This is a genomic window from Pseudomonas sp. R28(2017) (assembly GCF_002112505.1).
GTDB lineage: Bacteria > Pseudomonadota > Gammaproteobacteria > Pseudomonadales > Pseudomonadaceae > Aquipseudomonas.
In genome coordinates this window covers 283674-341344 of the sequence record NZ_NEHW01000003.1, presented here as the reverse complement: position 1 = coordinate 341344, position 57671 = coordinate 283674, and the positions used below count along the sequence as shown (strand labels likewise).

The 57671-nt window shown below is 63.3% G+C and carries 48 protein-coding genes and 2 pseudogenes (2 of these 50 cut by a window edge); 25 read left to right on the top strand and 25 right to left on the bottom strand.

What is annotated here, in order from left to right; genetic code table 11:
* A protein-coding gene (locus CAF78_RS07000; RefSeq protein WP_256573883.1) for an MFS transporter crosses the window boundary here: on the bottom strand, positions 1-101 show its start. 1087 nt of this gene lie to the left of the window's left edge; the window shows 101 of its 1188 coding nt (coding positions 1-101); its start codon is at positions 99-101; its stop codon lies beyond the left edge, outside the window.
* Positions 102-265: 164 nt separating this feature from the next.
* On the opposite strand from CAF78_RS07000, the gene CAF78_RS06995 reads away from it, so the two are divergent.
* The gene (locus tag CAF78_RS06995; protein WP_085677955.1) at positions 266-1165 is read left to right on the top strand and encodes a LysR family transcriptional regulator; all 900 of its coding nucleotides are present in this window, start codon (positions 266-268) and stop codon (positions 1163-1165) included.
* A 96-nt stretch (positions 1166-1261) separates the two neighbouring features.
* Positions 1262-2035, top strand: coding sequence for a ParA family protein (locus tag CAF78_RS06990; RefSeq protein WP_085677956.1), 774 nt, complete (start codon positions 1262-1264; stop codon positions 2033-2035).
* Between the two features lie 81 nt (positions 2036-2116).
* On the opposite strand, the gene trxC is transcribed toward CAF78_RS06990, so the two are convergent.
* The 7 genes from trxC to betI form a co-directional block, all read right to left on the bottom strand.
* Positions 2117-2551 (bottom strand): thioredoxin TrxC, encoded by a 435-nt coding sequence (gene trxC / locus CAF78_RS06985; RefSeq protein ID WP_085677957.1) that lies wholly within the window; start codon positions 2549-2551, stop codon positions 2117-2119.
* 16 nt (positions 2552-2567) lie between these two features.
* Positions 2568-4028, bottom strand: a complete 1461-nt coding sequence (gene selO / locus CAF78_RS06980; protein WP_085677958.1) for a protein adenylyltransferase SelO — start codon at positions 4026-4028, stop codon at positions 2568-2570.
* 162 nt (positions 4029-4190) lie between these two features.
* The gene (gene mscK, locus CAF78_RS06975) at positions 4191-7526 is read right to left on the bottom strand and encodes a mechanosensitive channel MscK (protein ID WP_085677959.1); all 3336 of its coding nucleotides are present in this window, start codon (positions 7524-7526) and stop codon (positions 4191-4193) included.
* Between the two features lie 35 nt (positions 7527-7561).
* A complete protein-coding gene (locus CAF78_RS06970) occupies positions 7562-9304 on the bottom strand; it encodes a potassium/proton antiporter (protein WP_085677960.1) in 1743 nt (580 codons plus the stop codon).
* Between the two features lie 194 nt (positions 9305-9498).
* A complete protein-coding gene (betA, locus tag CAF78_RS06965; RefSeq protein ID WP_085677961.1) occupies positions 9499-11196 on the bottom strand; it encodes a choline dehydrogenase in 1698 nt (565 codons plus the stop codon).
* 77 nt (positions 11197-11273) lie between these two features.
* Positions 11274-12746 (bottom strand): betaine-aldehyde dehydrogenase, encoded by a 1473-nt coding sequence (gene betB, locus CAF78_RS06960; protein WP_085677962.1) that lies wholly within the window; start codon positions 12744-12746, stop codon positions 11274-11276.
* A gap of 37 nt (positions 12747-12783) precedes the next feature.
* Positions 12784-13440, bottom strand: coding sequence for a transcriptional regulator BetI (betI, locus tag CAF78_RS06955; RefSeq protein WP_085677963.1), 657 nt, complete (start codon positions 13438-13440; stop codon positions 12784-12786).
* Positions 13441-13917: 477 nt separating this feature from the next.
* On the opposite strand from betI, the gene CAF78_RS06950 reads away from it, so the two are divergent.
* Positions 13918-15921, top strand: a complete 2004-nt coding sequence (locus CAF78_RS06950; protein ID WP_085677964.1) for a BCCT family transporter — start codon at positions 13918-13920, stop codon at positions 15919-15921.
* A gap of 78 nt (positions 15922-15999) precedes the next feature.
* Here CAF78_RS06950 and CAF78_RS06945 read toward each other — a convergent pair whose 3' ends face one another.
* From CAF78_RS06945 to gpmI, 5 genes are all read right to left on the bottom strand, one after another.
* Positions 16000-17400: a trypsin-like peptidase domain-containing protein gene (locus tag CAF78_RS06945; protein WP_085677965.1), complete on the bottom strand. Its 1401-nt coding sequence runs from the start codon at positions 17398-17400 to the stop codon at positions 16000-16002.
* Between the two features lie 78 nt (positions 17401-17478).
* The gene (locus CAF78_RS06940; protein ID WP_085677966.1) at positions 17479-18246 is read right to left on the bottom strand and encodes a divergent polysaccharide deacetylase family protein; all 768 of its coding nucleotides are present in this window, start codon (positions 18244-18246) and stop codon (positions 17479-17481) included.
* Between the two features lie 8 nt (positions 18247-18254).
* Positions 18255-19589 (bottom strand): S41 family peptidase, encoded by a 1335-nt coding sequence (locus CAF78_RS06935; protein ID WP_085677967.1) that lies wholly within the window; start codon positions 19587-19589, stop codon positions 18255-18257.
* 79 nt (positions 19590-19668) lie between these two features.
* Positions 19669-20970, bottom strand: coding sequence for a murein hydrolase activator EnvC (locus CAF78_RS06930; protein WP_085677968.1), 1302 nt, complete (start codon positions 20968-20970; stop codon positions 19669-19671).
* A 142-nt stretch (positions 20971-21112) separates the two neighbouring features.
* Positions 21113-22648 carry a 2,3-bisphosphoglycerate-independent phosphoglycerate mutase gene (gpmI, locus tag CAF78_RS06925; protein ID WP_085677969.1) on the bottom strand — a complete coding sequence of 512 codons (1536 nt, stop codon included), beginning with the start codon at positions 22646-22648 and terminating at the stop codon, positions 21113-21115.
* A gap of 206 nt (positions 22649-22854) precedes the next feature.
* Here gpmI and CAF78_RS06920 point away from each other — a divergent pair, with 206 nt between their 5' ends.
* The 3 genes from CAF78_RS06920 to secB are packed head-to-tail and all read left to right on the top strand — an operon-like array spanning position 22855 to position 24050.
* Positions 22855-23268, top strand: a complete 414-nt coding sequence (locus tag CAF78_RS06920) for a rhodanese-like domain-containing protein (RefSeq protein ID WP_085677970.1) — start codon at positions 22855-22857, stop codon at positions 23266-23268.
* Position 23269: 1 nt separating this feature from the next.
* On the top strand, positions 23270-23524 hold the full coding sequence (grxC, locus tag CAF78_RS06915) for a glutaredoxin 3 (RefSeq protein WP_003249204.1): 255 nt from the start codon (positions 23270-23272) through the stop codon (positions 23522-23524).
* Between the two features lie 40 nt (positions 23525-23564).
* Complete coding sequence (secB, locus tag CAF78_RS06910) at positions 23565-24050, top strand: protein-export chaperone SecB (protein WP_085677971.1); 486 nt, start codon at positions 23565-23567, stop codon at positions 24048-24050.
* 162 nt (positions 24051-24212) lie between these two features.
* On the opposite strand, the gene trmL is transcribed toward secB, so the two are convergent.
* Positions 24213-24674 carry a tRNA (uridine(34)/cytosine(34)/5-carboxymethylaminomethyluridine(34)-2'-O)-methyltransferase TrmL gene (trmL, locus tag CAF78_RS06900; protein WP_085677973.1) on the bottom strand — a complete coding sequence of 154 codons (462 nt, stop codon included), beginning with the start codon at positions 24672-24674 and terminating at the stop codon, positions 24213-24215.
* Between trmL and CAF78_RS06895 the strand changes: the two genes are divergently transcribed.
* Positions 24673-25110, top strand: a complete 438-nt coding sequence (locus CAF78_RS06895) for a hypothetical protein (protein WP_085677974.1) — start codon at positions 24673-24675, stop codon at positions 25108-25110. The two genes, trmL and CAF78_RS06895, sit on opposite strands and share 2 nt — an antisense overlap.
* Positions 25111-25470: 360 nt before the next feature.
* Here the strand turns inward: CAF78_RS06895 and ntrC are convergent, their stop codons facing one another.
* The 5 genes from ntrC to glnA all read right to left on the bottom strand — a co-directional run bounded on the left by ntrC (position 25471) and on the right by glnA (position 30883).
* Positions 25471-26907 carry a nitrogen regulation protein NR(I) gene (gene ntrC, locus CAF78_RS06890; RefSeq protein WP_085677975.1) on the bottom strand — a complete coding sequence of 479 codons (1437 nt, stop codon included), beginning with the start codon at positions 26905-26907 and terminating at the stop codon, positions 25471-25473.
* Positions 26904-27989 (bottom strand): nitrogen regulation protein NR(II), encoded by a 1086-nt coding sequence (gene glnL / locus CAF78_RS06885; RefSeq protein WP_085677976.1) that lies wholly within the window; start codon positions 27987-27989, stop codon positions 26904-26906. Before glnL ends, ntrC begins: the two co-directional genes overlap by 4 nt.
* Before the next feature lie 312 nt (positions 27990-28301).
* Positions 28302-28769 (bottom strand): cupin domain-containing protein, encoded by a 468-nt coding sequence (locus tag CAF78_RS06880; RefSeq protein WP_177408504.1) that lies wholly within the window; start codon positions 28767-28769, stop codon positions 28302-28304.
* A gap of 12 nt (positions 28770-28781) precedes the next feature.
* Positions 28782-29324 (bottom strand): chorismate mutase, encoded by a 543-nt coding sequence (locus tag CAF78_RS06875; protein ID WP_085677977.1) that lies wholly within the window; start codon positions 29322-29324, stop codon positions 28782-28784.
* A 152-nt stretch (positions 29325-29476) separates the two neighbouring features.
* Positions 29477-30883 carry a type I glutamate--ammonia ligase gene (glnA, locus tag CAF78_RS06870; RefSeq protein ID WP_079230023.1) on the bottom strand — a complete coding sequence of 469 codons (1407 nt, stop codon included), beginning with the start codon at positions 30881-30883 and terminating at the stop codon, positions 29477-29479.
* 491 nt (positions 30884-31374) lie between these two features.
* On the opposite strand from glnA, the gene thiI reads away from it, so the two are divergent.
* The 3 genes from thiI (at position 31375) to CAF78_RS06855 (ending at position 36391) form a co-directional block, all read left to right on the top strand.
* The gene (thiI, locus tag CAF78_RS06865) at positions 31375-32829 is read left to right on the top strand and encodes a tRNA uracil 4-sulfurtransferase ThiI (protein ID WP_085677978.1); all 1455 of its coding nucleotides are present in this window, start codon (positions 31375-31377) and stop codon (positions 32827-32829) included.
* A gap of 127 nt (positions 32830-32956) precedes the next feature.
* Positions 32957-34777, top strand: coding sequence for a translational GTPase TypA (gene typA, locus CAF78_RS06860; protein ID WP_027921032.1), 1821 nt, complete (start codon positions 32957-32959; stop codon positions 34775-34777).
* A gap of 189 nt (positions 34778-34966) precedes the next feature.
* Entirely contained in the window at positions 34967-36391 is a 1425-nt protein-coding gene (locus CAF78_RS06855; protein WP_085677979.1) for a PhoPQ-activated pathogenicity-related family protein, read from the top strand.
* A gap of 6 nt (positions 36392-36397) precedes the next feature.
* On the opposite strand, the pseudogene CAF78_RS06850 reads toward CAF78_RS06855, so the two are convergent.
* The 3 genes and pseudogenes from CAF78_RS06850 to CAF78_RS06835 form a co-directional block, all read right to left on the bottom strand.
* Positions 36398-36649, bottom strand: a pseudogene (locus CAF78_RS06850) (DUF3077 domain-containing protein); the annotation flags it as partial.
* Positions 36650-36791: 142 nt separating this feature from the next.
* Positions 36792-37073 carry a hypothetical protein gene (locus CAF78_RS06845; protein ID WP_085677980.1) on the bottom strand — a complete coding sequence of 94 codons (282 nt, stop codon included), beginning with the start codon at positions 37071-37073 and terminating at the stop codon, positions 36792-36794.
* Positions 37074-37548: 475 nt separating this feature from the next.
* Positions 37549-37953 (bottom strand): YkgJ family cysteine cluster protein, encoded by a 405-nt coding sequence (locus tag CAF78_RS06835; protein WP_003249225.1) that lies wholly within the window; start codon positions 37951-37953, stop codon positions 37549-37551.
* A 185-nt stretch (positions 37954-38138) separates the two neighbouring features.
* On the opposite strand from CAF78_RS06835, the gene CAF78_RS06830 reads away from it, so the two are divergent.
* The 3 genes from CAF78_RS06830 to CAF78_RS06820 all read left to right on the top strand — a co-directional run bounded on the left by CAF78_RS06830 (position 38139) and on the right by CAF78_RS06820 (position 42445).
* On the top strand, positions 38139-40589 hold the full coding sequence (locus CAF78_RS06830; protein WP_085677981.1) for a glycogen/starch/alpha-glucan phosphorylase: 2451 nt from the start codon (positions 38139-38141) through the stop codon (positions 40587-40589).
* A 245-nt stretch (positions 40590-40834) separates the two neighbouring features.
* Positions 40835-41845, top strand: coding sequence for a class 1 fructose-bisphosphatase (locus tag CAF78_RS06825; RefSeq protein ID WP_085677982.1), 1011 nt, complete (start codon positions 40835-40837; stop codon positions 41843-41845).
* A gap of 3 nt (positions 41846-41848) precedes the next feature.
* Positions 41849-42445, top strand: a complete 597-nt coding sequence (locus tag CAF78_RS06820) for a DUF924 family protein (protein WP_085677983.1) — start codon at positions 41849-41851, stop codon at positions 42443-42445.
* A 140-nt stretch (positions 42446-42585) separates the two neighbouring features.
* On the opposite strand, the gene CAF78_RS29000 is transcribed toward CAF78_RS06820, so the two are convergent.
* Together CAF78_RS29000 and CAF78_RS28995 are read right to left on the bottom strand one after the other, a co-directional pair.
* On the bottom strand, positions 42586-43311 hold the full coding sequence (locus tag CAF78_RS29000) for a methyl-accepting chemotaxis protein (protein WP_371856900.1): 726 nt from the start codon (positions 43309-43311) through the stop codon (positions 42586-42588).
* Positions 43312-43440: 129 nt separating this feature from the next.
* A pseudogene (locus tag CAF78_RS28995) lies at positions 43441-44478 on the bottom strand (cache domain-containing protein); the annotation flags it as partial.
* A 224-nt stretch (positions 44479-44702) separates the two neighbouring features.
* Here CAF78_RS28995 and bamE point away from each other — a divergent pair.
* Positions 44703-44957: an outer membrane protein assembly factor BamE gene (bamE, locus tag CAF78_RS06810; RefSeq protein ID WP_027921036.1), complete on the top strand. Its 255-nt coding sequence runs from the start codon at positions 44703-44705 to the stop codon at positions 44955-44957.
* A complete protein-coding gene (locus CAF78_RS06805) occupies positions 44954-45526 on the top strand; it encodes a lipocalin family protein (protein WP_085677985.1) in 573 nt (190 codons plus the stop codon). The genes bamE and CAF78_RS06805 overlap by 4 nt, the downstream gene beginning before the upstream one ends.
* Positions 45527-45560: 34 nt before the next feature.
* On the opposite strand, the gene CAF78_RS06800 is transcribed toward CAF78_RS06805, so the two are convergent.
* Entirely contained in the window at positions 45561-46925 is a 1365-nt protein-coding gene (locus tag CAF78_RS06800) for a formimidoylglutamate deiminase (protein WP_085677986.1), read from the bottom strand.
* Positions 46926-47070: 145 nt separating this feature from the next.
* On the opposite strand from CAF78_RS06800, the gene hutC reads away from it, so the two are divergent.
* The 10 genes from hutC to CAF78_RS06750 all read left to right on the top strand — a co-directional run.
* Positions 47071-47781, top strand: a complete 711-nt coding sequence (hutC, locus tag CAF78_RS06795) for a histidine utilization repressor (protein WP_177408507.1) — start codon at positions 47071-47073, stop codon at positions 47779-47781.
* Entirely contained in the window at positions 47778-48347 is a 570-nt protein-coding gene (locus CAF78_RS06790) for a HutD family protein (RefSeq protein ID WP_085677988.1), read from the top strand. Before hutC ends, CAF78_RS06790 begins: the two co-directional genes overlap by 4 nt.
* Before the next feature lie 253 nt (positions 48348-48600).
* Entirely contained in the window at positions 48601-50274 is a 1674-nt protein-coding gene (gene hutU / locus CAF78_RS06785; protein ID WP_051099534.1) for a urocanate hydratase, read from the top strand.
* A 70-nt stretch (positions 50275-50344) separates the two neighbouring features.
* Positions 50345-51877 carry a histidine ammonia-lyase gene (gene hutH / locus CAF78_RS06780; RefSeq protein WP_085677989.1) on the top strand — a complete coding sequence of 511 codons (1533 nt, stop codon included), beginning with the start codon at positions 50345-50347 and terminating at the stop codon, positions 51875-51877.
* A 166-nt stretch (positions 51878-52043) separates the two neighbouring features.
* Complete coding sequence (locus tag CAF78_RS06775; RefSeq protein WP_085677990.1) at positions 52044-53435, top strand: amino acid permease; 1392 nt, start codon at positions 52044-52046, stop codon at positions 53433-53435.
* 15 nt (positions 53436-53450) lie between these two features.
* Positions 53451-54656 carry an imidazolonepropionase gene (gene hutI / locus CAF78_RS06770; protein ID WP_085677991.1) on the top strand — a complete coding sequence of 402 codons (1206 nt, stop codon included), beginning with the start codon at positions 53451-53453 and terminating at the stop codon, positions 54654-54656.
* A 10-nt stretch (positions 54657-54666) separates the two neighbouring features.
* On the top strand, positions 54667-55467 hold the full coding sequence (gene hutG / locus CAF78_RS06765) for an N-formylglutamate deformylase (protein WP_085677992.1): 801 nt from the start codon (positions 54667-54669) through the stop codon (positions 55465-55467).
* 105 nt (positions 55468-55572) lie between these two features.
* The gene (gene pip / locus CAF78_RS06760) at positions 55573-56544 is read left to right on the top strand and encodes a prolyl aminopeptidase (RefSeq protein ID WP_060509781.1); all 972 of its coding nucleotides are present in this window, start codon (positions 55573-55575) and stop codon (positions 56542-56544) included.
* Positions 56541-56978 carry a D-aminoacyl-tRNA deacylase gene (gene dtd, locus CAF78_RS06755; RefSeq protein WP_085677993.1) on the top strand — a complete coding sequence of 146 codons (438 nt, stop codon included), beginning with the start codon at positions 56541-56543 and terminating at the stop codon, positions 56976-56978. The genes pip and dtd overlap by 4 nt, the downstream gene beginning before the upstream one ends.
* A gap of 263 nt (positions 56979-57241) precedes the next feature.
* Positions 57242-57671 carry the beginning of a glucan biosynthesis protein G gene (locus CAF78_RS06750; RefSeq protein WP_218189740.1) on the top strand. The gene runs 1307 nt beyond the window's last position, so the window shows 430 of its 1737 coding nt (coding positions 1-430); it begins with the start codon at positions 57242-57244; the stop codon falls past the right edge of the window.

Genomic DNA, 57671 nt, shown 5'->3' with positions numbered 1-57671 from the left:
ATCGGCTGCACGCAGTACAGCAGGGCGAACGTGGCAAAGCCGCCGCTGAACAGTGCCAGCACGGTCTTCATGAAGGCCGGGGTGCCTTTCTCGATCCACATTTCGTTCAGGGGGGCAGGTTCTGGCTCGGCAGGAAGGGGGGCTACAGCAGTTTTCACGGGCGGTACCTCTGGTGCAATGAAAAAAGCATATAGCTGGCTAATGATTAGATCCAATATATTGTTCGACCTATTTGAGACGTTTAGCGACTTGTTTGGAGCTGATCATGGAACTGCGCCATCTGCGTTACTTCATCGCCGTTGCCGAAGAGCTGCACTTTGGCCGCGCGGCCCAGCAACTGGGCATCTCTCAGCCGCCATTGAGCCAGCAGATCCAGGCACTGGAGCAGGAACTGGGTGCTCGCCTGTTCGAGCGGACCAACCGTCGGGTCGAGCTGAGTGAGGCCGGCCGGCTGTTCCTTGAAGAGGCGCGCCAGGTGCTGGCGCAGGTGGAGAAGGCGGCCGATGTCGCGCGCCGTGCGCAGTTGGGTGAGCTGGGCGAGATGAAGATCGGCTTCACCTCGTCGGCGCCATTCACGTCGAAGATTCCCAAGGCCATCCATGCCTTTCGCCAGCGCTTCCCGGCCGTGCACCTGAACCTCAAGGAAATGAGCAGTCGCGACGTTGCCGAAGGGGTGTTCGACGAATCCATCGAGGTCGGGCTGATGCGGCCGATGCCACTGCCGGAGGGCCTGGTGGCTACCGAACTGTTCCGCGAGCCGCTGGTGGCGGTGATCAACGCCTCGCACCCGTTGGCCGAATGCACCGAGCATGGCGTGCACATGGCCGCCCTGGCCCATGAACCGTTCGTGTTCTTCCCGCGCAGCTATGGCAGCGGATTGCATGCGCAGTTGCTGAGCCTGGCGCGCCAGGCGGGTTTCAACCCGCATTTTGCCCAAGAAGCGGGCGAGGCGATGACCATCATCGGCCTGGTGTCCGCGGGGCTTGGCGTCTCGGTGCTGCCAGCGTCGTTCCAGCGCATGCGTATCGAAGGCGTGGTGTACCGCACGCTGCTGGATGAAGGGGCGATGTCGGCGGTGTGGCTGGTGCAGCGCGAGCGTGGCGGTTCGGCGATGGCCCGGGCGTTCGCCGAGTTGCTCACGGGGCTGATGGCAGGCCAGGGGTGATCTTTGCAGCCTGCGCCGGCCACTGGGCAAATGGCACTGGCCATTGCCGCTGCGCCGCCACATACTCGGGCATTCGTTGATACACGGAGGTCAATCATGCGGCGCGTGGTGTTCAATCAGAAAGGTGGCGTGGGCAAGTCGAGCATCGCTTGCAACCTGGCGGCAGTGAGCGCCAGCGAAGGTTATCGGACCTTGCTGATCGACCTGGATGCCCAGGCCAACTCGACCCAGTACCTGACCGGTCTGACCGGCGACGACATTCCCATGGGTATCGCCGATTTCTTCAAGCAGAGCCTGTCCAGCGGGCCGTTCAGCAAGAAGAACCAGGTCGATATCTACGAAACCCCGTTCGACAACCTGCATGTGGTCACCGCCACGGCGGAGCTGGCCGACCTTCAGCCGAAGCTTGAGGCCAAGCACAAGATCAACAAGCTGCGTAAGTTGCTCGACGAGCTGGACGAGGACTACGAGCGGATCTACATCGACACGCCGCCGGCCCTCAATTTCTATGCGGTTTCCGCATTGATTGCCGCTGATCGCGTGCTGATCCCCTTTGACTGCGACAGTTTCTCGCGCCAGGCGCTATATGGACTGCTGGCCGAGATCGAAGAGCTCAAGGATGACCACAATGAAGACCTGGTGGTCGAAGGCATCGTGGTCAACCAGTTCCAGTCCCGCGCCAGCCTGCCCCAGCAGATGCTCGACGAACTGCTGGCCGAAGGGCTGCCGGTGCTACCGGTATACCTGGGCAGTTCGGTGAAGATGCGTGAATCGCACCATGCTAGCCTGCCGCTGATTCACCTGGAACCGCGGCACAAGCTGACCCAGCAGTTTGTCGAGTTGCACTCGCTGCTCGAAGAGAATGGCTGAAGATCTTCAGCGCCTATGAGACCGAGCGCCGCGCGGGCGGCGCTCGATCTGATAGGCACCAAACAGCTCAAGACATGCGCTTCAGACCCCCTGGCTACGCAGCCACTCCAGCAACGACTGGAGTGGAAACGCCCCGGCCTGGCGGCTGATTTCGCGGCCGTTCTTGAACAGGATCAGGCTGGGTATCGAGCGGATGCCCAGTTGCCCGGCCAGGTTGCGGTTGGCCTCGCTGTCGAGCTTGGCCAGGCGGCAGCGACCGCTGAGCTGGCGGGCGGCCTGTTCGAAGGTCGGAGCGAAGGATTTGCATGGGCCGCACCAGTCGGCCCAGACGTCGATCAGCAGTGGCAGGTCGCCCTTGATCTGGCTGGCATAGTTGGCTTCGCTGAGTTCGAACGGGGTGCTCAGCAGCACGTCCTGCTTGCAGCGCCCGCATTTCGGGTTGTCACCCAGGCGCGCCGCCGGCAGGCGGTTGAGGCCGTTGCAGTGGGGGCAGGGGATTACCAGTGGGTCGGACATGTAGGTTCCTTGAATATTATGAAGAACAGCTGATTTCCAGGTGCTTGCCCCACTCAGGTGGGCGCTCGGCATAGGCCTGCATCCCGGCCTGCTCCTCGAACGGCTTGCTCAGCACCTGGTGCAGGCGGCGCACTTCACTGTAATCCCCCGCTTCGGCCGCTTCTATGGCCTTCTGCGCCAGGTAGTTGCGCAGCACGTACAGCGGGTTCACCGCGTGCATCCGCTCACGGCGGCCTGCGGCATTACTCGCCTCGCGCTCGCAGCGGGCCAGGTAATCCGCGCCCCAGGTGTCGAAGCCGGCGAGGTCGATGAAGTCGTCGCGCACCACCTTGAGCGCTTCGGCGACGGGCTGGTCACCCAGCTTGCGGAAGAACAGGTTGTAGTCCACGCCGCCGCTCTGCATGCGCTGCAGCAGGCGTTCGACCAGCGCCATGTCGTCGTCTTCTGCGGTGGTCAGGCCCAGGCGCCGACGCATCAGGTCCAGATAGTGCGCCTGGTACAGTGGCAGGAACAGCCCCAGTGCCTCTTTCAGCGGTTCCACCTCGATCACCGTGGTCAGGGCCTGGGCCAGGGCGCTGAGGTTCCAGTGGGCAATCGGCACCTGGTTGGCGTAGCTGTAGCGGCCACGGTCGTCGGAATGGTTGCAGATGAAGTTGGCGTCGAAGTCATCGAGGAAGGCGAACGGGCCGAAATCGAAGGTGATGCCGAGGATCGACATGTTGTCGGTGTTCATCACCCCGTGGCAGAAGCCATAGGCCTGCCAGCGGGCGATCAGCTCGGCGTTGCGCTCGACGATGGTACGGAACATGGCCAGGTAAGGCTGCTCGGCATCACGGCACTCGGGGTAGTGCTGCTCCAGCACGTGGTCGATCAGCACGCGCTGCTGTTCCGGTTGCTTGGTGTAGTAGAAGTATTCGAAATGCCCGAAACGAACATGGCTCTGCGCCAGGCGGGTGAGCATGGCCGCGCTCTCGCGGGTTTCGCGCCATACCGGGGTGCTCGAGCCGATCACGCACAGTGCCCGGCTGCTGGGGATGCCGAGGGCATGCAGGGCTTCGGAGGCGAGGAACTCGCGGATCGACGAGCGCAGCACGGCGCGGCCGTCGCCCATGCGCGAATACGGCGTCTGGCCAGCACCCTTGAGGTGCAGGTCCCAGTGCTCGCCCTGGTCATTCAGCCCTTCGGCCAGCAACAGGCCGCGGCCATCGCCCAGGCGCGGGTTGTACGAGCCGAACTGGTGGCCGGAATAGACCATTGCCCGCGGGTCGGCCTGATCCCAGAGCTTGTGGCCGCTGAACAGCTCGGCGAATACCGGCAATTCGGCCTGGGCCGGGTCGAGGTCGAGCAGGGCCATGGCCGACTCGCTCGCCACCACCAGGCGCGGCTCGGCAATCGGCTCGGGCAGGACCTGGGTGGAGAACGCATCGCCCAGGCGGGCGAAGCGGTTGTCGAAGGTGAGTTGGTCGAGGGCTTTCACGGGGCCGGCTCCTGAAGTCGGGACATCGGGGCCGCTTTGCGGCCCTTCGCGGGCAAGCCCGCTCCTACAGGTAATGTGCGGTCTCTGTGGGAGCGGGCTTGCCCGCGAACGAGGGCGAAGCCCTCGCAGGGGATTTGCACAGCATAAAGTATTCGACCCTACTCAGGCCGGTGCCGTGCCATCCGGTTTAGGTTGCTCGATCGGGATCAACTGCTGCTTGCCGCCTTTCTGGTCCATCAGGAACACCTCGACCTGGCGCACCGAGATCTTGATGTCGTGGGCCTTGAACTCGCGGTTGATGTAGCGGTTGATCTCGTCCAGCGTCGGGTTGCGGTCACCCAGGTCACGCACGTGCATGCGCAGTTCGTGGTCCAGCGAGCTCTCGCCGAAGTTGAGGAAGTACACGATCGGCTCCGGGTCCTTGAGTACCCGCGGGTTCTCGTGGGCGCCCTTGAGCAGCAGGTCGCGCACCAGGTCGAGGTCGGAACCGTAGTCGATGCCCAGCTTCAGCGTCACCCGGGTGACCGTGTCGGTCAGCGACCAGTTGATCAGCTGGCCGGTGATGAAGGTCTTGTTGGGGACGATGATGTCCTTGCGGTCGAAATCGGTGATGGTGGTGGCGCGGATGCGGATCTTGCTCACCGTGCCGGACAGGTTGCCGATGGTGATGGTATCGCCGATCCGCACCGGGCGCTCGAACAGGATCATGATGCCGGAGATGAAGTTGGCGAAGATCTCCTGCATGCCGAAGCCCAGGCCCACCGACAGCGCTGCCACCAGCCATTGCAGCTTGTCCCAGCTCACCCCGAGGGTAGACAGGGTGCTGACGATGCCGACGCCGACGATGACATAGGACAGCAAGGTGGTGGTGGCGTACGCACTGCCTTGGGCCAGGTTGAGCCGCGACAGCACCAGGACTTCGAGCAGGCCGGGCAGGTTGCGTGCGAGCGCGAAGGTGATGCCGATGATGACCAGTGCACCGAGGAAGTCGCCCAGGCTGATCGGCACCATGCTGGCAGTGGCGCCGGTACCGCTGGTGTACTCGTACAGGGTGAAATTGTTGAGGTAGGCGAACACCGAGATCAGGTCCGACCACACCCAGTACAGGCCGGCGATGAAGCCGCCGAGCAGGGCCAGGCGGATCAGGCGCAGCGACTGCTGGTTGACCTGTTCGATATCCAGGGTCGGCTCTTCGGTGATGACTTCGCCGTCCAGCCCTTCCTTGGCCGCCTGGCGTTTGCTCAGTGCGCGCTGGTAGGCCAGGCGCCGCGCCGCCACCGACAGGCCACGGACGAAAGCGGCCTCGATCACCAGCCAGAACAGCAGCAGGTAGAGGGTGTAGATCAGTCGGTCGGTCAGTTTCAGTGCGGTGTAGTAGTAGCCGAAGCAGACCGCCACGAACAACGCGATCGGCAGGGCGGTGAAGGCCACCCCGACCGCCTTGCGGAACAGCGAGGTGTCGCGGTGCGCCGGGCTGCTCAGCAGCAGGCGGCTGAGCAGCCAGGCCATCAGGGCGTAGCAGGTCAGCACGATGGCGATGCCCAGCACATCTTCGGCCAGCGCCGAGGGTTGGTGTTCGGCCACCGCCACCACCCCGACCAGGGCCAGCACCACGGTGCCCAGGCGGCGCACCCAGCCGCGCAGGAACTCGACCTGGGGCTTGTGCCAGCGGAAGTGGATTTCCGCCACGCCGCCAGGGGCGAGGATGCGATAAGCGGTGTAGAACACCAGCCAGGCCTGGGCCAGCTGCCACAGGGCGGCGCCCAGGTTGGCGTTCTGGCCACGAGCGTCGATCTGCAGCGCGTAGCTGCACAGTGCCAGGCCCAGGCTGACCGGCATGGCGAGCAGGATGTTGATCAGGATGGCCTGGGGCGTGTGCCACTGGCTGTCACGGCGGAAGTGGCCAATATCCTGGTGCACCTTGCCGAGTCGCTGGTGCAGGTACTTGCGCCGCCACAGCAGGGCGCCGATCACCAGCAGCAACGGCAGGAACAGCAGCGGCCGCTGGCTCAGCCCATCGGCCAGCTCCTTGAGGCCCGAACCCCAAGGCAGGTTGGCCACCTGGTCGGTGAAGCGTGCCGGCACCAGGCTCAGCCACTCCCAGTCCAGTGGCTTGTTGCTGGGGATCCAGAACATCTGCTCTTCGAGCGTGGTGCGCAAGCCCTGGGCAGTGCCGAGCAGCTGCTTCTGGTTGAGCTGCAAGGTGATCGATTCGTTGAGCAGTGCCGACAGCTCGCGGCTGAGGCGTTCGAGCAGGTCGGCGCGGGTAATCATCACCTCCAGCAGCGCCTTGCGCAGCTGCGGGGTAACCTGCTCCTGCGGCTGGCCGACCAGCAGGTTGTCGACGTAGGCGGCCGGACTGCTCATCTGCTCGCGTTGCTGGTTCACCTCGAACTGGTAAAGCCGGATATCGGCAATCTGGTCAGCCAGGTCGCGGTCGACCTTCAGGTGCGGCAGGGCCTGCTTCTGCTTGTAGAGGATCTTGGACAGCAGCAGGCTGCCCTTGAGCACGCTGATCTGTTCGTCCAGGGCCTGGTCGGCCTGGGTCAGGCTGTCGAGCTGCTGCTTGCTGCGCAGGTTCTGCTGGGTCAGCTCGTTGAGGCGGTCGGTGCTCTTGAGCAGGTAGTCGGACAGTTTCAGGTTGGCAGCGCTTTCGTTGGCCAGCAGGGTGCTGCCGCCGGCTTTCTGCGCTTCGATCGATTGCTGGGTGACCGTCTGCTGCGACTGGGCCAGGCGCTTTTCGTTGATCAGCGATTGCAGGTCCTGGATTTCCTGCTCCATCCGCGTGGCGCGCTCGATCAGCAGGTCGTGACGGGCATTGCCCAGGTCCTGCAGCAGGCCGTTGCCGGCCAGCTCCTGGCGGCGCAGCAAGGTCAGGGCATTGAGCGATGCCAGCTCGGCGTTGAGCTTGTTGCGTTGGTCGCTGTTGAGGGGCTTGCCGTTGTCCTTGCCGCTCTTGAGGCTGGAGTTGATCTGCTGGGTACGTGTCTGGTTGTTGCTGATTTCGGCCTGGGCCCGCTCCGGGCGGGTCTGCGAATTGATGATCAGGCTGTTGGCGTCCGACAGTGCCTTTTGCAGTTCGCCTTGCTGCGTGCTGCGCTCGCTGAGCATCTGCTCCAGCTGCGGCACATTCAGGTTGGCGTAGCGCTGGGCCACTGGCAGGGGCTTGCTGGCCTTGAGCTTGATCAGTTCGCGCTGGCTGTCGGCGGTTTCCTTGGGCGCGCCAGCCAATTGCTGCTTGAGTGCCTCAAGCTTCTTTTCGCTGTCTTCCTTGCTGAGCAGCAGCGCCAGGGTCTGTTCCAGCACCTGTTGCTGAGCCTTCTGCTCGGGTGTCTGTTGCGCAGCCTTGGGGTCGGCCTCGGCACCCTTGGGCTGGGAAATCTTGTTCAGGCTGCTCTGGATGCTGGTCGTGGTGGGGAGCTCGGCCGCGCCAGCGGCGAACGAGAGGGACAGGCACAGCCCGAGCAGGGCTGTGCGAAGGTACACGCGCAGGGACATAGGCAGACTACTTGTGGATCCGGCAGAAACGAAGTTTAGAGGAACAATCCTGGTCCGGGTCGCGTTCCTTCGGGGAATCTGACGCCGACTTTCTGGATCTTGTTCCCGTCCATGGTCGCCACCGTCCAGATCGTGCCATGCCATTCGACCTGGTCGCCTACTACTGGAGCGCCTCCGACCTTTTGTCGGATGAACTGCGCCAGCGGCATTTTCGCGTCCAGGCCGTCCAGCTTCAGGCCATAAAGGGCGGCCACCGCGCCCAGCTCGGCATCGCCTTCGAGCACGAAGTCGCCGAAGAAGCGCAGGTCCAGGCCACGCTGGGGTGCCTGGCTGAACAGCTTGCCCAGGGCCGGCAAATTATGTTCGTGGCCGATCACGCAGAGCATGTCGCCGACTTCCAGTACCGTACTGCCGGACGGGTGCAGCAGTTGCTCGGCACGGAACAGCGCGGCGATACGCGTGCCTTCGGGCATTTTCAGCTCGCGCAGGGCGGCGCCGATGCACCACTTTTCCGCACCCAGGCGGTAGACGAACAGCTCCCATTCGCTGGTGACGTGCACTTCCAGCGCAGAGCGCGAGATCGGTGCCGGGTCCGGCGGTACGGTGACTTTCAGCAGTTTGGCCATCCACGGCAGGCTGGTGCCTTGCACCAGCAGCGACACCAGCACGATGAAGAACGCCAGGTTGAAGAACAGCTGGGCGTCCGGCAGGCCGGCCATCAGCGGGAACACCGCCAGGATGATCGGCACCGCGCCGCGCAGGCCGACCCAGGAAATGAAGCCCTTTTCGCGGCCATGGAAGGCCTTGAACGGCAACAGGGCGGCGACCACCGACAGCGGCCGCGCCACCAGGATCATCCACAGCGCCAGGCCCAGCGCCGGCAGGGCGATCGGCAGCAGGTCGTGGGGCGTGACCAGCAGCCCGAGCACCAGGAACATGCCGATCTGTGCCAGCCAGGCCATGCCGTCGAGCATGTGCAGGATGCCGTGGCGGCTGCGGATCGGCTTGTTGCCCAGCACCAGGCCGCACAGGTACACGGCGAGGAAGCCGCTGCCGTGCAGGGCGTTGGTCAGCGAGAACACCACCAGGCCGCCGGCCACCACCAGGATCGGGTACAGGCCGCCGGCCAGGTTGATGCGGTTGACCAGCTGCAGCATCAGCCAGCCGCCGCCCAGGCCAAGCAGGCCGCCGATACCGAACTCGCGTAGCAAGTGGCCCAGCAGGCTCCAGTGCAGGCCGGTCTGGCCGCTGGCGATCATGTCGATCAGGGTGACGGTGAGGAACACCGCCATCGGGTCGTTGCTGCCCGATTCGATTTCCAGCGTGGCAGTAACCCGCTCGTTAAGGCCTTTGCCGCCGAGCAGCGAAAACACCGCCGCGGCGTCGGTGGAGCCGACGATGGCGCCGATCAGCAAGCCCTGGATCAGGCTCAGGTTGAACAGCCAGGCGGCCACCATGCCGGTGAGCGCGGTGGTGATCATCACGCCGACTGTGGCCAGCGACAGCGCCGGCCACAGCGCCACGCGGAAGCTCGCCACCCGGGTGCGCAGGCCGCCGTCGAGGAGGATCACGGCCAGTGCCAGGTTGCCCACCAGGTAGGCGGTCGGGTAGTTGTTGAAGATGATGCCGCCACCATCGACACCGGCGACCATGCCGACGGCGAGGATGATGACCAGAATGGGGATGCCCAGGCGCGACGACAGCGAGCTGACCAGGATACTTGCGCCCACCAGCAATGCGCCGATCAGAAACAGGCTGTTGATGGTGCTGGCATCCAAAGGCAGGTACTCCGGGGTGGCGCGGGGAAAATGACTTGACTGGCAAGTCGCGTGCCAATCGATTCTAACCTGATGAATTGGCAGCATGTAAAGCGTTTCTGCAGATGAAAAAAAGGCACCGCGGTGGGTGCCTTTTCTTGTGTTGCCTGGGGCGGCCCTTTCGCGGGCTTGCACGCGAAGAGGCCGGTGCAGGCTTACGCCTGCTTCACTTCACGCATCGGCTTGCCCTTCACCGGTGCATCGCCCGCCACGTAATACTTGGCGGTGCTGCGTGGCAGCGGCTTGCGCCCACGGATCTTGTCCGAGATCTTCTCGGCGATCATGATCGTGGTGGCGTTGAGGTTGCCGGTGATGATCAGCGGCATGATCGACGCATCGACCACACGCAGGCCTTTCATGCCGTGCACGCGGCCTTCGCCGTCGACCACTGCCATGTCGTCGGTGCCCATCTTGCACGAGCAGGATGGGTGGAAGGCGGTTTCGGCGTGCTCGCGGATGAACTTGTCCAGCTCTTCATCGGTTTGCACGTGGGCGCCCGGGCTGATCTCGCGACCGCGGTACGGGTCCAGTGCCGGCTGGGCCATGATTTCGCGGGTCAGGCGGATGCCGTCGCGGAATTCCTGCCAGTCCTGCTCGGTGGACATGTAGTTGAACAGGATGCTCGGGTGCTGGCGCGGGTTTTTCGACTTGGCCTGGATGCGACCACGGGCCGGCGAGCGCATGGAGCCCATGTGCGCCTGGAAGCCGTGTTCCTTCACGCCGTTGGAGCCGTTGTAATTGATCGCCACCGGCAGGAAGTGGTACTGGATGTTCGGCCACTTGAACTCAGGGCGGGTACGGATGAAACCACCAGCCTCGAACTGGTTGCTGGCGCCGATACCGGTACCCTTGAACATCCACTCGGCACCGATGGCCGGCTGGTTCCACCACAGCAGCGATGGGTACAGCGACACGGGCTGGGTGCAGGCGTACTGCAGGTACAGTTCGAGGTGGTCCTGCAGGTTCTCGCCTACGCCCGGCAGGTCGTGCACCACCGGGATGTCGAGGCTTTCCAGCAGGGCGCGTGGGCCGACGCCGGAGCGCTGCAGCAGTTGCGGCGAAGCGATGGCGCCGGAGCTGACGATCACTTCCTTGCGGGCACGGGCCTCGACGCGCTCTTCGCTGTCGCCGACCAGGTAGGTCACGCCAACGGCACGCTTGCCGTCGAACAGCACGCGGTCGCTCAGGGCGTGGGTGACGATGGTCAGGTTCGGGCGCTTCTTGGCCTGGTCCAGGTAGCCACGGGCGGTGCTGGAACGGCGGCCGTTCTTGGTCACCGAACGGTCCATCGGGCCGAAGCCTTCCTGCTGGTAGCCGTTGAGGTCTTCGGTGCGCGGGTAACCGGCCTGCACGCCGGCTTCGACCATGGCGTGGAACAGCGGGTTGTTGCCGGCTTTCGGCGTGGCCACGCTGACCGGGCCTTCGCCGCCGTGGTAGTCGTTCGGGCCGATGTCGCGGGTTTCGGCTTTACGGAAGTACGGCAGGCAGTCCAGGTAGGTCCAGTCTTCGAGGCCTGGCAGTTCTGCCCAGCCGTCGAAGTCCATGGCGTTGCCGCGGATGTAGCACATGCCGTTGATCAGCGACGAGCCACCCAGGCCCTTGCCGCGGCCACATTCCATGCGGCGGCCGTCCATGAACGGCTCCGGGTCGGTCTCGTAGGCCCAGTTGTAGCGGCGGCCCTGCAGTGGGAAGGCCAGGGCGGCTGGCATCTGGGTGCGGAAGTCGAAGCGGTAGTCGGGGCCACCGGCTTCCAGCAGTAGCACGCTGACGCCGGCGTCTTCGGTCAGGCGGGTAGCCAGGGTGTTACCGGCGGAGCCTGCTCCGACGATGATGTAATCGAATTCTTGGGACATGGAAGTACCCTCGTGTTGGCGGTGATCAGGGAGCGGAACGCCCGTGCGCAGTGGCACGGGCGTGGCTGGACAGGGCCTTAGAAGACCGAGTTGTAGCCGCCCAGCTCGACCTGGACCGACTTGATGCGAGTGTATTGAGCCAGCGAGCTGACACCGTTCTCACGGCCGACGCCCGACTGCTTGTAGCCACCGACCGGCATTTCGGCCGGCGATTCGCCCCAGGCGTTGATCCAGCAGATACCGGCTTCCAGCTGGTGGATGATGCGGTGGGCGCGGGAGATGTCGTTGGTGCAGACACCGGCGGCCAGGCCGTAGTCGGTGTCGTTGGCACGGCGGATGACTTCTTCTTCGGTTTCGTAGGTGAGGATGCTCATCACTGGGCCGAAGATCTCTTCCTTGACGATGGTCATGTCGTCGCTGCAGTCGGTGAACACGGTCGGCGCGACGAAGGCACCGTTGGCGAAATCACCGGCAGTCAGACGCTCGCCGCCACACAGCACGCGGGCACCTTCTTCTTTGCCTTTGGCGATGTAGCCGAGCACGCTTTCCATGTGCTGGAAGCTGACCAGCGGGCCGAAGTTGGTGTTCTCGTCTTCCGGGTTGCCAACGCGGATGCGGGCAACGCGCTCGGCGATCTTGGCTTCGAAGGCTGCCTTCATTTCAGCCGGGATGAACACGCGGGTGCCGTTGGTGCAGACCTGACCGGAGCTGTAGAAGTTGGCCATCATGGCGATGTCGGCGGCCTTGTCCAGGTCGGCGTCGGCGCAGATGATCAGTGGCGACTTGCCGCCCAGTTCCATGGTGACTTCCTTGAGCGACGAGCTCGAGGCGCTGGCCATGACCTTCTTGCCGGTGGTGGTGCCGCCGGTGAAGGAGACTTTCTCGATGCGTGGGTGCTCGGTCAGCCAGGTGCCGACTTCGCGGCCGCTGCCGGTCAGGACGTTGAACACGCCGTTAGGCAGGCCGGCTTCGGTGTAGATCTCGGCCAGTTTCAGGGTGGTCAGCGAAGTGACTTCCGACGGCTTGAAGATCATCGCGTTGCCAGCGGCCAGGGCCGGGGCGGATTTCCACAGGGCGATCTGGATCGGGTAGTTCCAGGCGCCGATACCGACGGTCACGCCCAGCGGCTCGCGGCGGGTGTAGACGAAGGACGATTCGCGCAGCGGGATCTGCTCACCTTCGATGGCCGGTACCAGGCCAGCGTAGTACTCCAGCACGTCGGCGCCGGTGACGATGTCGACGTAGCGGGTTTCCGAGTACGACTTGCCGGTGTCCAGGGTTTCCAGCATGGCCAGCTCGTCGTTGCGCTCGCGCAGGATGTCGACGGCGCGGCGCAGGATGCGCGAACGCTGCATGGCAGTCATTGCCGCCCAGACCTTCTGGCCGCGCTCGGCGCTTTCCACGGCCTTCTCGACGTCGGCCTCGGTGGCACGTTGCACGTGGGCGAGGACTTCGCCGGTGGCCGGGTTGATGGCTTCGAAGGTGGCATCGCTGCCAGCGTCGACGTAAGCGCCATCAATGTAGAGTTTTTGCGTTCCGAAACGGGCCATAGTGTCCTCGCAAGTGCAGTGTGTGGTTGGCTGCGCGTCACGCTCCTGCCGGGTGGGCAAGGGCCGTGCGTGCTTGATCAGCGGCCTGGTCGGTTGTGTCCAGGGTGTGCTGTTTAGCCAGTTGTAGATCCATGTATTCGTATGCAATCCGTATCGCCTGGTCGGTGTCGAATGCATCCCCCGACAGGGCACCCCGCAGCCACAGGCCGTCGATCAGGGCCGCCAGGCCGCGGGCTGCCTTGCGCGCATGGTAGAGCGGCAGGGCGCGGCGGAACTGGCAGCACAGGTTGGAATACAAGCGGTGATCGTTGATCCGCTGCAACCTGTGCAAATCGGGCTGGTGCATGCTGGAAGCCCAGAAGGCCAACCAGGTTTTCATTGCCGGGCCGTTCACCTGGCTGGCATCGAAGTTGCCCTCGATGATCACTTTCAGGTGGGCGCGCGGGCTGTCGTCCGTCAGGGCCTGGCGACGTGCTCTAACGCCTTCGTTGAGCATGTTCATGATGTAACCCATTGTCGCTGCGATCAGGCCGTTCTTGTCCCGAAAGTAGTGACTGATGATGCCGTTCGACACACCGGCCAAACGGGCAATCAGCGCAATGCTGGCGTCCCCCAGACCGACCTGATCGACCGCCTGCAACGTGGCTTCGATCAACTGCTGGCGGCGGATGGGTTGCATACCGACCTTGGGCATCTTGCTATCTCCTCAGGCCCTGCAAGCAGACGACAGGCGGCTGACTCGGCGAAGGCCAGTCTATTTTGTTTTGATTGAACGTTCAATCAATAAAGAATAAGCTCTGCGACAATTTGTGCCATTGACACTCTTTCAAGCGATCAATGAGGCACGGATTGACACCCCAGGAAATCGCGTAACCCCCGGAATACAAGGCGTTGACGGGCATGAGCGATGCGAAATGCAGATTCTGCCGTAGGGTCACTGGCCCTGCGACAGGCCCTTGGAGCGGGCGGGGTGATCTGTGACGAATGCGCGCACCTCCAATGAGGCGTGGCATTTTCAGCAGGCCACCTGTCTGTTTTTTTGCAACGTATCGATTCGGGATCACGGTTTCCAGGGTGCTTTTATAACACCTGATGCAGTGGGGATATTCCACCAATTGCTCGGGAAAGACTGATTAGCCTCCACAGCCGTACTGCCCGGAGCATTCGTGCAATGAGTTCTGCCTCACTTACCAAGCCCCCCGCCGAGAGGGTACGGGTCAACCGCGTGGTGTTCTTCACCTCCGCGCTGATGATCCTCGTTCTGACTGCCTTGCTGATCGCTGTACCCGAAACCGCCGGCCAGGTGCTGGGCGTGGCCCAGAAATGGCTGACGCGTACCTTCGGCTGGTACTACATGCTGGTGATCTGCGGTTACCTGCTGTTCGTCGTCTACCTGGCCTTTTCCGACTACGGCAAGCTCAAGCTTGGCGGCAAGGACGACCAGCCCGACTTCAGCTACGGCGCCTGGGCCGGCATGCTGTTCTCCTCCGGTATCGGTATCTCGCTGCTGTACTTCGGCGCCTCCGAACCGCTGGACCACTACTTCAACCCACCGGAAGGCACCCCGGCCAGCCTCGAGGCCGCGCGCCAGGGCCTGCAGCTGACCTTCCTGCACTGGGGCCTGCATGGCTGGGCGATCTACGCCCTGGTCGGCCTGGCCGTGGGTTATTTCGCCTACCGCCACAACCAGCCGCTGGCCCTGCGCTCGGCACTGTACCCGCTGGTCGGTGAGCGCTGGGTCAAGGGCGCTGCGGGCAATGCCGTGGACATCTTCGGCATGTTCGTCACCCTGCTGGGCCTTGTCACCAACCTCGGCATCGGCTCGATGCAGGTGGCCTCGGGCCTGGAATACCTGTTCGGCATGGACCACAGCAAGACCAACCTGCTGGTGGTGATCCTGGTCATGGCAGGCGTTGCCACCGTGGCGGCGGTGTCGGGTGTGGAAAACGGCATCCGCCGCCTGTCCAACCTGAACATCCTGCTGTTCAGCGGCCTGCTGATCTTCGTCCTGCTGGCCGGCAATACCCTGCACCTGTTCAACGGCTTCGTGCAGAACGTCGGTGACTACCTCAACGGCATCGTGCTGAAAACCTTCGACCTCTACGTGTATGAAGGCGAAGCCGGCAAGTCCGAGCGCTGGCTGGGCCTGTGGACCGTGTTCTACTGGGCCTGGTGGATCTCCTGGGGCCCATTCGTCGGCATGTTCATTGCCCGTATCTCCAAGGGCCGTACCGTGCGCCAGCTGGTCAGCGGCGTGCTGCTGATCCCGCTGGGCTTCACCCTGGCCTGGCTGTCGATCTTCGGCAACACCGCGCTGGACCTGGTGATCAACCAGGGCGCGGTGGAGCTGGGCAAGACCGCGCTAGAACAGCCGTCGATGTCGATCTACCAGCTGCTGGAATACTTCCCGGCGGCCAAGATCGTGATCGGTGTGGCGGTGTTCGTCGGCTTCGTGCTGTTCCTCACCCCGGCCGACTCTGGCGCAGTGATGATGGCCAACCTGTCGTGCAAAGGCGGCAAGGTCGATGAAGACGCCCCGCACTGGATGGTGGTGTTCTGGTCGGTGATCATCACCCTGGTCACCATCGGCCTGCTGTTCGCCGGTAACTTCGAAGCCATGCAGACCATGGTGGTGCTGGCAGGCCTGCCGTTCTCGGTGGTGCTGGTGCTGTTCATGTTCGGCCTGTACAAGGCCATGAAGCAGGACGTGGCGGTCGAACAGGAGCGCGCCGAGCTGGCCGCCCGTGGCCGTCGCGGCTTCACCGAGCGCCTGAGCCAGCTGGACCTGCAGCCGACCCAGGCGGTGGTGCAGCGCTTCATGGACAAGCAAGTCAGCCCTGCGCTCAAAGAAGCTGCCGCGCAGTTGCAGACCCTGGGCTTCGAGGTGGAAACCCGTGTTGGCCAGTCGCGCAACATGATGGGCCTGCGGGTGATGATGGATGAGGGCAACCCGTTCGTTTACGAAGTGAGCCTGGACGGCTACATGGCCGCGCCGAGCGAGGCACCGGTGCAGGGCGAGCCGGAAGTTCGCCAGCGCTTCTACCGTGCCGAGGTGTACCTGCACGATGGCAGCCAGGAGTACGACCTGATGGGCTTTGCACCCGAGCAGATCGTGCGTGATGTGCTGGATCAGTTCGAAAGCCACCGCCAGTTGCTGGGGCGTGTGTATAGCTGACCGAAGCTGACGGCATGATGAAGGGCCCTGTTCGCCAGAACAGGGCCCTTTTTCTTTGCCTGGCTGATAGAGCCCGGGTCAAGGCGCGGCCTGTAACAGGTCGGTGCGAAACTCGGAGCTTTGCTTGATCAGGTCGATGGCAACGCTGCACAACTTCAATGGCAGTGCGGCTGCCGGTATGTCGCGGCTGTACCCGGGCAGCAGGCGGTAACCTGCACCATCGTTGCAGTCGGTCGTTGCCGGTGCGCCGCGTTTCACTCGGTAAAATGCGATGTCGGGGGCTTTCAGCCAGCTGACCCGGAGGCTGCCATCAGCCAGCCGTTCAGTGTTCACCTGCGCCTGTGGCCTGCCTGGAGGCAGCAGTTCGACGGCAATGCTCAGGCTGTTGGCCATGAGCGCCCGAGAAGGCAACTGGTCTGGCGACTGCACGCCGACCAGGCACAGGTAATGAGTGCCTGGCTCCGGCCCGATCGGGTCGTTGATGATGGCTTCGCTCGCGGGGATGGTGCCGCTGTAGCCGGTCGGGTCTTCGCAGGCGAGTGCGTCGGTGGTTGTTTTGTAGCGGTAGCGCGGCGTGTCGATCAGGAACTGGAAGCCCCAGCGGGCCTGTTCGATCGAACCATCGGCCAGGGTTCTGGCCTTGGTGAGCGTTTTCAGGCCGGGGCCCTGTGGTTCCAGCTGAAAACCTGGCAGCAACTGGCAGGTGGGCAGTTCGAGGTCCACCCGGCCTGCACTGAAGCAGCCCTGAACACGATGCACCGGTATCGCACCGACCTCGCTGCCGTGCAGGCTGTTGGCAATGCTGACCAGGTGCTGGCTGTCGGCAGCCACCACCGGGCTGCCGGATGCACCCTCATCAAGGCCCTGGCAGTCATTGCGCCTGGCATTGCGCCACACCCAGTTGCCGACGCTGGACGTGCTCTGGAAGCGCTCCGTGCAGGTGGACAGGCGCAAGCCTTTGCCTATCGAGCTGGGTTCGCCGACTACCTGCACCGCGCTTCCCGATGCGGGGGAAGTACCGAGCTTGAGCGGTGTGATGCCTTGCCCTGTCAGTTCTTCCAGCGTGGCATCCAGCTCCAGCAAAGCCAGGTCGGCACCTTGCAAGCTGTTCCATACCGTACGCTTCAGCGGCACTGTGCGGCGGCGGTCTTGTGTGTCGGCGAAGTAATTGAAGGCGATGCTGCCGGTAATCGGCTGGTCGACGATGACTTTGCCATTGATGCCGCCAGCGCAGTGGCCAGCTGTCAGGATATAGGCTGGCCCAGCCGGGGGTTCATCGGCGGGGCGGGTGTCCAGCAGTGTGCCGATGCAGTGCCGGTTGAGTGCAACCAGCCTGCCTACACCAGTCCAGTGCTGGCTTTGGCCGCTACTGTTGTACAAGGTTTCAGCCGCCGCCAGAGGGCTCGGGCTGCTGCTGGCCCCAGCCCACTGGCTGAGCAGCGTCAGGCCCAGCGTGGTCAGTAAAAGTGGCTTTTGCATGTCGTACCTCCTTGGGGTGGAGGACGAAGGGTGAGGGCGCTACCGGGGTGTTTGGCGGTACATAGGTGAAGCGCTCGCTCAGCGGTTGCTGTAGCGGCCTTGCTTGCCATGGGCGGGCATGGCCTGGTTGCCGCGCTCGGCGATCATCTGCTGCAGCTTGATCAGCGTGACACCCTGCTCCTTGAGCCGCGGCAGTTCACGCGCCAGCACCTCGAGGGTCTGCGGGTAAGGGTGGCCGATCAGCACTGCCGAGCCTTGCTTGCGCGCCAGGGCAATACCTTGTTGAAGCTGCCCGCTAATCGCCTCGGTGGTGCGTACGTCATCGAGGAACACATCCCGTGAGACATGCGCCAGTCCTTGAGCCTGTGCTTCGGCCGCCGCGACCGTGGCGGCACTGGTACGGCTGTCGACGAAGAACAGGTGGCGCCGCTGCAGCTCGCCCATCAACCAGGCCATCGGCTCGCGCTGGGCGGTCATGCGGCTGCCCATGTGGTTGTTGATGCCGGCGGCGTACGGCACCTTGGCCAGGGCGGCGTCCAGGCGTCGCGCCAGCTCTTCGATGGGGATGCCGGGGTGCCAGGCGTAGGGGCCTGTGGCCGGGTCCATGGGCATGTGCAGGATCACCGTCTTGCCAGCCTTGTGGGCCTGGCGGGCGAAGTCGGTGGCGTGTGGGGTGTCGGGCATGATCGCCAGGGTGACCGACCCAGGCAGGGCGAGGGTGCGGCTGTCGCGCTCGGTGCTCTGGCCCAGGTCGTCGATGATGATGCTCAGGTAGGCCTTGCCGGCCGGCGCCGCTTGCGCGACCCCGGCCATCAGGCAGAACAGCAGACACAGCAGATAACGCATGGGGTGGATCAGTCGCCCTTGGTGATGTTCAGGCCCTTGAGCAGGCTCAGCGCCTGGCTCAGCTGGTAGTCACTGTCCTGCGGGCGCTCCTGGCGCTTGCTGCTGCCGGTCGGGCGGTCGGCACCGCCGTTGCCGTTGCCCAGGTGGCCCTGCAGGTCGGCTTCCTTGAAGGTGTCGTTGTCGCTGGCATCGGCGGTGAGCACGGCCGGGCGCACTTCGATGTCGGGGACGATGCCCTGGGCCTGGATCGAACGGCCATTGGGGGTGTAGTACAGCGCGGTGGTGAGTTTCAGCGCACGGTCGTTGGCCAGTGGCAGCACGGTCTGTACCGAGCCCTTGCCGAAGCTGTCGGTGCCCATCAGCACGGCACGTTTCTGGTCCTGCAGGGCGCCGGCGACGATTTCCGAGGCCGAGGCGCTGCCGCCGTTGATCAGCACCACCAGTGGCACGCCTTCGCTGGCGTCGGCCGGGTCGGCGGAGAAACGCAGCTCGGAGTTGGCAATGCGGCCCTTGGTGTAGACGATCAGGCCCTTGGTCAGGAAGTGGTCGGCCACTTCCACTGCCGACTGCAGTACGCCGCCGGGGTTGTTGCGCAGGTCGAGGATCACCCCGCGCAGTTTCTTGCCGTTGTCCTTGCGCAGCTTGGCCAGGGCCTTGCCGACTTCGTCACCGGTCTTGACCTGGAACTGGGTGATGCGAATGTAGCCATAGCCGCTCTCCAGCAGCTGGCTCTTCACGCTCTTGACCTGGATCACCGCACGGGCGAGGGTCACGTCGAACGGGGTGCCGCCGTCGCGCACCAGGGTCAGGGTGATTTTCTCGCCCACCTTGCCGCGCATCTTGTCGACCGCTTCGGTCATGGTCTGGCCGCGGGTTGGCGCGCCATTGATCTTGACGATCAGGTCACCGGCCTGCACGCCAGCGCGCGAGGCCGGGGTGTCGTCGATCGGTGATACTACCTTGATATTGCCGTCCTCCTGGCCCACTTCGATGCCGAGGCCGCCGAATTCGCCGCTGGTGCTTTCCTGCAGCTCCTGGAAGTCCTCGGGGCCGAGGTAGGCCGAGTGCGGGTCAAGATTGCTGAGCATGCCCTTGATGGCATTTTCCAGCAGGGTCTTGTCGTCCACAGGTTCGACATAGGCGGCCTTGATGCGGTCCATGACCTCGGCAAAGGTGCGCAACTCTTCCAGCGGCAGGGGCGCCTTGGCGGTCACCTCGGTGGCCGGCACGGCGGCAGGCTTGGCTGGCGAGGCTTTCGCCGGCTCAGCGGCACTGGCCAGGGGCGCACCGATCGCCAGGGCGATGGTCAGGGCCAGCTGGGTGAGGCGAGGCGAGTGCAGCATGTCGAACGAACTCCTGATCCTGTAAACGCTCCCTGCGGAGCATCGGCGCAGCGCATGGTGCTACACCGTATGTAATGTGTCAGCCGCGGCACCACTGCGAAGGGTCGGTTGGCCGGCCCTGCTGGCGGATGGCGAAGTACAAGCCTGCGCTGTCCTGGCCACCGCTGTCGCCAACGGTGGAGATGGCTTCGCCGGCCTTGACGATGTCGCCGGCGCTCTTGAGCAGGCTCTGGTTGTGGCCGTACAGGCTCAGGTAACCATTACCATGGTCGAGAATGACCAGAAGTCCAGCGCCACGCAACCAGTCGGCAAACACCACGCGCCCGCCATGCACCGCGTGTACCTGGGTGCCGGGGCTGGCGCTGATCATCACGCCGTCCCACTTGGCCCGGACATCATTGCCGCGGGCATCACCGAAGCGTGCCAGCAATCGACCATTGACCGGCCAGGGAAGTTTTCCCCGTGCGGCAGAAAATGCACCGCCGTAGCTGGCACCGTCGCTGGACACCAGCGGGCCGAGGGTGGTGCGGGCCTTTTTCGGCGGCTCGGCGTCCTCTTGTTCTTTGTCCGCTCGGGCGGCCAGGGCCTCCTGCTGGCGGCGTTTCTCGGCTTCCTGCTGGGCAAGCAGGGCTTTCTTGCGCGCTTCTTCGGCTTCGCGGGCCTGGCGAGCCAGGGTTTCCTCGATGGTCTTGAGCACCTTGGCCAGGTCGGCCTGGTCCTGTTGGCGCGCCTGCAGCTTCTGGTCGCCGTCTTTCACGTCGCTGTTGAGCTTGGCCAGGACCTGCTGGCGCTTGCTGCGCTCGGTGTCCAGCGCCTGGCGGCGCGTGTCGAGGTCGGCGCGCTGGGCCAGCAGCTGTTCCTGCTGGCGCGAAATGTCCTGCTCGACGCTGGCCAGCTGGCGCAGGGTCTCGTTGAACGCCTTGAGCTGTTCCAGGCGCGCTTTGCTCAGGTAGTCGTAATAGGACAGGGTGCGGGCGAATTTCTCGGGGTTCTGCTGGTTCAGCAGCAGCTTGAGGTATTCCTCGCGACCATTGTTCTGGTAGGCCGAACGGGCCTGGATGGCAATCAGCCGTTGTTGTTCAACGCGGGCGCTCTGGAGTTTTTTTTTCTCGGTATCAAGGCGCTCCAGCTCGCCCTCGGTCTTTTTTAGTTCTTGTTGCAGGGCCTCCACCTGCTTCTCCAGGTTACCGATGTCGGTTTCGGTGGCCTTGAGGTCTTTTTGCACACCGGCCTTTTCTTCCTGGAGCTTGCCCAGCGTCTTCTTGAGCTCGGCAATGTCCTGGCGGGTGGCGTCCAGTTGCTGCTGGGTCTGTGCGCGCTCATCGGCAAAGGCCGGGCTGAGCAGGCAGGACAGGGCTAAAGGGATCAGGGCGCGTAGCATGGGGTTTGGCGTACCAAGGATGGAGACTGGCCTAGTATGCCCGTGCAGGCAGGCAAAAAAAACGCCTCGCTGCCGGGGCAGTGGGGCGTTTGTCTGGAATTCATCTACGAAGAGGGCTGCTTTGCAGCCCCTTTGTACAGAATCAGGCGTCGACCAGGATGGAGGTACCGGTCATTTCTGCCGGCTTTTCCAGGCCAAGCAGCTTCAGCATGGTCGGCGCCACGTCGGCCAGCACGCCGCCTTCGCGGACTTGCACCTTGCGCTTGCCGACATAGATGAACGGCACCGGCTCGCTGGTGTGCGCCGTGTGCGCCTGGCCGGTGCACGCGTCTTCCATCTGCTCGACGTTGCCGTGGTCGGCGGTGATCAGTGCTTCGCCGTTGACCTTTTCCAGCGCCTCGACGATGCGCCCGACGCAGGTATCCAGCGCCTCGACCGCCTTTACCGCAGCCTCGAACACGCCGGTATGGCCGACCATGTCGCCGTTGGCGTAGTTGACCACGATCACGTCAAAACGCTGCTGCTCGATGGCTTCGACAATGCGGTCGGTCACTTCCGGTGCGTTCATCTCCGGCTGCAGGTCGTAGGTGGCGACCTTCGGCGACGGGATGAGGATGCGTTCTTCGCCTTCGAACGGCTCTTCGCGGCCACCGGAGAAGAAGAACGTGACGTGTGCGTACTTCTCGGTTTCGGCGATGCGCAGCTGGGTCTTGCCGTTTTTCGCCAGGTATTCGCCCAGCACGTTGTCCAGGCTGGACGGAGCGTAGGCTGCCGGTGCGGCGATCTTTGCCGAATACTGGGTCAGGCCGATATAGGCCGCCATTTTCGGCAGGCGTGCACGCGGAAATTCGTTGAAGTCCGGCTCGACGAAGGCACGCGACAGTTCACGGGCGCGGTCGGCGCGGAAGTTCATGAAGATCACGGCATCGCCGTCCTCGACCTTGACGGCTTCGCCAATGCGCGTGGCCTTGACGAATTCATCGTTCTCCTCGCGGGCGTAGGCTGCTTCCAGGCCTGCCAGCGCGGTGTCGGCCGTATAGTCGGCAACGCTGTCGACGATCAGGTTGTAAGCGGCGCTGACGCGGTCCCAGCGGTTGTCACGGTCCATCGCGAAATAACGGCCGATCAGGCTGGCGATACGGCCCTTGCCGAGCCTGGCGAAGGTCGCGTCGAGCAGTTCGATCGACGATTGCGCACTGCGTGGCGGGGTGTCACGGCCATCGAGGAAGGCGTGCAGGTAGATCTTCTCGGCACCCCGTTGCGCGGCCAGTTCGGCCATGGCGACCAGGTGGTCCTGGTGGCTGTGCACGCCACCGTCGGAGAGCAGGCCGAGGATGTGCACCGCCTTGCCGGCACCCGCAGCCTTGTCCACCGCGCCGGTGAGCACCGGGTTCTCGAAGAACTCGCCATCGCGGATGGCCTTGGTCACCCGGGTGAAGTCCTGATAGACGACGCGCCCGGCGCCGAGGTTCATGTGGCCGACTTCGGAGTTGCCCATCTGCCCGTCCGGCAGGCCGACATCCATCCCGGAGCCGGAAATCAGGCCATGCGGCTGGGTGGCGCGCAGGCGGTCATAGACCGGCGTGTTGGCGGCATAGATGGCATTGTATTCGGGGCTTTCGCTGTGGCCGAATCCATCCAGGATGATCAGGACCAGGGGTTTGGGCGTACTCGTCATCAATCAAACTCACGGTTGTTCAAAGATGATAAAGACACGCATTTTAGGGCAAATGCGCCATCAGCGGCGAACAATCGTCCTGTCGCCCGACCGGCGCAGGCACGCCGGTAACATGAAGGTACCTTTACCAGCGGCCCATCGGGCTTTGGTGGCACTGGGGGGCTGTGTATACTGGCCGGCATTTTCAATCGCCTGGAACACCGCTGATGGTTGCTCACCTGATTCAATTCGCGACAGATCACTACATCCTGGTGGCGATCTTCGTGGTTCTGCTGGTCGCACTGCTCGTCAATGAACTGCGCCGTGGCGGCCAGAGCCTGAGCAACGGCCAGCTGACCGCGCTGGTCAATGCCGACAAGGCACTGGTCATCGACATTCGCCCGTCCAAGGAATATTCCGCCGGCCACATCGTCGGTGCGCTGAACATCCCGCAGGACAAGCTGGTCAACCGCATGACCGAGCTCGAAAAGCACAAAGAGAAGACCCTGATCGTCGTCGACGCGATGGGCCAGCAGTCCGGCGCGGTCTGCGGCGAGCTGCTCAAGGCTGGTTACACTGCCGCCAAGCTGAGCGGTGGCGTTTCCAGCTGGAAAGCCGATAACCTGCCCCTGGTGAAGTGATATGAAGCCTGTCATCGTCTACTCCAGCGACTACTGCCCCTACTGCATGCGCGCCAAGTACCTGCTCGAGAGCAAGGGCGTGGCCTTCGAGGAAATCAAGGTCGACGGCAAGCCGCAGGTTCGCGCCGAAATGAGCCAGAAGGCCGGCCGTACCTCGGTGCCGCAGATCTGGATCGGCAGCACCCACGTCGGTGGTTGCGATGACCTCTATGCCCTGGAGCGCGCCGGCAAGCTCGACGCGCTGCTGGCGGCCTGATTTGCACTGCATTCAAAAACATTAGGATCAAGGATCTGCCATGACTGACCAACAGACCAACGGCGCTGCTGCAGAAGACAACAGCCCTCAGTTCTCCATGCAGCGCATCTACGTGCGTGACCTGTCGTTCGAAGCCCCTAAAAGCCCGCAGATCTTCCGTCAGACCTGGGAGCCGAGCGTTGCCCTGGACCTGAACACCAAGCAGAAAGCCCTGGAAGGCGACTTCCACGAAGTGGTGCTGACCCTGTCGGTAACCGTCAAGAACGGCGACGAAGTGGCCTTCATCGCTGAAGTTCAGCAGGCTGGCATCTTCCTGATCAAGAACCTCGACGCTTCTTCGATGAGCCACACCCTCGGCGCGTTCTGCCCGAACATCCTGTTCCCGTACGCCCGTGAGACCCTGGACAGCCTGGTGACCCGCGGTTCGTTCCCGGCCCTGATGCTGTCGCCGGTCAACTTCGACGCCCTGTACGCGCAAGAGATGCAGCGCATGCAGGAAGCCGGTGAAGTGCCGACCGTGCAGTAATTCTGCCGGTATCAAAAAAGCGCCTCTCGGGGCGCTTTTTTGTTGCCTGTACCGGCCCTTTCGCGGGCGCGCCCGCTCCCACAGGTATTGCACAATCCTCAAGCTTTGCGCGGTCCCTGTGGGAGCGGGCTTGCCCGCGAAGAGGCCGGATCAGGCTATAGGTCAGCTCCCGGCAAACCCGTTCTGCCGCCAGGCCTCATAAACGGTCACCGCCACGGTATTGGACAGGTTCAGGCTGCGGCACCCCGGCCGCATCGGCAGGCGCAATCGTTGCTCGGCTGGCAGGCTGTTCAGGACTTCGGCTGGCAACCCGCGGCTCTCAGGCCCGAACAGGAACGCATCACCGGGCTGATAAGCCACTTCATGGAACGGATGCGAGCCCTTGGTGGTGAAGGCGAACAGCCGTGGATTGCCCAGGCTTTCCAGGCATCCGGCCAGGCTTTCGTGGCGCTTGAGCGTGGCATACTCGTGGTAATCCAGCCCCGCACGGCGCAGGCGCTTGTCGTCCAGTTCGAAGCTGATCGGCTCGATCAGGTGCAGGGCGCAACCGCTGTTGGCGCAGAGGCGGATGATGTTGCCGGTATTCGGCGGAATTTCTGGTTGAAAAAGGATGACGTGAAACATGCACGGCTCCAAACGTGAAGATGACGAGCATTCTACCTCCGAACCCGACCTGCGTTCGAAGGCCTGGCCGCGCATGCTGCTTTCCCTGGCGCTGTTCGGCGTGCTGGTGGGCCTGATGATTGGCCGTTTGACTGCCCCCGATGAGCATGTGCTTGAGCACGTCGAGGTGGTGCAGGATGGCCTGGACTTGTGGTTCAACGAAGAACCCAGGCTGCATGGCGAAAATGTCGAGGGTACCGTGGCGCTGTTGTTCGAGGCCGAGGGCAAGGCGCAGCGTGGTCAGCTTGACCTGCAGGGCAAGCCGGTCGGCTGGCGCTTGCAGAAGAGTGACACGGGGCTGTTGCTGACGGTGATTGCCGCGCGCCCCCTGCACGGCGAATGGGCCGGTGCAGAGGACGCTGGGCGTTGGCGGGTGCAGGTGAAGCTGCACGAATAAAAGAGGGGATGTCCCGGCCTGCCTGTACCGAGGTCCCCAAAAGGGGTTACAGCGTATTAAAGGGGGGATATCCCGGCCTGCCTGTACCGAGGTCCCCAAAACCGGCGTTACTGCGAATAAAAGAGGGGTCACCCGGCCTGCCTGTACCAGGGCCCCCGAAACTGGATATGTATTAGCTATTGCAGGGGGCGTGCCAGTTTTGCAAAACCCGTGAATACTGGGCTTTGAGGGCGATTTGGTCGGTTTTCGAGGGGATTTGTGCCTTGGGGAGGTGCGTCGGGCACAGCATCGGTGCATCGGAGGGCAGAAATGGCTGGGGCCGCAAAGCGGCCCCAAGGGTCTTACAGGTGAACCGCTAAATCAGTGCTCCTCACCCTCATCGTCTTCCCCTCCCGCCACGTTCATCCCCAGTTCCTTGATCTTGCGCGTCAGGGTGTTGCGCCCCCAGCCCAGCAGCACTGCCGCATCACGCCTGCGCCCGGCGGTGTGCTTGAGCGCAGTCTCGATCATGATCCGTTCGAAGCTGGGTACCGCGCTGTCGAGCAGGTTCGATTGCCCTCGCGCCAAGGCCTGGTCAGCCCACTGGCGCAGCGCCTGTTCCCAGTTGGTCACCGGTGCTGCGTCCTGCGGCAGGTTCAGCAGCTCGGGCGGCAGGTCGCCGATCAGCACTTCGCGGCTGGAGGCCATCACGGTGATCCAGCGGCAGGTGTTCTCCAGCTGGCGCACGTTGCCCGGCCACGGCAGGTTGCGGATGAACTCTTCGGTTTCCGGCTTGAGCAGCTTCGGCTCGACGGCCAGCTCCTGGGCGGCACGGCCGAGGAAGTGACGGGCCAGCGCCGGGATGTCCTCGCGGCGGTCGGCCAGGCGCGGGATATGGATGCGGATCACGTTGAGGCGGTGGAACAAGTCTTCGCGGAACTTGCCGGCCGTTACCAGCGACTCCAGGTTCTGGTGGGTCGCCGCGATGATTCGCACATCGACCTTCACCGGCACATGGCCGCCAACCCGATAGAACTCGCCATCGGCCAGCACCCGCAGCAGGCGGGTCTGGGTGTCGGCCGGCATGTCGCCGATCTCGTCGAGGAACAAGGTGCCACCGTCGGCCTGCTCGAAACGGCCGCGGCGCAGGTTGGCCGCGCCGGTAAAGGCGCCTTTCTCATGGCCGAACAGCTCGGACTCCATCAGGTCCTTCGGAATCGCTGCCATGTTCAGGGCGATGAACGGCGATGCAGCACGCGGGCTGTGGCGGTGCAGGGCGTGCGCCACCAGTTCTTTACCGGTACCGGATTCGCCGTTGATCAGCACGGTGATGTTGGAGTGGCTCAGGCGGCCGATGGCGCGGAAGACCTCCTGCATCGCCGGTGCTTCGCCGATGATCTCCGGGGTGCGGGCCAGGGCCTGCGGGACATCCAGGCCTTGCTGTTCCTGCGCGTGCTGATTGGCGCGCTTGACCAGCGACACCGCTTCGTCGACGTCGAATGGCTTGGGCAGGTATTCGAAGGCACCGCCCTGGTAAGACGCCACGGCGCTGTCCAGGTCAGAATGGGCGGTCATGATGATGACCGGCAGGCGCGGGTGCTGCTCGCGGATCTGCGCCAGCAGGTCGAGGCCACTGGCACCGGGCATGCGAATGTCGGAAATGATCACATCCGGCTGCTGGCGAGCCAGGCGGCCCATGACACCATCGGCGCTGTCGAAGCTCTGGGTGGTCATGCCTTCCTGTTGCAGGGCTTTTTCCAGGACCCAGCGGATGGAGCGATCATCATCGACGATCCATACGGTTTCACTTCGGCTCATGAGGCGGTGGCTCCTTGTTCCAGGGGCAGGAAGATCGAGAAGGCGGTGTGCCCTGCGTGGCTTTCACATTCGATCAGGCCCTGGTGCTGGCTGATGATGTTCTGGGTAATGGCCAGTCCGAGCCCGGTACCGTCCGGGCGCCCACTGACCATGGGATAGAAAAGGGTGTCCTGCAGTTCCGCGGGGATGCCCGGGCCGTTGTCGATGATCTCGATGCGCGCCGCCAGGCGATGGCGCACGTGGCCGATGGTGAACTGGCGCACGGCGCGGCTGCGCAGGGAGATGCGGCCCAGGCGCAGCTCATTCTGCGAGCTGATCGCCTGCATCGCATTGCGCACGATGTTCAGTACGGCCTGGATCATCTGTTCGCGGTCGATCAACACGTCCGGCAGGCTTGGGTCGTAATCGCGCACCAAAGTGATGCAGCCTTGGCTTTCGGCTTCGACCAGGCTGCAGACCCGCTCCAGCACCTCGTGGATGTTGGTCATGGCCAGCGACGGCAACTTGTTCGAGCCGAGCATGCGGTCGACCAGGTTGCGCAGGCGGTCGGCCTCTTCGATGATCACATTGGTGTAGTCGCGCAGGCCCTCTTCGGGCAGCTCGCGGGCCAGCAGCTGTGCTGCGCCACGGATGCCGCCGAGCGGGTTCTTGATCTCGTGGGCCAGGCCGCGCACCAGCATCTTGGTGGTTTCCTGCTTGCTCAGCTGGGCTTCTTCCTTGGTGATGCGCAGCAGGCGATCACGCGGGTGCACTTCCAGCAGCAGCAAGGTATTGCCCTGGTGCAGGATCGGCGTCACCGCATAGTCGACGGTGATGGTCTGCCCGGTCAGCGAGGTCAGTTGCGCTTCGCGCTTGGTGAACGGATGCGCCTGCTCCACGGCCTGGCGCAGCGAGTTGAGCGCCTCGGTCGATTCGGTGAACAGCTCACTGATGAACTGCCCGTGGCTGCGCTGGCCGCTGACGGCCAGGAGCATTTCCGCAGCCGGGTTCATGTACTCCAGGCGCAGCTCGGCGTTGAGCAGGAGCGTGGCGGTGGTCAGGTTGTCCAGAAGCAGACGGTGCTGTGCATCGCTGATGGTCATAAGGCGTCGTTGACCTCTTTTGGCGCTTGTCAGGCAGGGCACGGCCATGGCCGGGCAGGCGGCGGATCCGCGGATGCCAGTCTCTGCACAAGAAAATGCAAGAAACAAACCAAGGCTCCGAAAAGAAGCGGAATTGCCTGATAAAGACCTGCAATTGCGCCTATTCGGACCAGATTGCCCTGATTCAACGAGCCTTGTGACCTGTTTTAGGGTGCACTCAAGGGCGTGCGCCTGTTAAGTGCACCAATATAGAGCATAGAGAGTATCCGATAAGTTTCGATTTCAACGGTCCGGCAAGTTGCCTGGCAGGGTTCAGCTTGCGCTGGACCCAGGCGCTCCCTCAGCCGGGGCGGGTGGTGGGCATTCGCCTGCGGAGGTAAATGGCGGTATACCCTTGGCACTGGCGTAGAACACCAGGATCTCGGCCGGTTCAGCGGTGGTGTGGCCCCGATGAAGCCCGTTGACGATCTCGGCCAAGGTGTCACCGGCCTTGAGGCTGACGCGAATGCCAGCTGCGTTTTCCACTTCGATCGCACCGCTCAGCATGTAGCCCATGTTTGGCGCCAGATGGCAGTGCCAGTCCAGCGTCGAACGGGCCGGGATGTGGATTTTCAGCAGTGACAGCTCGGGCTGGCCTTGTGGGTAATGCGTGTAGGGTGTCTGGTCCCAGGCGACCCCTGTGCGCAGGAGTGTCCTGGACGTTATCTCGGTGCTTGGTGGTGGCGGCTCGTTACAGCCTGTAATCAGTAATGTCGTGAGCAGAAGCAGTGCAATACGCATGATCGTTATCCTTCAGCTTGAGTGAGGCGCACACAACTGCGCGGTAGCTCGAACCATGGCCAAATGCCGGAGGGGGTCGTTTGCATATCTGGCAAGGGCGTCCGCCCGCTTGCGTGGGCAATCTTTGATCGGTAGCCGGTCAAGGCGGCCCAGTTCGTGAAGTAGCGTCGACTGCAGCATGTCCAGCCGTGGGCGCAGCTCATTGGCCAGGTCCCGGGGTTGCTGGGGTGGTCGCTTGCCCAGTGCGGTCCAGCGGTCGATGAACCCGTACTGGATCATCTTGTTGGCTTCGATCTGGTCGGCAAAGAAGGCAGTCGCCCGCTCGGGCGTCAGGCCATAGTCGGGCGCTGAGGCGTGAACCTGCTGCAAGACTTGCAGTTCGCGGGCGGGCGCTTCGACCGCCAGGGCGTTGTCCCACTTGTGCACTGCCACGGACTGGGCCAGGTCCAGGCGCTGGCCGATTGCCGCGAGCACGGGTGTGAGTTCGGGTGGCGAGTTGGCGCTGCAGCCAAGGAGGGAGAAGGTGAAGCACAGCACGAAGGGGGTGAGGCGCATGGCAATCTCCTGGTTGTCGGAGATTGGATTGTGCGCAGTCAGCCAATCCTTGCTTGTAGGACGCATCTGAAACGGACGGGTGTAAAACAAAAAACGGCCTTCAGAAGAAGGCCGTTTTCGGTGAATCAGATCGGCGCAAGGCGCCAATCAGATCAGCAGCTGTAGTACAGCTCGTACTCCAGCGGGTGCACGAAGGTGCGGACCTTGATCTCTTCTTCCGACTTCAGCTCGATGAAGGCATCGATGAAGTCGTCGGAGAACACGCCGCCCTTGGTCAGGAACGCACGGCCTTTATCCAGCTCTTCCAGAGCCTCTTTCAGGCTGCCGCACACTTGCGGGATGTCCTTGGCTTCTTCTGGCGGCAGGTCGTACAGGTTCTTGTCGGCTGCATCGCCTGGGTGGATCTTGTTCTGGATGCCGTCCAGGCCAGCCATCAGCAGGGCCGCGAAGGCCAGGTATGGGTTGGCCGATGGGTCCGGGAAGCGTGCTTCGATACGGCGGGCTTTCGGGCTGCCGACGTAAGGAATACGGATCGAGGCGGAACGGTTGCGAGCCGAGTAGGCCAGCATTACCGGGGCTTCGAAGCCTGGGACCAGACGCTTGTACGAGTTGGTCGACGGGTTGGTGAAGCCGTTCAGGGCCTTACCGTGCTTGATGATACCGCCGATGAAGTACAGGGCGGTTTCGGACAGGCCGGCATAGCCTTCACCGGAGAAGGTGTTCTTGCCTTCTTTCCAGATCGACATGTGTACGTGCATGCCCGAGCCGTTGTCGCCGTACAGTGGCTTCGGCATGAAGGTAGCGGTACGGCCGTAAGCGTCGGCAACGTTGTGCACGACGTACTTCAGGGCCTGTACTTCGTCAGCTTTCTTCACCAGAGTGTTGAACTTGACGCCGATTTCGTTCTGGCCGGCAGTCGCCACTTCGTGGTGGTGAACTTCAACGGTCTGGCCCATTTCTTCCAGGGCGTTGCACATGGCGGTGCGGATTTCGTGGTCGTGGTCGAACGGCGGAACCGGGAAATAGCCGCCTTTCACGCCTGGACGGTGGCCTTTGTTGCCGCCTTCCACGTCAGCGTCGGACATCCACGAGCCTTGCTCGGAGAAGATCTTGAACATCGAGCCGGAGATGTCCGACTTGAACTTCACTTCGTCGAAGATGAAGAACTCTGGCTCAGGGCCTGCGAATACGGTGTCACCGATGCCGGTGCTCTTCAGGTACTCTTCGGCGCGCTTGGCGATCGCACGTGGGTCGCGATCGTAGCCTTGCATGCTCGACGGGTCGACGATGTCGCAGGTGATGATCAGGGTCGGTTCTTCGGTGAACGGGTCCAGGACGGCGGTCTCGTCGACCGGCATCAGGATCATGTCGGAAGCTTCGATGCCTTTCCAGCCAGCGATGGAGGAACCGTCGAACATCTTGCCGACTTCGAAGAAGTCTTCGTCCAGGCCATCACGCGCCGGCATGGTCACGTGATGCTGTACGCCCTTGGTGTCCGTGAAACGCAGATCAATCCACTTGACGTCATGATCTTTGATGAGTTGAACCGACTTCGACATGTTGTCCTCCGGAGGGTCTAGAGCGCGGTGGGCCGCTGCTCTGGAAAAAGGGTGTTGCCGGGCGCGGATAGTCGGCCAAGCGTACCTGCCTCACAAGGGAGCAAATTGCATGCCAGTGCCCGAAAATGGCGAGGGCGAGATAAAAAGGGGCGTTTGCGGGCATTTGCCGGGCTGGCAGCGGGTAAAAGTGCACCCTTACGAGGCAAGAATCGAGTGTAGAGCACCAAAGCAGTGCATGGCTTTCAGTGTGTGCTTTTTTTGAGGGCCTCTTCGCGGGCAAGCCCGCTCCCACAGTGATAGCGCCGGGCTGGAATTTTGTGCGGACCCTGTGGGAGCGGGCTTGCCCGCGAAAGGGCCGGTACAGGCAGCACAAAACCCGGCTCCTGCATTTATCTGAAAGCTTCTGATCAAAAGTTGGTCAAATCCTGAGCAATTTCCGCTATAATTCGCGCCCCCTATTTTCGGCAGGCCCTGCGCGCGCTGTTAACCCAATGAAACTTATCGTCAAAGTCTTCCCAGAAATCACCATCAAGAGCCGGCCGGTGCGCAAGCGCTTCATCCGTCAGCTCGGCAAGAACATCCGCAACGTGCTCAAGGACCTCGATCCAGAGCTCGCGGTCGATGGTGTCTGGGACAATCTCGAGGTGGTCACCCGCGTCGAGGACGAGAAGGTCCAGCGCGAGATGATCGAGCGCCTCACCTGCACCCCGGGTATCACCCACTTCCTGCAGGTCGAGGAATACCCGCTGGGTGACTTCGACGACATCGTCGCCAAGTGCAAGCAGCACTTCGGCCACCTGCTGGCCGGCAAGCGTTTCTCGGTGCGCTGCAAGCGCGGCGGCCACCACGACTTCACCTCGATGGACGTTGACCGCTACGTCGGCAGCCAGCTGCGCCAGCAGTGCGGCGCCGCCGGCATCGACCTGAAGACGCCAGAAGTCGTGGTGCGCATGGAGATCCGCGATCAGCGCCTGTACGTGATCCACAACCAGCACAATGGCATTGGCGGCTACCCGCTGGGCGCCCTGGAGCAGACCCTGGTGCTGATGTCCGGTGGTTTCGACTCCACCGTGGCGGCCTACCAGATGATGCGCCGTGGCCTGATGACCCACTTCTGCTTCTTCAACCTCGGTGGCCGTGCCCACGAGCTAGGTGTGATGGAAGTGGCCCACTACCTGTGGAAGAAGTACGGCAGCAGCCAGCGCGTGCTGTTCATCAGCGTGCCGTTCGAAGAAGTGGTCGGCGAGATCCTCAACAAGGTCGACAACAGCTACATGGGCGTGACCCTCAAGCGCATGATGCTGCGCGGTGCCGCGCACATGGCCGACCGCCTGCAGATCGACGCGCTGGTCACCGGCGAGGCGATTTCCCAGGTGTCCAGCCAGACCCTGCCGAACCTGTCGATCATCGACTCGGCTACCGACAAGCTGGTGCTGCGCCCGTTGCTGGCCAGCCACAAGCAGGACATCATCGACCAGGCCACCGAAATCGGCACCGCCGACTTCGCCAAGCACATGCCGGAATACTGCGGCGTGATCTCGGTGAACCCGACCACCCATGCCAAGCGTCACCGCATGGAACACGAAGAAAAGCAGTTCGACATGGCCGTGCTCGAGCGCGCCCTGGAGCGCGCCAAGTTCATCTCCATCGACCACGTGATCGACGAGCTGGGCAAGGACATCGAAGTCGAGGAAGTGGCCGAGGCGCTGCCGGGCCAGATCGTCATCGACATTCGTCACCCCGATGCCCAGGAAGACGAACCCCTGGCGCTGGAAGGTATCGAAGTCCAGGCCATGCCGTTCTATGCGATCAACAGCAAGTTCAAGCATCTGGACCCTATGCGCCAGTACTTGCTGTATTGCGACAAAGGTGTGATGAGCCGTTTGCACGCACACCACCTGCTCAGTGAGGGACATGCCAATGTGCGTGTTTATCGTCCGACATAAGACGCCAGGGCTGTATGGCGGCAGCATCCGCCATCGCCCTCCCGACCATCGGGCCCGCTGAGCCTCAAACCTTACATATTCGCCACCTAAACTGGTGGCAACCGAATCCTCTGATCGAGATACAGTTGTGATCGAAAATCTGCGTAACATCGCCATCATCGCCCACGTTGACCATGGTAAAACCACCCTGGTCGACAAACTCCTGCGTCAGTCCGGCACCCTGGAGCGTAACGAGCTCAACGACGAGCGCGTCATGGACTCCAACGACCAGGAAAAAGAGCGCGGTATTACCATTCTGGCGAAAAACACCGCCATCAACTGGAACGGCTACCACATCAACATCGTCGACACCCCCGGCCACGCCGACTTCGGTGGTGAGGTTGAGCGTGTAATGTCGATGGTCGACTCCGTGCTGCTGCTGGTCGACGCCCAGGACGGCCCGATGCCGCAAACCCGCTTCGTGACCAAGAAGGCCTTCGAAGCCGGCCTCAAGCCGATCGTCGTGATCAACAAGGTCGACCGTCCGGGCGCGCGTCCTGACTGGGTGCTGGACCAGATCTTCGACCTGTTCGACAACCTCGGCGCCACCGACGAACAGCTGGACTTCAAAGTCGTCTACGCCTCGGCCCTGAACGGCATTGCCGGTCTGGACCACACCGCCATGGGCGAAGACATGACCGCCCTGTACCAGTCGATCGTCGACAACGTACCAGCGCCGGACGTTGACCGTGACGGCTCGTTCCAGATGCAGATCTCCGCTCTGGACTACAACAGCTTCCTCGGCGTTATCGGTGTTGGCCGTATCGCCCGTGGCCGCGTCAAGCCGAACACCCCGGTTGTCGCCATCGACACCAACGGCAAGAAGCGTAACGGCCGTATCCTCAAGCTGATGGGCCACCACGGCCTGCACCGCGTCGACGTCGAAGAAGCCCAGGCTGGCGACATCGTCTGCATCAGCGGTTTCGACGAGCTGTTCATCTCCGACACCCTGTGCGCCCCGGATGCGGTAGAAGCGATGAAGCCGCTGACCGTTGACGAGCCGACCGTTTCGATGACCTTCCAGGTCAACGACTCGCCGTTCTGCGGTAAGGAAGGCAAGTTCGTCACCAGCCGTAACATCAAGGACCGTCTGGACAAGGAGCTGCTGTACAACGTTGCTCTGCGCGTTCAGGAAACCGATTCCCCTGACAAGTTCAAGGTATCGGGCCGTGGTGAGCTGCACCTGTCCGTGCTGATCGAAACCATGCGCCGTGAAGGCTTCGAGATGGCTGTAGGCCGTCCTGAAGTGATCATCCGCGAAGTCGACGGCGTGAAGCAGGAACCGTTCGAGAACGTCACCATCGACATCCCTGAAGAATCCCAGGGCAAGGTCATGGAAGAGATGGGTCTGCGTAAAGGCGACCTGACCAACATGGTGCCGGATGGCAAGGGCCGTGTTCGCCTGGAGTACAACATTCCAGCCCGTGGTCTGATCGGTTTCCGTAACCAGTTCCTGACCCTGACCAACGGTGCAGGCATCCTGACTTCGATCTTCGATCGCTACGACACCATGAAGTCGGGCCAGATGTCCGGCCGTCTGAACGGTGTTCTGGTTTCGGTCGAGACTGGCAAGGCACTGACCTACTCGCTGGAAACCCTGCAGGCTCGCGGCAAGCTGTTCGTTGAACACGGCCAGGAGATCTACAACGGTCAGATCATCGGCCTGAACAGCCGTGACAACGACCTGGGCGTGAACCCGACCAAAGGCAAGAAGCTCGACAACATGCGTGCTTCGGGCAAGGACGAAGTCATCGCCCTGGTTCCGCCGGTTCGCCACACCCTCGAGCAGGCCCTGGAATTCATCCAGGACGACGAGCTGTGCGAAGTGACGCCGAAGTCGATCCGTCTGCGCAAGAAGATCCTGGACGAAGGCGAGCGTACCCGCGCTGCCAAGAAAGCCAAGAACTGAGTTAGCTCAGGCTGAATGAAAACGCCCCCGGTCGAAAGGCCGGGGGCGTTTTTGTTTGTATGGCGCAAGGTTTTTGTAGGTGATGTCTCAAGCTCGCGTAGGTTGCATCTTCCAGAGCCTTTCGCGCCTTGTGAGTGCTCGTTGTCATGCCTAGCGTGGAGTGCATTCTCTCGTATAGGAAGCATGACCATGAATTATCGCTTGGCGATGGCCATCCCCTGCCTGATGGTTAGCTTGCAGGCTTGCGCCGTGCAGGAATGCACCAACCCGCGTCCGCAGGAGGTCGTTCAGTGCCATATTGGCAAGGTGCGCCAGACACCCTTGGAATCTGAATTGATCGAGCAGGCCTCCGAGCCTGGTTACGCACTCCGTCGCCTGCAGATGGTTTCGCAGGTGTGGGAACCTGCCCCGGTGCTTGAGCCGCGCCGCTGGGAGCACAATGTCGAGCTGCACATCCCGGGCAATGCAGTGCCTGGCAAAGCCTTGCTGGTGGTGAACAACGGCGTGCGGCACGGGCCGGCGCAAACCCCTGACTATGCCCGTGAAGCGTTGCGCGAAGTCGCCCTCAAGGCGCAGATGGCCGTGGTCATGATCAGCGATGTGCCCAACCAGTACGTAACCTTTGCCGATGTCGACAAGCCCTTGCGCGAGGATGACGCTGTCGCCCATACCTGGGCCCATTCGCTGCGTGGGGCGGCGCCGGAACTGCCACTGCATGTGCCAATGGCTGCGGCGGCGAGCCGGGCGATGGACCTGGCCGAGCAGGAGCTGGGCAAGCAGGGGCTCACGGTGGACCGTTTCATCATCACGGGTGCTTCCAAGCGCGGCTGGAGTGCATGGCTCACGGCATTGGCCGATGAGCGGGTGATGGCCATCGTGCCCAGTGTGATCGACGTCGCGGACACTTCGGACATGCTGGCTGGATTGCGCAAACGTTATGGGGGGCACTGGCCCTTGGCGCTGGGTTCCTACCAGCAGGCCGGTGTTCTGCAACAGCTGGGCACCCCGGCATTCGAGCGGCTGATGGTGATGATGGATCCGATGCAGTACCTGGGCGAGGAGGGGCAGCGCCTGGCCATTCCCAAGTACCTGGTATCAGCCAGTGGTGACGACTTCTTCGCGCCTGATCCGGTAACCGATTATCAGCAGCGCCTGCCAGGCATGACCAGCTTGAGGGTGTTGCCCAATTCCGACCATGGTGGTGTGCGACAAGCGGTGGTCAGCACCTTGGTGCCGGTGGTGACGCGCCTGCGCGATGGCAAACCGCTGCCGAGCGTGCAGGTGTCGGCAAGCGGGCAGGCCGGGCAGATGCTCGTCGACTTCTCCGAAACGCCAGTGGCGGTGAAAGTGTGGACGGCGAGCAACAGCCAGGACCGCGACTTCCGTTATGCCTGCGGGGTGCGCTACCAGTCCGAAACGCTCGCGCCCAAGCAACACTTCACCCTGCAACGCACGGAGCCCGCTACGGGATGGCAGGCGCAGTTCGTCGAAGCGAAGTTCGCTGATGGCTTCATCGCCACCAGCCCGGTCAGCGTGCTGCCGCAGACGTACCCCGAGCACCCGCCGACGGATCAGGGTGGTGCTTGCCGCAGCTTCCCGGCGCAGAACACGTGAGAAGCGCATGCCCAGTTCGGCGTCGTCCAGCAGGGCCTTGGCTAATGCACTGAGGTAGTGCGCTGCCCAGATCAGTTGCGGGTCGTTGTCCATCACGGCGGTCAGCGTCAGGTCGCGCACGCAGCCCAGCAGTTCGGAGGCTTGTTCGCGGGCGTCCTGGCAGGGGATGCCCGCGCAGACCTGGAACAGCGGTTGTTTGTGTTCTTCGCCCTGGTAGAAACAGGTTTTGCCGGGGGTGGTCTGGTTGTTTTCGGTCATTGGTTTCTCTCCCTGAATCTCTGATGTGGATGGCACCGGCTCTGCCGGTGTTCGCGGGCACGCCCGCTCCCACAAGTACGGCGCCGGCCTCGGGCATTGCACGGTCCCTGTGGGAGCGGGCGCGCCCGCGAAAAGGGGGACATCAATGCGTGCTGCCGGCACGCTCCAAGGCGAGCGACAAGGCATCCGCCTGCCCCCAGGCCAACTGCAAGGCTCTCAAGCCATTCACCAGCGTTTCCCGCGTGTGGTCATCGGCAATGCCGTCGAGGGCGCGGTGGCTGTGGTTGTAGGCGATCATCAGGTAGTGGGTGATGTTGACCAAGACGTGGTCGAGGGGGACGAGGTTTTCGCAGATGGCATGGGTGAGGGTCGTGCCGTCTGGGAGGTCGAAGTGGTGGGGTGGGTCGGGGACGATCTTTTTCATATTGGCACCATGTAGTTCATGTGCCACCCATCCGTTTCCACACATTGGGGTGACAGCTGTACACGGGGTGGAAAACCAGGCACATGGCAAACCCGGTAGGCTCGAGAGCCTCCCGCGTACAGCTGTCATGACGACAGCAGCCAGTTGAATTGCCAAGGTTTCCACACCTCGATCGCTGAACCATTCAGCGACCTGGAAAGCCTAGAGAGACAGGTTTCCAGTAACAATCAGACGCGAGTCGACAGGGTTTGTAGGGTATTTCGCAGGTGGCCTTATCACCAGCTCAGATGCGTAGGAAACGTCTGAAGAAGCTGTGGGATATCGTGGCGGAAGAGGGGTTGTGGGAGCGGGCTTGCCCGCGAACACCGGCGAAGCCGGTGCCATGCACCGCGGTGTCTGCTTCGCGGGCAAGCCCGCTCCCACAGGGTCAAACAAGGGCTTCAAGTTTTGCGATATGCCTGTAGAGGGCAGCGAATCACCGACCAACTACCTTCGGCTTGTAAGCACAATACCCCGGCCGCGGCCCGACCTTCGGGTGGTTGCGGCAGGTATCGGGCCGCTTGTCATAAATGGTGCACAGCCGGCTCTTGCGATCCAGGTACATGCAGTCATCGTTGCTCATTCGGGTCAGGGTGAAGATCCCCGACTTCTGGTTGAAGCGTTCGATGATGCCTTCCTTCTGCAAACGCTTGGCTACGTTCTTCGGTGGTTCGTCTTTCTCGAACTCGTCCACCACGCCAATGCGGATCAGATCCTTGATCTTCACCTCCACCGGCAGGGTGCAACAGGTCGAATGGCAGCCATGGCACATGTTGCTGGTGTAGCGCTGCCAGGTCTCCAGGCGGTCGACTTCGGCCGCAGCAATCAGGGTCGTTTTCATCGTTATGGGGGTGAATCACGGTCTTGGGGCGCGCGATCATACCCGAGTTGCTCAAATTGTGAACAACCTTTTGCCGGAATCACAGTGTCGGCATGAAAACTGCGAACAGTCACTGTCGCTCCCTGTCGAAGGGTCTAGTCTCAACAATCTCCCTCCGCTTTCGTCAACTTGCCAGAGGATGCCGCATGTCCCAGGAACCCAAAGCACGTGACGCCGAGGTGGCCGAATTTCGTGCCGCTGTACTGAACAAACTGACCTACGCGGTCGGCAAGGACCCGGAGCATGCGTTCGACCACGACTGGTTCGAAGCCATTGCCCTGGCGGCGCGTGATCACATGGTCGATCACTGGATGGACCACACCCGGCAGGCCTACCGACGTAGCCAGAAACGGGTCTATTACCTCTCCCTGGAATTTCTCATCGGCCGCCTGCTGTACGACAGCCTGAGCAACCTGGGTTTGCTGGACATCGCCCGTGATGCGCTGGAAGGGCTGGACGTGGACCTGGAGCGCATCCGCCTGCTCGAACCCGATGCCGCGCTGGGCAACGGCGGCTTGGGCCGCCTGGCGGCGTGCTTCATGGAGAGCATGTCGACCCTGGGCATTGCCGCCCACGGATACGGGATCCGCTACGAGCATGGGTTGTTCCGCCAGGCAGTGGTGGATGGCTGGCAGCAGGAACAGACCGAAAACTGGCTGGACTTCGGCAACCCCTGGGAGTTCGAGCGTGCGGAAGTGATCTACCCGATCAGTTTCGGCGGCAGTGTCGAGACCGTGCACGATGCCGGCGGCATTCAGCGTCAGGTGTGGTGGCCGGGCGAAACGGTACGGGCTGTTGCCTATGACACGCCGGTGGTCGGCTGGCGCGGTGCCAGCGTCAACACCTTGCGCCTGTGGCGTGCGCGGGCGCTGGAAGAACTGCACCTGGAGCGCTTCAATGCCGGTGACCACCTGGGCGCCGTGGCCGAGGTGGCGCGGGCCGAGAGCATTTCCCGGGTGCTGTACCCGGCCGACAGCACCGAGGCCGGGCAGGAGCTGCGCCTGCGCCAGGAATACTTCTTCGTGTCGGCTTCGCTGCAAGACTTGCTGCGCCGGCACCTGAACATGCACAAGGACCTGCTGAACCTGCCTGATGCGGCGGCCATCCAGCTCAACGACACCCACCCGTCGATTGCCGTGGCGGAGCTGATGCGGCTGTTGGTAGACCAGCACGAAGTGCCCTGGGAAAAAGCCTGGGAGCTGACTGTCGGCACGCTCGCCTACACCAACCACACCTTGTTGCCCGAAGCCCTGGAAACCTGGCCAGTGGCGCTGATGGAGCGCATGCTGCCGCGGCACATGCAGATCATCTACCTGATCAATGCCTACCATATCGACAGCCTGCGCGCCAAAGGCCTGCACGACTTCGACGTGCTGCGGGCAGTCTCGCTGATCGAAGAGGACAACGGCCGCCGTGTGCGCATGGGCAACCTGGCATTCCTGGGCTCGCACAGTGTCAATGGCGTGTCGGCGCTGCACAGCAAGCTGATGAAGAGCACGGTGTTCGCCGAGCTGCACAAGCTCTACCCGCAGCGGATCAACAACAAGACCAACGGCATCACCTTCCGCCGCTGGCTGTACCAGTCCAACCCGCAGTTGACCGAGATGCTGGTCGAGGCACTGGGCCCGGAGCTCAAGGACGACCCCGAGGGGCGCCTGGCCGGGCTGGTGCCATTCGCCGACAAACCGGGCTTTCGCAAGCAGTTCGCCGCCCAGCGCCTGCACAGCAAGCGCGCGCTGGCCAGCATCATCCAGGACCGGATTGGCGTCACGGTCAACCCCGAGGCGCTGTTCGACGTGCAGGTCAAGCGGATCCACGAATACAAGCGCCAGCTGCTCAACTTGCTGCATACCGTGGCGCTGTACCAGGCCATGCGCAACGACCCTGGTACCAACTGGGTGCCGCGGGTGAAGATCTTCGCCGGCAAGGCAGCGGCCAGCTATCACCAGGCCAAGCTGATCATCAAGCTGGCCAACGACATCGCCCGGGTGGTCAACAACGACCCGACGGTGCGTGGCCTGCTCAAGGTGGTGTTCCTGCCCAACTACAACGTCAGCCTGGCCGAAAGCATCATCCCGGCGGCGGACCTGTCGGAGCAGATCTCCACGGCCGGTTACGAGGCCTCCGGCACCAGCAACATGAAGTTCGGCCTCAACGGCGCGCTGACCATCGGCACGCTCGATGGTGCCAATGTCGAAATGTGTGAACAGGTGGGGGCGGACAATATGTTCATCTTCGGCCTGACCGCGCAGCAGGTGGAGGCACGCAAGCGGTCCGGTGATTTCGGTGCCAACGCCGCGATCGCCGCGTCAAACCGCTTGAGCGATGTGCTGCAGGCCATTCGCAGCGGGGTGTTCTCGCCGGATGATCCGTCGCGCTATACGGGGCTGATCGACGGCTTGGTGGCCTATGACCGCTTCCTGGTGTGCGCCGACTTCGATGCCTATTGGGATGCCCAGCGGCGTGTCGAGGAGCTGTGGCACACACCGCAGGAATGGTGGCGCATGGCGGTGCTGAACACGGCGCGGATGGGCTGGTTCTCCTCGGACCGGACCATTCGTGAATATGCCAGCGAGATCTGGAAGGCGTTGGATTGATGTGAGGCACTTCGCGGGCGCGCCCGCTCCCACAGTTACAGCGCAGGCCTTGAAGCTCGCGAAACACCTGTGGGAGCGGGCGTGCCCGCGAATGGGCCCACAACCAGACCATCGGCCTGGCGCTTGCTGAACTACCGACCTATTGTGCCGTCAGAGAGCCGTGGCGAGTCTCATCACTCGCTAGCCTGCAACTCTCCCTGTAAACTGCGGGGGTTTTTCTCCCCCTATTCCTTTCGGAGCCATACATGTCCCGCGTTACCCTGAGTCGCTATCTGATTGAGCAGACCCGCAGCAACAATACCCCTGCCGATCTGCGCTTCCTGATCGAAGTGGTGGCGCGTGCGTGCAAGGAAATCAGCCATCACGTGTCCAAAGGCGCCCTCGGTGGCGTGCTGGGCAGCATGGGCACTGAAAACGTGCAGGGCGAAGTCCAGAAGAAGCTGGACGTGATCTCCAACGATATCCTGCTGGAGGCCAACGAATGGGGCGGCCACCTGGCCGGCATGGCCTCCGAGGAAATGGACAATGCCTACCAGATCCCGGGCAAGTACCCGAAAGGCGCCTACCTGCTGGTCTTCGACCCACTGGACGGCTCGTCCAACATCGACGTCAACGTGTCGGTCGGCACCATCTTCTCGGTACTGCGTTGCCCTAACGAGTACCTGAGCCAGAACGAAACCCTGAACGAAAACGCCTTCCTGCAGCCAGGCACCCAGCAGGTCGCCGCCGGTTACGCCATCTACGGCCCGCAGACCATGCTGATCCTGACCCTGGGCAACGGCGTCAAGGGCTTCACCCTGGACCGCGAGCTGGGCAGCTTCGTCCTGACCCACGAAAACATCCGCGTACCGGAAAGCACCGCCGAGTTCGCCATCAACATGTCCAACCAGCGTCACTGGGAAGCCCCGGTGCAGCGCTACGTGGGCGAACTGCTGGCTGGCGAGACCGGCCCGCTGAAGAAGAACTACAACATGCGCTGGATCGCCTCGATGGTGGCCGACGTGCACCGCATCCTGTCCCGTGGCGGTCTGTTCATGTACCCGCGTGATGCCCGCGAGCCAAGCAAGCCAGGCAAGCTGCGCCTGATGTACGAAGCCAACCCGATGTCGTTCATCATCGAACAGGCCGGCGGCGCTTCCACCAACGGTTACGATCGCATCCTCGACATCAAGCCAGAAAGCCTGCACCAGCGCGTGTCGGTGATCCTCGGCTCGAAGGAAGAGGTCGAGCGCGTCACCGCCTACCACAAGGAGTAAGTCATGCTCGCACCTTGGCAGCCGTTGCTGGAGTGGTGGTTCGGTTGGGGCACCAGTCCCCAGGCCGTGGCTGACGAGAAGAGCACGCTGTGGTTCGGCAAGCATCACGATGCCGAAGCCCAGGCGCTGTTTGGCGACCTGGTCGAGCACGCCCTGGCGGGTGGGCTCGACGAGTGGCAGCAGAGCCCGCAAGGCTGGCTTGGCTTGCTGATCCTGCTGGACCAGCTGCCGCGCATGCTCTACCGCGATACACCGCGCGCCTTCGAGGGCGACCGGCGTGCCCAGGTGGTGGCCATGCAGGGTTTGCAGAAGCACTGGGATTACCAGTTGCTGCCGATCCAGCGGGTGTTCGTGCTGCTGGTGCTGGAGCATGCCGAGGTGCTGGACTGGCAGAACCTGTGCGTCGAACGTTACCAGGTGCTGCTCGAAGAGCAGCCAGAGGGCAACCGGCGCTTGTTCGAAGGTTTCCTCGATTACGCCGAACAGCACCAGCGGGTGATTGCCCGGTTCGGCCGCTTCCCGCACCGTAACCTGGTGCTGGGGCGGCCGAGTACCAGCGAAGAAATGGACTTCCTGCTGGAGCCTGGTTCCAGGTTCTGATTCAAGGGCCTATTCGCGGGCAAGTCGGGGCGCCGAACCGCCGCTCCCACAGGTACTGCACAGCCTTCGAAATCTGCGCTGTCCCTGTGGGAGCGGCGGTTCGGCGCCCCGACTTGCCCGCGAAGCAGGCACCGCAGATATCAGATCCTGAAACTGCCCACCAGGTGTTTCAACCGCTCGACCTGATGCTCCAGGTCGGTGCAGGCACGCAAGGTGCTCTGCAGGTTCTGCACCCCTTCCTGATTCAACGTATTGATCTCGGTGATGTCGACATTGATCGACTCGACCACGGCCGTCTGCTCTTCGGTAGCGGTGGCCACCGACTGGTTCATGCCATCGATCTCGCCAATGCGCTGGGTCACGCTGCCCAGGCGCTCGCCGGCCTGGTTGGCAATGCCCACGCTGTGGTCGCTGTGCTGGCGGCTCTGGTTCATGGTGCTGACCGCTACTTGCGCGCCGGCCTGCAGTTCCTCGATCAGGCGCTGCACCTGCTGTGCCGACTCCTGGGTGCGGTGCGCCAGGTTGCGTACTTCGTCGGCCACCACGGCAAAGCCACGCCCGGCCTCGCCGGCACGGGCCGCTTCGATCGCGGCGTTGAGCGCCAGCAGGTTGGTCTGCTGGGAAATACCGCTGATCACATCGAGAATCTGCCCGATGTTGGCGGTGTGGGCATTGAGTGTCTCGATGTTGCCGCACGAGTCGCTGATGCGTGCCGACAGCTGGTTCATCACATCGATGGTGCGCCCGACCACCTGCTGGCCATCTTCGGCCAGGCCGCGTGCTTCGCTGGAGTGCTGCGAGGCCAGCGCGGCGTTCTGGGCGATTTCCTGGGCGGCGGCGCCCAGCTGGTTGATCGCTGCCGCCACGCTGCTGGTGCGGCTGGACTGCTGGTCGGCGTTGGCGATCGAGGCATTCGAGGCGTCCACCACCTGGGCGGCCACGGCGTTGACCTGGCCGGTGGCCGAGGCCACTTCGCGGATCGACTCGTGAATCCGCTCGACGAAGCGGTTGAACGATTGGCCAAGGCTGCCGAACTCATCGTGGGCGTGGATGCTCAGGCGCCGGGTGAGGTCGCCTTCGCCTTCGGCGATGTCATGCATGGCGCGGCCCATCAGGTGCAGCGGCTCCATCAGGACGCGGATCAGCAAACCGAGCAGGGCGATGATCACCACCACCGCGATCAGGGTGGCGACGATGGCCGAGGTACGCAGTTCACCCAGCATGGCGAACGCTGCATCCTGGTCGAGTACCAGGGCCACGTACCAGTCTGCTGACGGTACGCCATCGACGTGGGTGAAGCTGATGAACTGCTTGCGGCCATCGACTTCGACTTCCTTCAGGCCGCTGCCGATGCGCGGTGTGTCTTGCGGGTAGACGTCGGCCAGGGTTTTCAGGGCCAGGTCGGCCTTGGGGTGGATCAGGATCTTGCCTTCGCCGTTGACGATGAAGGCATGGCCCTGGCCGTCGAAGTTCAGGGCGTTGATCAGGTTGCTGATGGTCTGCAGGTCGGTGTCGACGCCGCTGACGCCGATCAGCTTGCCCGCTTGCTGCACCGGGGTGGCCAGGGTGATCACCAGCTTGCCGGCCGAGGCGGAAATGTACGGCTCGGTGACGATGGTCTGGCCGCTGGCGCTGGCCGCCTTGTACCAGCCCCGTACCCGTGGGTCGTAGTCGGCGGCTCGGTTGCCCACCGGTACCGACTGCATGCTGCCGTCCTGGCCGCCGAAATAGGTGAGCTGGAAATTCTTGCCGTACACCGGCAGGGCCAAGCTACGGTCCAGGCTGGCTTTACCTGGCCCATCGACAGCGACTTGCTGGGCCAGGGAGTCGAGCAGCTGGATCCGGCTGTCGAGCCAGTTGCGGATGTTGCCGGCGGTGAGGCTGCCCAGGTCCTGCAGGTTGGTCTGCGTGTCGCTGCGCAGGGACTGGCGTTGTCGGTAGTCGTTGAACAGCACGAAACAGGTAAAGGCAACGGCCACCACGAGGGCGGCGGCCAGCAGGATCTTGTGGCTGAACTTGAGGTTCTTGGTCATTTTTCTGGTCTGCACAAGGCAAGGCATAGGAGGGCGCTGTGGCAATTCGCCACAGCGTGCTCGCTGTGTCGTCGCGTCGCGTCAAAACATTAATCGTTTGAGCAGGTCCAGCCGACCAACGGCGTACGACGAAAGCGGTGTGGTCAGGGAACCAGGGAGGGATTTTCCCGTCGAAGGTCACTGCAGGCCACTCGCCTGTGTCTATTTACCAGGAGTGTCCCTTCATGTCGTTGCGTTCCCTCGCCCTGTTGTCCTTGTGCGTCGTCCTGACTGCGTGCAGCAAGATCAATCAGGAAAACTATTCCAAGCTCAAGGCCGGCATGAACAAGGCCGAGGTCGAGCAGCTGCTCGGCACGCCCACCGAGTGCTCCGGTGCACTGGGCATGAGCAGCTGTACCTGGGGGGACGAGAAGAGCTTCATCAGCGTGCAATACGCGGCCGACAAGGTGCTGATCTACTCCGGGCAGGGTCTCAAATGAGGCGTCTGCACCTGCTGCTGGGGTTGTGCCTGGTGATGCTGCTGGGTGGCTGCGCCACCTCCGCCAACGACCCGCTGGCGCCGAAGACCGCCGGTGATGTCGACCTCAAGCGCTACCAGGGCAAGTGGTACGAGCTGGCGCGCCTGCCGATGAAGTACCAGGCCGAGTGCGCGCAGTCCGAAGCGCACTACAACCTCAAGCCCGATGGCTCCTACGGCGTGCTCAACCGCTGCCGTACGATGGGGGATGAATGGCTGCGCGCCGAGGGGCACGCCAACATCCAGGAACCGGGGCATACCGACCGGCTGTGGGTCGAGTTCGACAACTGGTTCACCCGCCTGGTGCCAGGCGTGGCCAAGGGCGAGTACTGGATCCTGTATGTGGACGACCACTACCGTACCGCGATCGTCGGCAGCCCGGACCGCAAGTACCTGTGGATCCTGTCGCGCACGCCGACCCTGCCGGTATGGGAGCGCGAGAGCCTGATGTCCAAGGCCCGCCAGCAGGGCTATGACACCAGCCGCTTGATCTGGCGTACGCCGGACAAGCAGATCGTGCAGATGCATTGAAATGACGGGGGCCGCTTTAGCGGCCCCTCTGCATTCAGCCCAGTAGCGCTCGCAACACGCCGGCAAACGCCTGTCGGCTTTCCTCTTCATGGGCATGTTGGCCCTGACGCACCACCCACCGACCATTGACCATCACATCCCGCACCTGACGGTCGCTGCCCGCGAACAGCCAGCGGTTGAGAATCCCGTCCCCCTCGGCCATGGCGATATACGGGTCCTGCCCATCCAGCACCAGCCAGTCGGCCCGCTTGCCCACCGTCAGCTCGCCAACCGGTTGCCCCAGCGCCTGCGCCCCGCCGACCAGTGACGCGTCATACAGCGTGCGCCCGACCATCGGCTGGTCGCCACGGTACAGCCGGTTGCGCCGCTGATCCCGCAGGCGCTGGCCATACTCCAGCCAACGCAGTTCCTCGACCACGCTCAGCGAAACATGGCTGTCCGAACCAATACCCATCCGCCCACCCTGGGCCAGGAAGTCCACCGCCGGGAAGATACCGTCGCCCAGGTTGGCTTCGGTGGTCAGGCACAGACCGGCCACCGCGCCACTGCGTGCCATGGCCGTGACTTCATCCGCTTCTGCATGGGTGGCGTGCACCAGGCACCAGCGGCGGTCGACATCGACATGTTCATACAGCCATTGCAGTGGCCGCAGCCCGCTCCAGGCCAGGCAGTCATCGACTTCCTTCTGCTGTTCGGCGATGTGGATGTGAATCGGGCATTGCTGGTTGCCGGCCGCCAGCACCTCGGCGATCTGGGCGGGCGTGACCGCGCGCAGCGAATGGAAGCACAAGCCCAGCTGTTGGGCGGGCTGTGCCGCCAGCAGCGGCGCCAGTTGTGCCTGCAATTGCAGGTACTGCTCGGTGGAATTGATGAAACGCCGCTGCCCTTCGCTGGGGGCCTGGCCGCCGAAACCGGCATGGCTGTACAGCACCGGCAGCAAGGTCAGGCCGATGCCGCTGCTGGCAGCGGCCGCACTGATGCGTCGCGACAGCTCGGCCGGGTCGGCGTAGGCCTTGCCCGTCTGGTCATGGTGCACGTAGTGGAATTCGGCCACCGAGGTGTAGCCGGCCTTGAGCATTTCGATGTACAGCTGGCGGGCAATGACCTGCAGCTGCTCCGGGGTGATCTTGCCGACCAGCCGATACATCAGCTCACGCCAGGTCCAGAAGCTGTCGTTGGGGTTGCCCGCGACCTCCGCCAGCCCCGCCATGGCCCGCTGGAATGCATGCGAGTGCAGGTTGGGCATGCCAGGCAGCAGCGGCCCGGCCAGGCGTTCGGCGCCGTCGGCCGAGGCGTCGGCTTCGATGCGGCTGAGCAAGCCGTCACTGGACACTTCGAGGCGGACGTTATTGGCCCACCCCGTAGGCAGCAGGGCGCGTTCGGCAAAATAGGCGGACATCGGCAAAAATCCTGTTATTGTTTAACTTGTATATACATATACAGGCGTTTGCCTGCCGGGTAAACTGCGGCAAGCTACCGCTCATTCCATTGCCTAAGGACTCAACGCCGTGCCGACACCTCCTGTCTCCGCGCTGGTTGCCCAGATGGGCGAGGGCCCGGCGCCGCTGTATGCGCGGGTCAAGCAGATGATCATCCAGCAGATCGAAAACGGCAGCTGGCCACCGCATCACCGGGTACCCTCGGAGAGCGAACTGGTCAGCGAGCTGGGCTTCAGCCGCATGACCATCAACCGCGCCTTGCGTGAGCTCACCGCTGAGGGCCTGCTGGTGCGCATGCAGGGTGTGGGCACCTTCGTTGCCGAACCCAAGACCCGCTCGGCGCTGTTCGAGGTCAACAACATCGCCGACGAGATCGCCGGCCGTGGCCACCAGCATAGCTGCCAGGTGATCAAGCTGGCCGAGGAGGCCGCAGGCTCCGAACGCGCCCTGGCGCTGGACATGCGTGAAGGGCAGCGGGTGTTCCACTCGCTGATCGTGCACTACGAGAACGGCGTGCCGGTGCAGATCGAGGACCGCTACGTCAACGCGGCCATCGCCCCCGAGTACCTCAAGCAGGACTTCACCCGGCAAACGCCCTATGCCTATCTGTCCCAGGTCGCGCCGCTGACCGAGGGCGAGCACGTGGTCGAGGCGATTCTTGCCGAGCCCGAAGAGTGCCGCCTGCTGCAGATCGAGCGCGGCGAACCCTGCCTGCTGATCCGCCGGCGCACCTGGTCCGGCCGCCAGCCGGTGACGGCGGCGCGGCTGATCCACCCCGGTTCCCGTCACCGCCTTGAAGGACGTTTCAGTAAATGACCCAGTTGCAGTTGCTGCGTGCGCAGGATTACCCGCGTATGCCCTGGAAGAACGGTGGCGGTTTCACCGAAGAGATCACCCGTGACAACGGCGAAGGGCTCGATGGCTTCGGCTGGCGCCTGTCGATCGCCGATATCGAGGAGTCGGGCGGGTTTTCGGTGTTCGCCGGCTACCAGCGGATCATCACCGTGCTCCAGGGCGACGGCATGCGTTTGCTGGTCGACGGCCAGGCCAGCCGGCCGTTGCTGCCGTTCGATGCGTTCGCCTTCAGTGGCGAGAGCCAGGTCAGCTGCACGTTGCTCGGTGGGCCGATCCGCGACTTCAACCTGATCTATGCGCCGCAGCGCTATCGGGCGCGCTTGCAGTGGTTCGATGGCACCAGCCGCTTGTACAGCTCGGCGTCGACGGTGTTGCTGTTTGCCGCGAGCAACCAGGTGGAAGTGGCGATGGCTGGGGAAACGCACACGCTGGGTCTGTACGACTGCCTGCGGCTGGAGGGTAACGACGGGTTGCTGGGGCTGGATGTTCAAGGGCGGTTCTGCCTGATCGAACTCATTTCAAATTGAAATAGCTGGGGCTGCTGCGCAGCCCTTCGCGGGCAAGCCCGCTCCCACAGTGAAAGTGCAAGCTTCGACAGCTTCATCATTCCTGTGGGAGCGGGCTTGCCCGCGAAGGGTCGCAAGGCGGCCCCAGTGCTTTCATGAATTCGGAGGAGTGGTCCGATAAATTTGGTTGTCCATGCTTGTACATACAAGTAAAGATGTGTTTGTATATTGACCACGACACATCTGCCTGCGGACAACCGCCGAGGACCTTCCCGTGACTGACAACAACAAATACCGTGACGTTGAAATCCGTGCCCCACGTGGCAACAAGCTGACCGCCAAGAGCTGGCTGACCGAAGCGCCACTGCGCATGCTGATGAACAACCTCGACCCGCAGGTCGCGGAAAACCCGAAAGAGCTGGTGGTGTATGGCGGCATTGGCCGCGCTGCACGCAACTGGGCCTGCTACGACAAGATCGTCGAGACCCTGACCCGCCTGGAAGACGACGAAACCCTGCTGGTACAGTCGGGCAAGCCGGTCGGCGTGTTCAAGACCCACAGCAACGCCCCACGCGTGCTGATTGCCAACTCCAACCTGGTGCCGCACTGGGCCAACTGGGAACACTTCAACGAACTGGACGCCAAGGGCCTGGCCATGTACGGCCAGATGACCGCCGGCAGCTGGATCTACATCGGTAGCCAGGGCATCGTCCAAGGCACCTACGAAACCTTCGTCGAAGCCGGCCGCCAGCACTACGGCGGCAGCCTGAAAGGCAAGTGGGTACTGACCGCCGGCCTCGGTGGCATGGGCGGCGCCCAGCCACTGGCCGCGACCCTGGCCGGTGCCTGCTCGCTGAACATCGAATGCCAGCAGAGCCGCATCGACTTCCGCCTGGAAACCCGCTACGTCGACGAACAGGCCACTGACCTCGACGACGCCCTGGCACGCATCGCCAAGTACACCGCCGAAGGCAAGGCGATCTCCATCGCCCTGCACGGCAACGCCGCCGAAATCCTGCCCGAGCTGGTCAAGCGTGGCGTGCGCCCGGACATGGTCACCGACCAGACCAGCGCCCACGACCCACTGAACGGCTACCTGCCAGCCGGCTGGACCTGGGAACAGTACCGCGACCGCGCGCAGACCGAGCCGGCTGCCGTGGTCAAGGCCGCCAAGCAGTCGATGGCCGTGCACGTGCAGGCCATGCTCGACTTCCAGAAGCAGGGCATCCCGACCTTCGACTACGGCAACAACATCCGCCAGATGGCCAAGGAAGAGGGCGTAGCCAACGCGTTCGACTTCCCAGGCTTCGTCCCGGCCTATATCCGCCCGCTGTTCTGCCGCGGCATCGGCCCGTTCCGCTGGGCGGCGCTGTCCGGTGATGCCGAAGACATCTACAAGACCGACGCCAAGGTCAAGGAACTGATCCCGGACGACGCCCACCTGCACCGCTGGCTGGACATGGCGCGCGAGCGCATCAGCTTCCAGGGCCTGCCGGCACGTATCTGCTGGGTTGGCCTGGGCCTGCGCGCCAAGCTGGGCTTGGCCTTCAACGAAATGGTGCGCAGCGGCGAGCTGTCGGCCCCGGTGGTGATCGGCCGTGACCACCTGGACTCCGGCTCGGTGTCCAGCCCCAACCGCGAAACCGAAGCCATGCGCGACGGCTCCGACGCCGTCTCCGACTGGCCACTGCTCAACGCCCTGCTCAACACCGCAGGCGGCGCCACCTGGGTTTCGCTGCACCACGGCGGTGGCGTGGGCATGGGCTTCTCCCAGCACTCGGGCATGGTCATCGTCTGCGACGGTACCGATGAAGCCGCCGAGCGTATCGCCCGCGTGCTGACCAACGACCCGGGGACCGGCGTGATGCGCCACGCCGATGCCGGTTACGACATCGCCATCGACTGCGCCAAGGAGCAGGGCCTCGACCTGCCAATGATCACGGGCTGATCGCTGCACTTTGGGTGATACTGAACAACAAGAGGGGCCCGCGGGCCCCCGACAGAATTGGAGTAGCGAAGTGACCGAACTGACCCTCAAGCCCGGCACCCTGACCCTGGCCCAGCTGCGCGCGATCCACGCCGCACCCGTGCGCCTGCAGCTGGATGCCAGCGCCGCACCGGCCATCGACGCCAGCGTCGCCTGCGTCGAGCAGATCATTGCCGAAGACCGTACCGCCTATGGCATCAACACCGGTTTCGGCCTGCTGGCCTCCACCCGCATTGCCAGCCACGACCTCGAGAACCTGCAGCGCTCGCTGGTCCTGTCCCACGCCGCCGGTATCGGCGCGCCGCTGGACGACGCCCTGGTGCGGCTGATCATGGTCCTCAAGATCAACAGCCTGAGCCGTGGCTTCTCTGGTATCCGCCGCAAGGTCATCGATGCGCTGATCGCCCTGGTCAACGCCGAAGTCTACCCACACATCCCGCTCAAGGGCTCGGTCGGCGCATCTGGCGACCTGGCACCGCTGGCGCACATGTCGCTGGTACTGCTGGGCGAAGGCAAGGCCCGCTACCAGGGCCAGTGGCTGCCGGCTACCGAAGCGCTGGCGGTCGCCGGCCTCGAGCCGCTGACCCTGGCTGCCAAGGAGGGCCTGGCCCTGCTCAACGGTACCCAGGCTTCCACCGCCTACGCCCTGCGCGGCCTGTTCCAGGCCGAAGACCTGTATGCCGCCGCCATCGCCTGCGGTGGCCTGAGCGTCGAAGCGGCACTGGGTTCGCGTTCGCCGTTCGATGCGCGTATCCATGAAGTGCGTGGCCAGCGTGGCCAGATCGACACCGCTGCCTGCTTCCGCGACCTGCTGGGCGACGCCAGCGAAGTGTCGCTGTCGCACAAGAACTGCGACAAGGTCCAGGACCCGTACTCGCTGCGCTGCCAGCCACAGGTCATGGGCGCCTGCCTGACCCAGATCCGCCAGGCCGCCGAGGTGCTGGGCATCGAAGCCAACGCCGTGTCGGACAACCCGTTGGTGTTCGCCGCCGAAGGTGACGTGATTTCCGGTGGCAACTTCCACGCCGAGCCGGTGGCCATGGCCGCCGACAACATCGCCCTGGCGATCGCCGAAATCGGTTCGCTGAGCGAGCGCCGCATCTCGCTGATGATGGACAAGCACATGTCCCAGCTGCCGCCGTTCCTGGTGGAAAACGGCGGGGTCAACTCCGGCTTCATGATCGCCCAGGTCACCGCTGCCGCCCTGGCCAGCGAGAACAAGGCCTTGTCGCACCCGCACAGTGTCGATAGCCTGCCGACCTCGGCCAACCAGGAAGACCACGTGTCGATGGCCCCGGCCGCTGGCAAGCGTCTGTGGGAAATGGCCGAGAACACCCGTGGCGTGCTGGCCATCGAATGGCTGGGTGCGTGTCAGGGGCTGGACCTGCGCAAAGGCCTGAAGACGTCGGCGAAGCTGGAGCAGGCGCGCCAGGCGCTGCGCCGTGAAGTGCCGCACTACGACCGTGACCGCTTCTTTGCGCCGGACATCGAGGCCGCCGTCGAGCTGCTGGCCAAGGGCAGCCTGACCGGGCTGCTGCCAGCCGGCGTCCTGCCTAGCCTGTGATGCCCCCCGGGCCGCTGCGCGGCCCTTCGCGGGCACGCCCGCTCCTACAGGAGTACCGAAGTCTTCAAGGCTGGTGCTGTACCTGTGGGAGCGGGCTTGCCCGCGAATGGGCTGCACAGCAGCCCCCATCGATCTCACGACCACAAAAACAATTTAAGGACGTGACATGCAACAAGCTCAAGGTCTCAAACGCGGGCTAACGGCCCGCCACATCCGTTTCATGGCCCTTGGTTCCGCCATCGGCACCGGCCTGTTCTACGGCTCCGCCTCGGCCATCCAGATGGCCGGCCCGGCCGTGCTGCTGGCCTACCTGATTGGCGGCGCCGCCGTATTCATGGTCATGCGCGCCCTCGGCGAAATGGCCGTGCACAACCCGGTGGCCGGCTCCTTCGGCCACTATGCCACCACCTACCTCGGCCCCATGGCCGGCTTCATCCTCGGCTGGACCTACGCCTTCGAGATGGTCATCGTCGCCATCGCCGACATCACCGCCTTCGGTATCTACATGGGCTTCTGGTTCCCCGAAGTGGCCCGCTGGATCTGGGTGCTGGGCATCGTCTTCGTGATTGGCGGCCTCAACCTGTGCAACGTCAAGGTGTTCGGCGAAATGGAATTCTGGCTGTCGCTGCTCAAGGTCGGCGCCATCGTGGCGATGATCCTGGCCGGCCTCGGCATCATGGCCTTCGGCTTCAGCCAGGTGAGTGGCGAACATGCCGTGGGCATCAGCAACCTGATCGCACATGGCGGCTTCATGCCCAATGGCATCGGCGGCCTGATCGCGTCGTTCGCCGTGGTGATGTTCGCCTTCGGCGGCATCGAGATCATCGGCGTCACCGCCGGTGAAGCCAAGGACCCGCAGCGCGTCATCCCCAAGGCGATCAACGCCGTACCGCTGCGCATCCTGCTGTTCTACGTGCTGACCCTGTTCGTGCTGATGTGCCTGTACCCCTGGCCGCAGATCGGCAGCGAAGGCAGCCCGTTCGTGCAGATCTTCAGCCACCTGGGCATCGGCTCGGCCGCGGCCGTGCTGAACATCGTGGTGATCTCGGCCGCGATCTCGGCGATCAACAGCGACATCTTCGGCGCTGGCCGCATGATGTACGGCCTGGCCCAGCAAGGCCACGCGCCGCGCAGCTTTGGCCAGTTGTCGAAGCACGGCGTGCCCTGGATGACCGTGGTGGTGATGGGCGCGGCGCTGCTGGTCGGTGTGCTGCTCAACTACCTGATCCCGGAGAACGTGTTCCTGCTGATCGCCTCCATCGCCACCTTCGCCACTGTGTGGGTGTGGCTGATGATCCTGGTCACCCAGGTGGCCATGCGCCGCAGCATGAGCCGTGAAGAGGTGGCCCAGTTGCAGTTCCCGGTACCTTTCTGGCCATACGGCCCGGCCATGGCCATTGCCTTCATGGTGTTCATTTTCGGTGTGCTCGGTTACTTCCCGGATACCCAGGCGGCCTTGCTGGTCGGCGTGGTCTGGGTGGTGTTCCTGGTGGCGTCCTACCTGCTGTGGTGCAAGCCGCGCGCAGGCAAGCACGCACCGGTCGAGCTGCACCGCTAGTCAAGGAGATTGCACATGAGAACCCTCTGGCAGCACTGCCACGCGGCAACCCTGGCCGAGGGCCGTTACTCGATCATCGAGGACGCGGCCATCGTCACCAGCGCCGGGCTCATCGAGTGGATCGGCCCGCGCGCCGAGCTGCAGCCGTTCGAAGTTGACCGCACGGTGGACCTGGGCGGCGCCTGGGTCACCCCGGGGCTGATCGATTGCCACACCCATGCGGTGTTCGGCGGTAACCGCAGCGGCGAGTTCGAACAGCGCCTGCAGGGCGTCAGCTATGCCGAGATCGCCGCCCAGGGCGGTGGTATCGCCAGTACCGTGCGGGCCACCCGCGCGGCCAGCGAGGATGAGCTGTTCGCCAGTGCTCACCAGCGGGTCCAGGCGTTGATGCGTGATGGCGTGACCACGATCGAGGTCAAGTCCGGCTACGGCCTGGACCTGGCCAACGAGCGCAAGATGCTGCGCGTGGCCCGGCGCCTGGCCGACGAGTTGCCACTGGCGGTGCGCGCCACCTGCCTGGCCGCCCATGCCTTGCCGCCGGAGTATGCCGGCAGGGCAGACGACTACATCGCGCACATCTGTGACGAGATGCTGCCAGCGTTGGCCGCCGAAGGCCTGGTGGATGCGGTGGATGCCTTCTGCGAACACCTGGCGTTCTCCCCGGCACAGGTCGAAAAGGTATTTATCAAGGCGCATGAACTGGGCCTGCCGGTGAAGCTGCATGCCGAGCAGTTGTCTTCGCTGCACGGCTCCAGCCTGGCGGCGCGCTACCAGGCGCTGTCGGCCGACCACCTGGAGTTCATGACCGAGGAAGACGCGATCGCCATGGCCGCCGCCGGCACGGTCGCCGTGCTGCTGCCGGGCGCCTTCTACTTCCTGCGCGAAACCCAGCTGCCGCCGATGGAGGCCCTGCGTCGCCACGGTGTGAAGATTGCCCTGGCCAGCGACCTCAACCCGGGCACCTCGCCTGGGTTGTCGCTGCGCCTGATGCTGAACATGGGCTGCACGCTGTTCCGCATGACCCCGGAAGAAGCCCTGGCCGGCGTCACGCTGCATGCGGCCACGGCACTCGGCCTGGGTGACAGCCACGGCTCGCTTGAGGTCGGCAAGGTCGCCGATTTCGTCGCCTGGCAGATCGCCCGCCCTGCCGACCTGGCCTACTGGCTGGGCGGTGACCTGCCCAAGCGCGTGGTGCGCAAGGGCCACGAAATTTCCAACTGAGCGAGGCACGATGGACAAGGTACTGAGTTTTCACCAAGGCCGCCTGCCGCTGCTGATCAGCATGCCCCATGCCGGCCTCAAGCTGACCCCGGCCGTGGACAAGGGTTTGGTCGAGCAGGCGCGCAGCCTGCCCGACACCGACTGGCACATCCCGCGCCTCTATGACTTCGCCCGTGAGCTGGGTGCCAGCGTGGTGGCGGCGGAGTATTCGCGTTTCGTCATCGACCTGAACCGACCGGACGACGACAAGCCGTTGTATGCCGGTGCCACCACCGGGCTGTATCCGGCCACGCTGTTCGATGGCGAGCCGTTGTTCAAGGAAGGGCTGGAGCCGACCGCCGAGGCGCGCAAGACCTACCTGGAGTCGATCTGGCGTCCTTATCACAACACGATCCAGAGCGAGCTGGCGCGCCTGCGTGAAGCCCATGGTTATGCATTGCTGTGGGATGCTCACTCGATTCGCTCGCTGATCCCACACCTGTTCGATGGCAAGCTGCCGGACTTCAACCTGGGCACTTTCAATGGTGCGAGTTGTGATCCGCAGCTGGCCGAGCGCCTGGAAGCGGTCTGTGGCCAGGCAAAAGGCTACAGCCATGTGCTCAACGGGCGCTTCAAAGGCGGGCACATCACTCGTCACTACGGCGACCCGGCCAACCATATCCATGCGGTGCAACTGGAGCTGGCGCAAAGCACCTATATGGAAGAGGTCGAACCGTTCGCTTACCGCGAAGATCTGGCCCAACCCACTCAGCGTGTCTTGCAGCGCATGCTTGAGGCTACCCTGAGCTGGGGCGCGGAGCGTTACCGGTAGTAGATGGAGGGTAGAGGGGCTGCGATCGACACAGGGGGCATGCTCAAAGCGCAATTCAGGTTTATGATGGCCCACGGCCGAACCAAACCTCACACGGAGTGCGCGATGCAGACCCTCTACCCGCAGATCAAACCCTACGCCCGGCATGATCTGGCCGTGGAAGCGCCGCATGTGTTGTATGTCGATGAAAGCGGCTCGCCGGAAGGTCTGCCTGTGGTGTTCATCCACGGTGGCCCGGGCGCGGGCTGTGATGCCCAGAGCCGTTGCTACTTCGACCCCAACCTGTACCGCATCATCACCTTCGACCAGCGCGGCTGTGGCCGCTCCACGCCGCACGCGAGCCTGGAGAACAACACCACCTGGCACCTGGTCGAAGACCTTGAGCGCATCCGCAAGCACCTTGGCATCGACAAATGGGTGCTGTTCGGCGGCTCCTGGGGCTCGACCCTGGCCCTGGCCTATGCCCAGACCCACCCCGAGCGCGTGCATGGGCTGATCCTGCGCGGCATCTTCCTGTGCCGCCCGCAGGAAATCGAGTGGTTCTACCAGGCAGGCGCCAGCCGCATGTTCCCGGACTACTGGCAGGACTACATCGCGCCGATCCCGCCGGAAGAGCGGGGTGACCTGGTCAAGGCCTTCCACAAGCGCCTGACCGGCAACGACCAGATTGCCCAGATGCACGCGGCCAAGGCCTGGTCCACCTGGGAAGGCCGCACCGCCACGCTGCGCCCGAACCCGCTGGTGGTCGACCGCTTCTCCGAACCGCAGCGCGCGCTGTCGATCGCCCGCATCGAATGCCATTACTTCATGAACAACGCGTTCCTGGAGCCCGACCAGCTGATTCGCGACATGCCGAAGATCGCCCACCTGCCGGCGGTGATCGTGCATGGCCGCTACGACGTGATCTGCCCGCTGGACAACGCCTGGGCGCTGCACCAGGCCTGGCCGAACAGCGAACTCAAGGTGATTCGCGACGCCGGCCATGCCGCCTCCGAGCCAGGTATCACCGATGCCCTGGTGCGGGCGGCCGACCAGATGGCCCGCCGTCTGCTCGACCTGCCGCTGGAAGAAGCATGAGGGGCTTGCTGCAGCGCGTGCGCGGCGCACGCGTGGAAGTCGGCGGGGAGATTGTCGGGGCCATCGACCAGGGGTTGATGGTGCTGGTGGCCGTCGAGCCTGAAGATACGCGCGAACATGCCGACAAGCTGTTGCACAAGCTGCTGAACTATCGCGTGTTCAGCGATGATCAGGGCAAGATGAACCTTTCGCTCAAGGATGTGGGAGGCGGCTTGCTGCTGGTGTCGCAGTTCACCCTGGCGGCCGATACGCGCAGCGGCATGCGCCCGAGCTTCTCGACGGCTGCGCCACCGGCGCTCGGGGCCGAATTGTTCGACTATCTTTTGAACAAGGCGCATGCCCAGCATGCCGATGTGGCGAGCGGGCGCTTCGGTGCAGACATGCAGGTGCACCTGGTCAATGATGGCCCTGTGACATTCTTGTTACAAATATGAGGTCGAAAAACCCTTTGTTTATAGGAAAACAAGGGGTTTTGTACGATAAATAGTTGGTCCAGCCTGATGCGTTGTAACGCGACCTGCTGGATAATCGCGCGCTGCGTGAGCCTGCGTTCGCAGGTTCGTTTCACTCTGACTCGAGCATTGTCTGGACCTGTTTGGGGAATCATTACGCCCTCATGGGGTCCGAACAGTGCTCGCCAACCCGGCATTTGTCGCTGGCCGTTGGTTTCATGATCTGTTTTCGGCGAGGGTTGCTCGTGATTGTTAGTCCCCAAAAAGCATCTAGAATCCCCGGCACCGGGCTGCGCAAGGCCCTGATGGCCAGTGTGGCACTGGTCGGCCTGATGAGCGCGGGCCAGCTGTGGGCATTCAATCTTGACGATGTTGCAGCCAAGGCAAAGGATCTGGCCGGCCAGAAATACGAAGCACCAAAAAGCAACCTGCCGGCTGTCTTCCGTGACATGAAGTTCGCGGACTACCAGAAGATCCATTTCCTGCAGGAAAAGGCCGAGTGGGCCAAGGACAAGACCCCGTTCAAGCTGTCCTTCTACCACCAGGGCATGCACTTCGACACCCCGGTGAAGATCAACGAGATCACGGCCACCAATGTCGAGGAAATCAAGTACGACCCGAGCCGCTTCGAGTTCGGTGACGTGCCCCACGACCCGGACACCGTCAAGAACCTCG

Bases quoted from the DNA above. Each gene is read 5' to 3' on its own strand.
- CAF78_RS06835 (WP_003249225.1), bottom strand. From the start codon at position 37,953: ATGAAAACGACCCTGATTGCTGCGGCCGAAGTCGACCGCCTGGAGACC.
- trxC (WP_085677957.1), bottom strand. From the start codon at position 2,551: ATGTCCGACCCACTGGTAATCCCCTGCCCCCACTGCAACGGCCTCAAC.
- dtd (WP_085677993.1), top strand. From the start codon at position 56,541: ATGAGGGGCTTGCTGCAGCGCGTGCGCGGCGCACGCGTGGAAGTCGGC.
- CAF78_RS06995 (WP_085677955.1), top strand. From the start codon at position 266: ATGGAACTGCGCCATCTGCGTTACTTCATCGCCGTTGCCGAAGAGCTG.
- CAF78_RS06895 (WP_085677974.1), top strand. From the start codon at position 24,673: ATGCACGGCTCCAAACGTGAAGATGACGAGCATTCTACCTCCGAACCC.
- hutG (WP_085677992.1), top strand. From the start codon at position 54,667: ATGGACAAGGTACTGAGTTTTCACCAAGGCCGCCTGCCGCTGCTGATC.
- betI (WP_085677963.1), bottom strand. From the start codon at position 13,440: ATGCCCAAGGTCGGTATGCAACCCATCCGCCGCCAGCAGTTGATCGAA.
- CAF78_RS06820 (WP_085677983.1), top strand. From the start codon at position 41,849: ATGCTCGCACCTTGGCAGCCGTTGCTGGAGTGGTGGTTCGGTTGGGGC.
- CAF78_RS06930 (WP_085677968.1), bottom strand. From the start codon at position 20,970: ATGCTACGCGCCCTGATCCCTTTAGCCCTGTCCTGCCTGCTCAGCCCG.
- hutC (WP_177408507.1), top strand. From the start codon at position 47,071: ATGGGCGAGGGCCCGGCGCCGCTGTATGCGCGGGTCAAGCAGATGATC.
- betA (WP_085677961.1), bottom strand. From the start codon at position 11,196: ATGTCCCAAGAATTCGATTACATCATCGTCGGAGCAGGCTCCGCCGGT.
- betB (WP_085677962.1), bottom strand. From the start codon at position 12,746: ATGGCCCGTTTCGGAACGCAAAAACTCTACATTGATGGCGCTTACGTC.
- thiI (WP_085677978.1), top strand. From the start codon at position 31,375: ATGAAACTTATCGTCAAAGTCTTCCCAGAAATCACCATCAAGAGCCGG.
- grxC (WP_003249204.1), top strand. From the start codon at position 23,270: ATGAAGCCTGTCATCGTCTACTCCAGCGACTACTGCCCCTACTGCATG.
- pip (WP_060509781.1), top strand. From the start codon at position 55,573: ATGCAGACCCTCTACCCGCAGATCAAACCCTACGCCCGGCATGATCTG.
- CAF78_RS06990 (WP_085677956.1), top strand. From the start codon at position 1,262: ATGCGGCGCGTGGTGTTCAATCAGAAAGGTGGCGTGGGCAAGTCGAGC.
- secB (WP_085677971.1), top strand. From the start codon at position 23,565: ATGACTGACCAACAGACCAACGGCGCTGCTGCAGAAGACAACAGCCCT.
- CAF78_RS06935 (WP_085677967.1), bottom strand. From the start codon at position 19,589: ATGCTGCACTCGCCTCGCCTCACCCAGCTGGCCCTGACCATCGCCCTG.
- hutI (WP_085677991.1), top strand. From the start codon at position 53,451: ATGAGAACCCTCTGGCAGCACTGCCACGCGGCAACCCTGGCCGAGGGC.
- gpmI (WP_085677969.1), bottom strand. From the start codon at position 22,648: ATGACGAGTACGCCCAAACCCCTGGTCCTGATCATCCTGGATGGATTC.
- CAF78_RS06800 (WP_085677986.1), bottom strand. From the start codon at position 46,925: ATGTCCGCCTATTTTGCCGAACGCGCCCTGCTGCCTACGGGGTGGGCC.
- glnL (WP_085677976.1), bottom strand. From the start codon at position 27,989: ATGACCATCAGCGATGCACAGCACCGTCTGCTTCTGGACAACCTGACC.
- glnA (WP_079230023.1), bottom strand. From the start codon at position 30,883: ATGTCGAAGTCGGTTCAACTCATCAAAGATCATGACGTCAAGTGGATT.
- CAF78_RS06945 (WP_085677965.1), bottom strand. From the start codon at position 17,400: ATGCAAAAGCCACTTTTACTGACCACGCTGGGCCTGACGCTGCTCAGC.
- CAF78_RS06920 (WP_085677970.1), top strand. From the start codon at position 22,855: ATGGTTGCTCACCTGATTCAATTCGCGACAGATCACTACATCCTGGTG.
- CAF78_RS06825 (WP_085677982.1), top strand. From the start codon at position 40,835: ATGTCCCGCGTTACCCTGAGTCGCTATCTGATTGAGCAGACCCGCAGC.
- ntrC (WP_085677975.1), bottom strand. From the start codon at position 26,907: ATGAGCCGAAGTGAAACCGTATGGATCGTCGATGATGATCGCTCCATC.
- CAF78_RS06805 (WP_085677985.1), top strand. From the start codon at position 44,954: ATGAGGCGTCTGCACCTGCTGCTGGGGTTGTGCCTGGTGATGCTGCTG.
- CAF78_RS06855 (WP_085677979.1), top strand. From the start codon at position 34,967: ATGAATTATCGCTTGGCGATGGCCATCCCCTGCCTGATGGTTAGCTTG.
- CAF78_RS06950 (WP_085677964.1), top strand. From the start codon at position 13,918: ATGAGTTCTGCCTCACTTACCAAGCCCCCCGCCGAGAGGGTACGGGTC.
- mscK (WP_085677959.1), bottom strand. From the start codon at position 7,526: ATGTCCCTGCGCGTGTACCTTCGCACAGCCCTGCTCGGGCTGTGCCTG.
- CAF78_RS06790 (WP_085677988.1), top strand. From the start codon at position 47,778: ATGACCCAGTTGCAGTTGCTGCGTGCGCAGGATTACCCGCGTATGCCC.
- CAF78_RS06775 (WP_085677990.1), top strand. From the start codon at position 52,044: ATGCAACAAGCTCAAGGTCTCAAACGCGGGCTAACGGCCCGCCACATC.
- CAF78_RS06845 (WP_085677980.1), bottom strand. From the start codon at position 37,073: ATGAAAAAGATCGTCCCCGACCCACCCCACCACTTCGACCTCCCAGAC.
- CAF78_RS06940 (WP_085677966.1), bottom strand. From the start codon at position 18,246: ATGCGTTATCTGCTGTGTCTGCTGTTCTGCCTGATGGCCGGGGTCGCG.
- CAF78_RS06830 (WP_085677981.1), top strand. From the start codon at position 38,139: ATGTCCCAGGAACCCAAAGCACGTGACGCCGAGGTGGCCGAATTTCGT.
- CAF78_RS06875 (WP_085677977.1), bottom strand. From the start codon at position 29,324: ATGCGCCTCACCCCCTTCGTGCTGTGCTTCACCTTCTCCCTCCTTGGC.
- trmL (WP_085677973.1), bottom strand. From the start codon at position 24,674: ATGTTTCACGTCATCCTTTTTCAACCAGAAATTCCGCCGAATACCGGC.
- bamE (WP_027921036.1), top strand. From the start codon at position 44,703: ATGTCGTTGCGTTCCCTCGCCCTGTTGTCCTTGTGCGTCGTCCTGACT.
- CAF78_RS06880 (WP_177408504.1), bottom strand. From the start codon at position 28,769: ATGCGTATTGCACTGCTTCTGCTCACGACATTACTGATTACAGGCTGT.